Origin of the sequence: Pseudomonas sp. Q2-TVG4-2 (assembly GCF_013620795.1) — a bacterium.
GTDB lineage: Bacteria > Pseudomonadota > Gammaproteobacteria > Pseudomonadales > Pseudomonadaceae > Stutzerimonas.
The window spans coordinates 1-56,303 of record NZ_LGLW01000009.1 but is presented as its reverse complement, the minus strand read 5'-3'; the positions used below and the strand labels follow the sequence as shown (position 1 = coordinate 56,303).

Here is a 56,303-nt window from a genome sequence, read left to right as displayed (position 1 = left end):
CTGAACAGGGCGACGCCTAGGTATTCCTCCAGCAGGCGAATCTGCCGACTGACCGCTCCGTGGGTCACGCTGAGTTCCGCCGCCGCCTGGCTTACGCTTTGCAACCGGGCCGCAGCCTCGAAGGCGCGCAGGGCATTGAGAGGGGGAAGGTCTTGGCTCATTGGTGAGTTTTCCTGACAGATTGCAGCGATCTTATCGCTTTTTATCGGACCGCAAGTCGGTTAATTTTCACCCTATCGCGCATCCGCCGCTACGCGGAGCACCGCTTCCCTGCAGGAGATGACCATGACCTCATTGCGCAACGGCCCTGACGCCAAGGGCCTGTTCGGCCACTTCGGCGGTCAGTACGTCGCCGAAACCCTGATGCCGCTCATTCACGAGCTGGCCGCCGAATACGAAAAAGCCAAGACCGATCCCGAGTTCGCCAAAGAACTGGCCTACTTCCAGCGCGACTACGTCGGCCGCCCTTCCCCGCTGTACTTCGCCGAACGCCTGACCGAGCACTGCGGCGGCGCGAAGATCTATCTCAAGCGTGAAGAGCTGAATCACACCGGCGCGCACAAGATCAACAACTGCATCGGCCAGATCCTGCTGGCCAAGCGCATGGGCAAGCAGCGCATCATCGCCGAGACCGGCGCCGGCATGCACGGCGTAGCCACCGCCACCGTCGCCGCGCGCTTCGGCATGCAGTGCGTGATCTACATGGGCACCACCGACATCGATCGCCAGCAGGCCAACGTCTTCCGCATGAAGCTGCTCGGCGCCGAGGTGATCCCGGTCACTGCCGGTACCGGCACCTTGAAAGACGCAATGAACGAAGCCCTGCGCGACTGGGTGACCAACGTCGACACCACCTTCTACCTGATCGGCACCGTCGCCGGCCCGCACCCTTACCCGGCCATGGTCCGCGACTTCCAGGCCGTGATCGGCAAGGAGACCCGCGACCAGCTGCACGCCCAGGAGGGCCGCCTGCCCGACTCGCTGGTTGCCTGCATCGGCGGCGGCTCCAACGCCATGGGCCTGTTCCACCCCTTCCTCGATGACCAGAGTGTGGCGATCATCGGCGTCGAAGCGGCCGGCCACGGCATCGAGACCGGCCAGCATGCCGCGAGCCTCAATGGCGGCGTCCCCGGCGTACTGCACGGCAACCGCACCTTCCTCTTGCAGAACGAAGACGGTCAGATCATCGACGCCCACTCGATCTCAGCCGGCCTCGACTACCCCGGCATCGGCCCCGAGCACGCCTGGCTGCACGATATCGGCCGCGTCGAGTACACCTCCATCACCGACAAGGAAGCGCTCGCCGCCTTCCACAAGTGCTGCCGTCTGGAAGGCATCATTCCGGCCCTGGAAAGCGCCCACGCGCTGGCCGAAGTCTTCAAGCGCGCGCCGACCCTGCCGAAGGATCACCTGATGGTGGTCAACCTCTCCGGCCGCGGCGACAAGGACATGCAGACCGTCATGCACCACTACGACGAACAGGAAGAACATATATGAGCCGCCTGCAGACGCGCTTCGCCCAGCTGAAACAGGAAAACCGCGCCGCGCTGGTGACCTTCGTGACCGCCGGCGACCCGGACTACGCCACCTCGCTGGCCATCCTCAAGGGCCTGCCTGCCGCGGGCGCCGATGTGATCGAACTGGGCATGCCCTTCACCGACCCGATGGCCGACGGCCCGGCGATTCAACTGGCCAACATCCGCGCGCTGGCGGCCAAGCAGGACCTGGCCAAGACGCTGCAGATGGTCCGCGAATTCCGCCAGGGCAATCAGGACACGCCGCTGGTGCTGATGGGCTACTTCAACCCGATCCACAAAATGGGCGTCGAGCGCTTCATCGCCGAGGCCGTGGAAGCGGGCGTCGACGGCCTGATCGTGGTCGACCTGCCGCCTGAGCATAACGAAGACCTCTGCGACCCGGCCCAGGCCGCGGGTATCGACTTCATCCGCTTGACCACCCCGACCACCGACGACAAACGTCTGCCCACCGTGCTCAACGGCAGCTCGGGCTTCGTCTACTACGTCTCGGTAGCCGGTGTGACCGGGGCCGGTTCCGCCACCCTGGAACACGTCGAAGAAGCTGTCGCGCGCCTCAAACGCCACACCGGTTTGCCACTGTGCATCGGCTTCGGCATTCGCACCCCGGACCAGGCCGCCGCCATTGCGCGCCTGGCCGATGGGGTGGTGGTCGGCTCCGCACTGATCGATCAGATCGCTAATGCCAAGACCTCTGACGAAGCCGTCCAAGGCGTACTGGGTTTGTGCCGTGAGCTGAGTGAAGGCGTGCGAGGCGCCCGCGGCTGAGCTACTTCACAGTACCGAAACCTGAAGCCGCTGCCCCTTGACCAGGGCAGCGGTTTCTTCGTATCAGCAGCAAGCCATCCTCCCTTGTAAGAGCCAGCTTGCTGGCAATCAGCAGGCCCCTTGCCGTCCCGGATCGCCAGCAAGCTGGCTCCTACGAAAGCCGGTCGGCTACCCAACGTGGATGAGATCACCAAGCCGCTTGATTCGATCTGCCGCTGTGCATCGGCGTCAGCATCCGCACCCCGGACCAGGCTGCCGCCATTGCCCGTCTGTCCGATGACGTGGTGGTAGGCTCGGCCCTGATGGATTGGATCGTGAAAGCCAACTCGTCCGGGCAAGCCGTGAATGATGTACCGACCGTCTGCAGCGAGCTGAGCTTCGGCGTTCGCGGCGCTCGCAGCGGGTCGTTTCGCTCTCGATCCTCCCATCCCGCTGGCCGGTGACCGAGCAGCGGTTTGCGGCATTACTGCGACGGGGCTGGTGCATACTGGGTGTGCGTTACATGAACCTCTGATTTCGCGTCAGCCACATTCAGATCAGTCGCAGGCAAGCAAAACCCCGGTTGTCCCGGTGAGCTTAGCGGCGTCCAATCTTGCGGAGCAGCCCGATGCGTCTTGCCACTTTTATCCTCGATAACCTCGAGCCCATCCTCCAGTCGTGGGAAGACTTCGCCCGAACCATCCCAGGTGCCTCCCGCACCATGGACACCAAAGCCCTGCGGGACCATGCCGAGCAGATGCTGCGGACCATTGCCGAAGATTTAAGCATCCATCAGTCCGAAGCCCAGCGGTTCGACAAATCCGTCGGCAAGGCCGGCAGAGGCGGCGGTGAAACGGCGGCGGAAACTCACGCGGTCTTGCGTCATGAGGCCGGTTTCAGCATCGACGAGATGGTGTCGGAGTATCGCGCCCTGCGCTCCAGCGTGCTGAGGAAGTGGTTGCAGGCAATCACGTCCGGCACGGACTTCGAAGTCGAGGACATGACCCGCTTCAACGAGGCCATCGACCAGGCGCTCGCCGAGTCCGTGGCCACCTACTCACAAACGGTCCACGCCACGCGAAACATTTTTCTGGGTGTTCTTGGACACGATTTACGCACACCCTTGGGCGCGATTCAGCTCGGTGCGGAAGTGCTGCTCCTGGATGGCAGCCTCGGGGCCAAGCCGACCATGCTGGCGTCACGTATCTATACCAGCGTCAAACGTGCAAACAAGATCGTCAACGACCTGCTCGATTTCACTCGCTCGCAGAGCGGCACCGGCATTCCGGTGCAGCGGGTGGAAACCAACTTGGCGGCGGTGTGCGAAGGCATGGTGGAGGAAGTGCTCGCCTATCATCCGGACCGCAAAATCATCTGCAAGACCAGCGGAAACCTGACCGGCCTGTTCGATGCCGCGCGGATGGAACAGGTATTTTCCAACCTGATTGGCAACGCCGTGCAGCACGGCAGTCCCACTTCGCAGATCAGAGTGACCTTGCATGCCGAGCAGGCGCATGCGGTGTTCGCGGTGCACAACCAGGGGGAGCCGATCGCCGAGGAGGCTATCGCTGACATCTTCAACCCTATGAGCCGCCACTCCCACTACGCGGCTGGCGAGCACGGACCGAACTCGGGGCTAGGCCTAGGGCTTTATATCGCCAGCGAGATCGTGACGGCCCATCAGGGCACCATTCATGTTGAATCGAGCGCCGATCAAGGCACTACGTTTATCGTCAGACTGCCACTGACCGAACACGATCTGACGCCGCTCGGCTAGCCCTGGCTCGACGCTATCTCCCCTGGCAAGATCGCCGTAGGAGCTGCTGGCGATCTGCAACCTCCTGCCGTCCCGGATCGCCAGCAAGCTGGCTCCTACGAAAGCCTGCGCCTACGCAACGTCGATGCCCACTATCAACCCGCTTGATTTCGACCCTGCGGTTCAAACGCGTAGGATGCTGTGCACATACCTGGTTCAACTCACTCGTGGAGATTGCCCGTGCCTGACACCACCTACGTACCGCCAAAAGTCTGGACCCACGACGCACCTTCCGGCGGCAAGTTCGCCAACATCAACGCGCCCACCGCCGGCGCGCGGGAGGACAAAGCGCTGCCAGTCGGCAAGCACCCGCTTCAGCTGTATTCGCTGGCCACGCCCAACGGCGTCAAGGTCTCAATCATGCTCGAAGAGCTGCTCGCCCTCGGTCACAGCGGCGCCGAGTACGACGCCTGGCTGATCAAGATCGGTGACGGCGACCAGTTCGGCAGCGGCTTCGTCGAAATCAACCCGAACTCCAAGATACCGGCATTGGCCGACCACGGGGTCGAGGGCCAGCCGCTACGGGTGTTCGAGTCCGGCTCGATCCTGGTCTACCTTGCCGAGAAATTCGGCGCCTTCCTGCCCACGGAGACCCGCGCACGTACCGAGACCCTGAACTGGCTGTACTGGCAGATGGGTTCGGCGCCCTTCCTTGGCGGCGGCTTCGGGCATTTCTATGCCTATGCGCCGGAGAAATACGAGTACCCGATCAATCGTTACGCGATGGAGGTCAAGCGACAGCTAGACGTGCTGGATCGCCAGCTGGCCGAAAACCGCTTTGTCGCGGGCGATGATTACAGCATTGCCGATATGGCCATCTGGCCCTGGTACGGCGTACTGGTCCGGGGCGAACTGTACGAGGCCGGCGAATTTCTCTCAGTACAGGATTACAAACACGTGCAGCGCTGGGCGGCCGAAGTGGCTGAGCGTCCCGCCGTGGTCCGTGGGCGCAAGGTCAACCGCACCTGGGGCGAGGAATCGGAACAGGCTCCCGAACGTCACGACGCCTCGGACCTCGACTGAGCCGCCGAACGGATCAGGTTCATCCGGCCCTCCGGTAGGGTGGGCTTCAGCCCACCTCACAACCCGAACGGTGGGCTGACGCGGTACGCCGCGCGGCCACCCTACCGAAGCCACCACCGCCCTTCGCCCGTTTAGCCTCCGAAGGCGCCAATGGTCAGCGCTCAGAACAATCCTCGCTGAAGCCAGCCCGCAGCGGCCAAGCCACTCAAGCTGCCAAAGCGCGAAGCGAAACTGATCTGACTTTCCGACCGCTGATCCCTCCCTCGCTGAACTATGGCCGTACAGCCAGACCCAATATCCATGAGCGTTGCTCTTGACCGCCGATGAGGCAGCCATCGTTCACGGTTGCTCGCACCCAGACGTGTCGTCAGGCCCGTAGGCGCAGCGCTCGTCTACCCAGTTGTTCAACACAACGCGAGGTGAACCATGAAACACACATTGGTAGCAGCGTTCGCAACGCTGACCGATGCCAATCGTACCCAGGGCGACCTGATGGCGCGGGGCATTGCCAAAGAGCAGATTCATTCCGTAGGCGCCGAGAGCGCCGAAATCCATGCCTATGACGCGCCCTACTCCACCGCGGGCAGCACGGTGGACCCTGAGCATCACGAGTCCAAGGTTGCGCATTTCTTCAAATCGCTGTTCGGCCATGAGCCGCACGAAGAACATCGCCGTCACGCCACCGCATACCCCGAGGCCGTGCGCCGCGGCTCGCTGGTGATCGCGGTTGATGTGTATGACGAAGATCAACTGATCCGTGCGCGCGACGCACTGGAGTACAACGGTGCCCTCAGCATCGACGGCATCGGTGCCGGCGCGACGCCTGGCTATGCCGGTCCCACTAGCCCCTATGCCGGTGCGACTGGCGGCGACAGCCATCTGGACAAGCATTTCGCAGGCACCACCCACACCGCCGACGATACGCAACATGCCGGCGGTACGGCAGGCATAGGCCACACCACCGCGACCGACTCTGCCGACACTGGCCGCTACGACGTGGGTAGTGCGGCCAAGCGAGCCGGTACGGACTATCCGGAAACGACTGCGACCGCGAACCCCACCGGAGGCGGCCTGGCCGGCGAGACCGTCGGCACCCGCGACGCGACGCAAGGTATGGACGCCACCCAGGCGGGAACCTGTACTGACCGTGTATGCGTGATCAAACGGCCAAGCTGACCTTGAGTCCCCACGGGCCGCGCGATGCGGCCCGTCTTGGGGCCCGCTTTCAGCGCGACGCTGAGTCCTATTAGCTCGCCGGCGGTCACGCTTGATCCAACGCCATGTAAGAAACGGCAACGCTTTCCGCCGTCCTCAGCACAGCCCTTGGCGGACCCCCTCCGACTGTCACCGCTCGTTCAGCGCGCGCCGTAACCCGGCACTTCCGACCGCCAGTGCCAGGCAATCCTCTGTGAGCCCCAGCGCGGCATTGGTCAGCCAGTTGCTCTGGTAAGACTTACGCATGCTGAGCCCGATCTCGGACGCGACCAGCGCTGCCGTCGCTCCGATCAAGGCTGGGAGCCAGATCGGCTCGCGCCTCGCCCCAGCCAAAGCGGCCGCCGTTACGCCGCCGGATAACGCACGAAACAACATCGACGGCAGAATCGTCCGATCCGGCGCGAAGCGCATCTTGTCGCCCAGCAGCTCGGCGGCGGCCATCGGCATCAGAAACTGTTGCGCACGGTGCGAGGCCAAGGTGCGTGCAGGCTCATCGGCTCCATCGATATCGTCACGCGCAGCCAGCGCCCGGCTGACCATCATCGGCGCCAGCATGCTGCGCATGCCTGTCACCGCGCCAAGCGCCAGTGCGCCCCATAACAGATTGCTGGATGTCATTGCCGTTTCTCCCGGTGGTTGTTAACTGCGACCGGACGCTCGCTGCCAGCGTTCGGTGCGGCACGCGGCTTACGACGGACGACATGACCACCCGGCGACGGCAGCGGCTGGCATCAGCGAAACCGCACGTCGCCTCTCGCCAAAACGCCAACAAGCGGTCATCAACCTGCCATGGGCGCTACCTAGTTTCGGTCCGACCCCACCGCACCGAGGAAATAACAATGCATACGCGCCTACTGGATTGGCTGTTCGCGGCAAGCCTGGTCGGACTTGCCGGCCCAGCGCTGGCCCAACAAGGGCTACCCGAGCACGGTTCCATCGAGCAGGATTACCGTGACCAGCCGCTGGAAGGCCTCACCGCCAGGCAGCGGGCCAGCGAACGCCGCAGCTGGCGCGCCCCGGACTGGCGGCCCGAGCCGGTGGTGTCGGTCAGCCTCCTCAGCATCAACGATTTCCACGGCCAGCTCTCCCCACGCAGCGTAGCCGGGCGCCCTGCAGGCGGCGCGGCGGTGCTCGCCTCCTACCTGAAATCCGCCAGCGGCGAATACACCCTCATCGTGCACGACGGTGATCAGGTCGGCGCCTCACCGCCCAACTCCGCCCTGCTGCGCGATGAGCCTTCGATCAGCCTGCTCAACCTGCTGGCCAACCCGTATTGCCGCCCCTTCAGCCGCCAGATGGAAATGTCCCGCAGTGCGCAGCCCCTCGCGCAGCAGCGCTGCAACGTGATCGGCACCCTCGGCAACCATGAGTTCGATTACGGCAAGACGGAACTGCTGCGCCAGCTCACCGGCGGCAACCACGCCAACGGACCGTTTCTCGAAGACGAATGGAAAGGCGCGCGCTACCCCACAGTTTCGAGCAACGTCATCGATCAGGCGACCGGTGAGTCCCTTCTGCCGCCCTACTCCATCTACTACGCCGGCGGCGTGCGCATCGGCGTGATCGGCGCGGTTTTGAAGGAAACTCCTTCAATCGTGTCACCGAGCGGCGTCGCCGGCCTTCGCTTCGTCGACGAGGCGGATGCGATCAACCGATCGGTGGCCGAGCTGCGCCGTCAGGGTGTGCGCGCCATCGTCGTCGCCTTGCACCAGGGCGGTCAGCAGACCAGCTATAACGGCCCGACCAACCCGGAAGCGGACACCGTCGAGGGACCGGTGGTCGATATCATCGAGCGCCTGGATGACGAAGTTGACGTGGTCATTTCCGGCCACGCCCACGGCTTCACCAACGCGCTGGTACCCAACGCCAACGGCAAGCCGATCCTCGTGACCCAATCCTTCTCGGCGGGTACCGCCTACGCGGATATCGAACTGGTGGTCAGCCGCCGCAGCCGCGATGTCGTCGAGAAGTCCGCCGCTGTCCTCACCACCTGGGCCGACCAAGGCGCCGGCCTTTCGCCGGACCCGGAAGTCGCCGCGCTGGTGGCGCAGGCCGATGCGCGGGTCGAGCCACTGGTGGCTCGCGTGGTGGGCGTTGTGCAAGGTGACCTCACCCGCACCGAAACGCCGGCCGGTGAATCGGCTCTGGGCAACCTCATCGCCGACGCCCAACGGGTAGCCACCGACGCCCAGATCAGCTTCATGAACCCGGGCGGCATCCGCGCCGACTTGGAGAGTGGCGAAGTGACCTGGGGCGAGCTATTCGCGATCCAGCCTTTTGCTAACGATCTGGTCTCCATGGACCTGACCGGTGCGCAGATCAAGACCATGCTGGAACAACAGTGGGTTGGCCAAAGCTACGCGCGGATTCTCAAGCCCTCCGGTATCCAGTACAGCTGGTCCGCCAGCCGCCCCGAAGGCAACCACGTGATCGAGATGCGCGATGCGACCGGCGCGCTCATCAACCCGGCGGCAATCTATCGGGTTACGGTCAACTCCTTCCTGGCGGGCGGCGGCGATAACTTCACCGTACTCACCGAAGGTACCAACCGCGTCGTCGGCCCGGTGGATCTGGATGCGCTGGTGGGTTACATCGAATCGCTACCGCAGCCGTTTAGCGCCAGTGTCGAGGGGCGGATTCAGCGAGTGGATTAAATTGGGTGAGCCTCGCCAGGCTGCAATTTCGTAGGGTGGGCCTGCCCACGCATACAGTGGTGGGCTAAAGCCCACCCAACTGAAGATGCACATCACCAGTGGTAGAGCCCATAGGCAATCACACCCAGGCCAAACCCCATCTGCGCTAACAGCAGCGCGCGGATCGCGAACGTATAGCTGATGACCGGGTTCTGCCCCAGCGCATCGTTGGCGAACAGCCGGTAGCTGGCGGGAAAATCAGCCTCTATCTCCTTGAGCGCCGTGATGGTCAGTTGCAGCAGTTGGCGGCTGCGCGCATCGACCAGCCAGAACACCATCGCCAGCAGCACCGTGAAGGCACCCAGTAACACCAGCAGGCCTGGCGAGAAGCCCCGCTCCAACGCGGCCAACACACCGCCATCGGCAAAGATCGCCAGCACCACGAAGAAGTTGAACCCCCGCAGGCGCTGCTCGGCATTGAGCTTGAAATGCGCCCAAACAAACCCTCGACTGTCCATGCGCTTCCTCTTTTTATCGAATGGCCGGGCCTTGCTGGCCCACCGAATCCGGCGATGCGGCGCGGGAGCCCTTTTGCAAGCCATCCAAGGCTGCTGGAAAGACCTTAACGCCACCCACATGAGAACGTGATCGGTGCGATAAGTCCCATTCGGAAGCCCCTCAGATAGCGGAGCGAAGCCAGCCAACCCGCGCATGGAATAAGTGAACCTGGACGCACCCTTGCTCGGTTGTAGGGTGGGCTTCAGCCCACCATGACAGGGCTACCTACATCTGGCGGGCTAAACGGAGCGTCGTCGGGCCCACACCTATGTTCTTCAGCTCATCGCCCAAGCAAGACGCGAACATAGGCAACGGCCTGCTGCTCCCGGCTGGCCCAATCCCCGGCAATCTCCACGAACGGCTGCTGATGACGCTCAAGCCAGGTTCGGCAAGCCTCATGAAAGTACCAGCGCCCGCCGACATCCGGTTGGCAACGCTGACCATCTGCATGCCACTCGGCGCCTTCCGGTGACAGCAGCAAATGCTGGTCATACCGCCGCGCGAGCAGCTCATCCTCCAGCCACGCCGGGCAGCTGCCGAACAGCGTCTGGCTCCAGACCATATTGCTCAGCAAATGGGTATCGAGGATCAACAGCTCCGGCGTCAGCCCGCGTGCGGCGTCTTCCCACATAAGCTGCCCGCGCGCGATAGACGGAATGTCGCCCAGGCAGGTGTCGCGCTGTTCCTGCTCGATGAAATGACGAACATACTCGCCCACCACCACCCCGCCGAAACGCTGCTGCAACCGCGCCGTGAGCCAGCTCTTGCCCGTCGACTCAGCCCCTGTGAGCACCAGCACCCTCATTGCGCCGCGAGCCTCACCTGCCGCCATTCACGCAGCCCCATCACCGCCAGCACGGAGAACAACCCGTACAGCCCGGCGGTGAGCCAATAGCTCTGGACCAGAAAGAACCCCACATAGAGCACGTCCACCACGATCCACAACAGCCAGCACTGCCAGCGCTTGAGCGCCATCCACAACTGCGCCAGCAAGCTGAACGCTGTGAGCGCCGCGTCCGGCCAGGGATACGCCGCTTCGGTAGCTGTCGCCATCAGCAAACCCAGCCCAACGCTGCCCAGCGCCGCCACAGCCAGACCCGCGTTTACCTCCATCGCCGTTGCGCCCACCACCGGCCGCCCGCCATCCCCACCGCCGCCCCGCGTCCACTGCCACCAGCCATACAGCTGCATGGCGGCAAACACACCGTTGAGCAACACCTGCGAATACAACCGCGCCTCAAAAAAGAACCAGGCATAGAGCGACACCATCACCAAGCCGATGGGCCAGCACAGCGGGTTCTGTCGCACGGTAAGCCAAACGGCGAGCACACCGAGGGCTGAGGCGATGAGTTCAAGAATGGTCATGGGGATGGGTCAGAGGGAGAAACGGGTGGGCATGATACGGCAGCTGTAATGTGCTGTTTGAAACACGCAGGGATAACTAGGAGTAACCGTAGGGCAGATGCGCGGTATCACCATTGAAAGTACCGCGTGGACAAGTAAAGCGTTGTCCACCCTACGCCACCAAACCAGCCTGCTCCGCCGATGCTTCGGTATTGCGTAGGGTGGACAACGGCGGAGCCTTTTCCACGCGCCACTCCCAGGCTACCTCGCTATAAATAACGTTTGGATCTGATTGAGCGCGACCAGCAAGCGGAGAAGACGGATAAATTAATCTGTCCCCTTTTTCCGTTGGTTCGCGATAGAAGACGCAAAGCGCCATCAGCTGGCGAAAACGTTAACAAGTCGGACTCCTTGGGATGGCGGAGTCGATGAGCTCCGCCAGACTTGTTAGGGTTTTGACCCTTCACTCATAGATTACGAAAGGAACTCGTATGGCCAAGCCCGCTGCCCGCTTATCCGACACCCACTCCTGCCCCATCCCCGGCCACGGTTCCAACCCCATAGCGGTTGGTTCGCCGGACGTCTTGTTCAACAACCTACCTGCCGCCCGAGTCGGTGACACCAGTAACTGTGGCGGCGCGATATCAGCAGGCGAAGCCACAATCTTGGTCAACGGCAAGCCGGTTGCCTTCCTCGGCAGCCCCACCACGCACGGAGGCAGTATCGTGACTGGCTCCGGCAACATTCTGGTCGGCTCGTCAGTGAGCACGGCGCCCTTCACCGCGCCAGCGCCGATGCCGATGCCGATGCCTAACCAGTTGGACGAGCATTTCGTGCTCAGCGATACCGACACCGGCCTGCCTTTGGCCAACCGCCCTTACAAGCTGAAGACGGCCTCCGGCAAGGTCATCGAAGGGCTCACTGACAAGCACGGTAAGACCAAACGTGCCGCGGCCTATACGGCCGAGACCGTGTCCGTCGAGTTCGCGCCACAAACCGAAATCTACATTGGCTGAGGGCGCAGCATGTCGAGCACGGAGCCAGTCGTCGCACAATCGAACCTGAGCCCTGCGAGTAATACGCAAGGCACCCCAGTTCAGGCCAGGCTATTCAAGATCACCGACATTCCGGCAGCCATGGATGCCATCAATTGGCCGGTTTCCGCCGCGCTGATGCGCCACTGGTTTCAGGGACAACCCTGGCCAACGGGAAATGGCGGCATGTCGCAGCGGGTCAAGGAACACGCCGAGTGACCCCCGGCGCAGTACATCGAGGAAAGCATCGTCAAGATGAGTTGGGTGGCTAGTTTCGATAAGGTCCAGCCGGTTCTCGCCGAACTGCGTCGAAGCTGGAACAACGCCGCCGCCATGGGTGAGATTCGTAAACATCTGCTCAAGGCCTATGGCGACAAGGGGCTCGGCTGCTATCGCCTGGTTTTCCCGAACCTGGCGAGTGCGGTGGAGCGCTTCGGCTACTTCAACTCACGCGCGATCACCTTCTCCAAGTGGGGCAGCGAAGGTCTCAACGACCTGCGCGGAGCGCTGGCGGACTTCAACCTGCGGGTGGTGGCCGAGGGTGACGTAGAGGTGCATGCAGATCGCATTCTGTTTCGCCCGAGAACCTTGCTGTTCTATGCCGAGGACAACTACGACTTCAACGACGATGGCTCGGTGTTCAGCCAGCCGCTGGGCTTCTGGAACTTCGATGGTATCGCTCCCAGCCTGCTGGCGGCCACGGCGCATAATGCCGGCGTCGATGCGGTCTCCCGCGGCATCATGCAGCAGTCGTTGTTCGGCATGAGTGCGCAGAACCAAAGGCGCTACATAGACGAACAGAGCAAACGCTACATGCTTGTGCTGAACAGCCATTTCGCCGACTACCGGGCCAGATACAAACGAGGCGGAGACTTCCGCGTATTTTCCGATCTACTACGCGAACCCTTGCCACCTGGCACGCCCGCCATCACCCTGCCGAAACACTGACATGAACAAAGCCATTCTCGTTGTATGCAGCCTTCTCGCCGCGCTCGCCCTGCTCTTTGGCTGGAGCCTGGCCGATGCGCTGAGCGCGCCGCCGTCGGTTTCGCAAGTCAGCCCGCACGGTGGTCATTTGATCGAAAGCGTGCCGGTACAGGGCTTGCTGGCCCCTGGCGGTGGCCTGTCGTATCTGCGCATCGTCGACCGTGCGGATCAGTCGAAGGTATTTCGCAGCCCGCTCTTTACCAGCCGCTCAGTGGACATGCGGACGAGCGAGGACAGCCAAAGCCTGGGCGTGACCTGGATTGCCTTCGACAAGCGCACCCATGGCTTTACCCTGAGCATCCCTCAATGGCGCCCGGACTGGCGCAACATCTTCTTCAGCAATACGCCCTACGAGGTCGTGCCGAACGGGTGAGCCACAAGAGAGGGCCGTTGAAGCTGAGCGCAACATGGCTGGATTTCAAATCGGGCGGGCATGATTCCGACGCGGTGCCAGACCGTTCAGACGCGCCGGGTTATTTATGACGGAACAGGGACAGAAATAAATCTGCCCTTTCAATCGTTAATCGAAGAAATTTTGCTCTATAAGAGCTTTCGTTATTGCTGCGGATAATTGAGGAGGGACCGCATTCCCAATCATCTCTCTAAGCGCAGTTACTTTCGAGACTGAAGAGAAATCGAAAAAATCGGGTATACCTTGCAACCTTGCCGCTTCGTGCGCTGTGATGAGACGACGTCGAGTGGGATGTACAAACCGTCCCTGACCCATAGACCCAAATCCACCAGTAATGGTCTGGGCCGGCTCTCCCCACTTCATTCTTCCATACATTGACATATAACTATGTTTTTTATCTTTATGACAGCGAGGTCTTAATTCGTTTGGCAAATCATAGATATCATGATCAAAAAGATAATTCACGCGAGCGACATTTTCAGCTGTCATCTGGGAGGATTTATAGAATGCTGTGCTTCCATTCGACGATTCATCTTCGATACCGGACAAATAGTCACCTACTGAAAAATCGACGGTCTCGTTATCAGCCAAGCACCGGTCGAAATCGAAAGCCTTTTTCCTAGTTGCCACGAGTACATGACGCCTCCTTTTCTGCGGAACGCCTAGCCGGCTCAGATTAACCACGGCACTACAAACGTGATAGCCAAGCTTCATCAGCCTATCTGTTGCAATGTTAACTACCTCGCCCTCATCCCTGATCACTGTCGGCACGTTTTCAATGATCGCAGCCGCCGGCTCAAGTACTTCAATAGCTCGAATAGCCCGTAGATACAGCGCATTTCGCGGGTCTTTTCTACGCGTACTATTGTTGAGATCGGAATGACCCTGGCAAGGGGGGCCAGCAAGGATTAAGTCAGTCGCTATCGCATGACTCATAGTTCTCTGTTCTATTTCAGTTATTTGATCCCCTATTCTGCCGTCAAACAAACACTCAACCGGCGTTTCAATCGCCACCTTCGGAGAAACTTTGAAATTTTTCCGATAAACAGCTAAGGGGCGGCTTGCAATGTCAGCGGAAAGCAGGATTTCCAGCTTTCTTCCACTTAAGCGAGCACCTTCCCAAGCGCCCAATGTTAAGCCACCGAATCCCGAGAACAAGTCAACTACACGTAGAGGTGCTGAACCTCGCTTAACGGCAGGCCATTTTTTCGCCTTAACCCAACGAGGGCCTGCAACCGCAACTGGCTTTATCACAAAACGCTCTGTGCTGAATAATTTGATCTGCGTGGTCATGTTTCAACCAGATAACTCTTGCGTTCACTGAACTTCAAAATATTTCGCAAAATGCTTCTAACGAAAACTACTGTTTGTTGCTTTATCGCATCAATATCCCCAACCGTAAACTGCCTGCCAACCTCAACGAAAGACGCGTTTCCATGAGCTAGCGCATTCCTCTGCTTTTTCACAAGCCCTAACTTTTCACCACCATTAGCCGAGTAATGAGTAGCACTGGATATTCCGTGCTTCCTGCATATCTTTCGTATTTCTTCAGCATCAAGATTACCCGACACAGGCAGACGTGCCGCATCTAATATAACACTGCTATCTTCAAAAATGTCGTTAATTATTTTTATTGTAATTTCTTGATAATTACGAGGTGAAGCGGAATGCCCATCTAAAATTAGAAAGCGCTGCCGAACCCACAAATCTCTAAAAAGCATATTTAACTGGGAAGGAGAAAGCGAATCGTGCTTGATCGACTCATATACCAGATCAAAGGAGGAGCGTATTGATGACTCAATCAAGTTATATAACAAAAGAAATGCGGAAGCCTTCATGATTTTGAAGCAGCCATCATCAATTTGCTTATTTCGATGAGTCTTCTTTTCCGCCCGATGAACTGAAGCACCGCCCTCTTCAACCATGGCCAAAAAGCGGATGAATTGGTCAATTTCTTTAACGCGATCATTGAAGTCGCTGAGGAGCATACTCACGCGGCGCGCCCTAGCAAGCTATCTCTGACAAATTCTATCCTTCCACGTAAACGTGGCCCCGAATTGCTCGCATGCGTAGTTGTATGTTTTATAAACTCAGGGGAATCAAGCCAAGTCATACTAACTGGCGTTACATCAGGATCTATTCGAAGCGCTAAATTTATACCCACTGCAAGAGCTTCAAACCGGACGCGCGGCGTCGTGTTTATAGATTCCGACTTTGTGAAGCCGTGCTGAAGATACCGCTGCGTGAATTTCAACATCGATTCAAACTCCTCTCGCATGCGCTCCTTATCAAACACGTGTTGATGTTGCCGAGCGTAGGCATCTAAAAATTTATCAACGTCGTGCTGGAAATCTTGGTAATGATCAGAGTAGGCGAAGAAGCGTAGAACCAATTCCTCGCCCTCCCTCCTCGACTTTGCGACTTCACTTATGGGGCATAGCTTCGAGAAGAGATGGTTGCTAGCCATTTCGCTTACGAAATCCATAAAGGGACCTACATACGCGCCACGTCGCACTTCGCTAGCGCGAGCACGCTCCCCAGTTGTGTTTACCCTGTTGAAAATCTCTTGTCGAAGATCGGCAGTCGTAGTGTCTTCGAGGACAACCACTCGGAGCGCTTTTGTTCCAATTTTCCGCTGCTGTGAGATGGGCAAGTCGTGAAACCGAAACTTATTAATCGCAGGGAGACGATCAAGCTTAGATAATTTAATATCTCCGTTCATGAACTGCTCAAGCGTTTGGATTCGTTGTGCTCCATCGACAATCTCAAGCCTCCCGTCGTCCATATCTGCTACGAACATCATCGGGATCGGAAGCCCAAGAATTACTGACTCGATAAACCTGCTCTGCTTTTCAGGGTTCCAAACAAACTCGCGCTGATAAGGCGGAATATAAAAAAACCCATCTCGAAACTCTTTTACTATATAGTCAATCGTAAAGTCACGTATATCGTATTTAACTTCTTTCTGTTTTTCTTTAATCTGCATCTCGGCAGCTTCTTTTTGCTGCTCGCTTAGCTTACTTCTGTTAATTCTCTTAGGTTTTTCGCTAAGCCCCAGATCCAGGCTCTTCTGCTTGGAGGACGAGCTTTTATCTCTCGTAGGCATTTTTGTAATCCTATTTACGACCGCATTCCGATGTTAGCGGCTTACTAAAAGCCGAGACGTGATTCAAATTTACCGTGGATTCAGCTCGTCTAGCCACTTTTCCAGCCGCTCGGCAAAACGGCGCTCGCCAGGCGTATCGAACTGGCATTGCGACCGAACGGGGAAGAAGCGGGCCATCTGTACCTTCCATGGTGATCGGGCTAGTGCCCGTGGTGCTGCCGCTGAGCCCAAGCCTGGGCGGGGAGTGTGATACCGGGCGCAAAAGGAGCGCCGCTTCGCCACGTTACCCACGGCTGTGTCGTCGGTAAAGCAACTAAGGGCTTAATCCAGGCTTTTTATGCGGCTTCTGGATACACGGTTTCGCTTAGGTCTAGCGCGGGCAGGGCGGCGAGCAAGGTAGGACGCTTAGACCGGCCCGCTCAACGCTCAGGCGTTCCCAGCATTTCCTTAACCTTGCTGGCAAAGGCATCGATGGCGAACGGCTTGGTGATCACGGTCATCTCCGGGCCGAGGAAGTCGTTGGCGGCGAAGCTTTCGGCGTAGCCGGTGGCGAAGATGACTTTCAGACCGGGCCGTTGCTGGCGGACGATCTCGGCCAGTTGCCGGCCGTTCATGCCCGGCAGGCCGACGTCGGTAATCAGCAGGTCGATACGATGGGCGCTTTCGGTGATGCTGAGGGCCTCGCTGGCCTCGCCGGCCTCCAGGGTCTTGTAGCCCAGGTCGTTGAGCACTTCGACCACCAGTGCGCGAACCACAGGTTCGTCCTCGACCACGAGAATGGTTTCGCCCGCGCCTTGCAGCGCGCGCTCCGGTTCGACCGGTAAGGGTGTCGAATCGCCCTTGTAGATGGGCAGGTAGAGGCAGACGCTGGTCCCGGCGCCTGGCTCGGACTCGATATGGATGTAGCCCTTGGCCTGTTTGATGTAGCCGTAGACCATCGAGAGCCCGAGGCCGGTGCCCTGGCCGATGGGTTTGGTAGTGAAGAAGGGTTCGAAGGCCCGCTCGATCACTTCCGGCGCCATGCCGGTGCCGGTGTCGGTGACGCTCAGCAGGACGTAGTCGCCTTCGGTCAGGCCGCGCTTTTTCGCATCGGGCTCCTTGCCCATATGGAAGTTGGCGGTCGCCAAGGTGATTCGCCCGCCGTGGGGCATGGCATCGCGTGCGTTGATGACGAGGTTGAGCAGCGCACTTTCGAGCTGATTGACGTCCATGCAGGCGTGCGGCAGGCCCGCACCGAGTTTGGTCTCGACGCGGATGTTTTCGCCCGTGGTGCGACGCAGTAGGTCTTCCAGCGAGGCCACCAACTGGTTGACGTCGACGGGCTTGAGGTCGAGCGTTTGCTGGCGTGAGAACGCCAGTAGCCGTTGTGTCAGCGCAGCGGCACGGTGGGCGGAGGTGACGGCGGCGTCGATGTAGCGCTCGACGTCCTGCACGTCGCCCCGGCGGGTGCGCCGCTGCATGAGGTCGAGGCTGCCGATGATGCCCGTCAGCAGGTTATTGAAGTCGTGGGCGATGCCGCCGGTGAGCTGGCCGACCGCTTCCATTTTCTGCGCCTGGCGCAGGGCTTCTTCGGTCCGGCTGCGCTCGGCCACCTCAGCTGCCACGCGGGCTTCGAGGTTATCGTTGAGCAAACGCAGGCGGTGCTCGCTGACCTTCAGAGCCTCTTCGGCACGCTTGCGCGCGCTGATATCGGCGCAGGCCCCGGCGACGCTGAAGGGTTTACCCGCGGCATCCAGGAATACTTTGGCCCTGCACATCAGCCATTTCACGGGGCCAGCGCGCGCCAGCCGGAACTCGACGGCAATACCGCGGCCTTCGGCACATCGGTCGAAGGCCAGCCGCACCGAAGGGCGATCCTTGGGGTGTACCAGCTCGAGAAACCGCTCATCGGTGTCGGGTTTCTGTCCCGGCGAGAGGTTGAATATCTGTTCCAGGGCACTATCGAAGTGAAGGCTGCCGTCGCACAGGTACCAGTTGAAGGTGCCCGTCCCGGACGCCAGCAGCGCTGCGCGGAAGCGCTCATCCCAGTATTCCGTCCGAGCGTTGGATGCGTCCGGACTGAGGACTCGGTCGGACACGTCCTCGGTATTGTGAACGATGCAGTACATCGTGCCCTTTTTGTCGAAGACCGGCAGGTTGATCGGGCTCCAGTAGCGCACCTCGAAGCCGCCACCTTCGGACGCCGGTCTGGTGACGTCGTAACGGGTAATCGCCATGCGATCGGGCACGCCGGTTCGCAGAACGCGCTCCAGCGAGGCGCGCAGCACACCGGCGCCGCAGGCTTCGGGCTTATCCGGGTCTTCCCCGAACACGTCGAAGATCGAACGACCGATGCATTCTTCGCGGCGCTTGTTGGTGGCTCGCAGACGCGCGTCGCTGGCGGCGAGCATGATGAAGTCGGGGTCAGCCGACAGGACGAGATTGTTTGCGGGCAAGGCCTCGAAGATGGTCTTGAAATCCAGTTCGTGCTTCATCGGGGCGGCCGCTGATCAAAAGCGAAAGCGCTCAATTGCTAAGACCGATGCCGCGTAAAGAGGTGCGCAGGCGGGCCCGCACGCTCATCCGAAAGATAGCGGGGAAGGCATCGGAATGGGCCGGAACAGGCAGCGCAGAGCGGGCGAGCCGGTCATCGGAACCCATCTGCGCTGGCGCATCGAGCAGGCGCTGCGTCGCCGGTTCGGTCACAGCGGCTCGAGTATCGATCAGCCGCAGGAAGGAACGGTCAATCGACCCTCGGCTCTACGGCAGCAGCCCCAGATCGATTGAGCAGCGAATGCTTACGGCGCGATCTCCAGCATGATCTTGCCAATATGCCGGCTGCTTTCCATCAGCCGGTGCGCCTGCGCCGCCTCCGCCAGCGGGAAGGTGGAATGGATCACCGGGCGGCACAGCCCTTGTTCCAGCAGCGGCCAGACCTTCGAGTGCAATGCCGTGGCGATGCCGGCCTTGTCCTCGCGGCTGCGCGGGCGCAGGGTCGAGCCGGTGAAGGTCAAGCGTTTGCGCATGATCGGGGAGGTGTCCAACTCAACACGGCTGCCTTTGAGGAAGGCGATCTGCACCAGGCGCCCGCCCAGCGCGAGGGATTTGACGTTGCGGGGGATGTAGTCGCCACCCACCATGTCGAGGATGACGTCAACGCCGTTGCCATCGGTGGCTTGCGCCACGGCTTCGACGAAGTCTTCCTCGTGGTAGTTGATGACCCGATCCGCGCCGGCGCGCTGGCACGCCTCGATCTTTTCGCTGTTGCCGACAGTGGTGAATACCGTGGCACCAAACTGCTTGGCCAGTTGGATCGCGGTGAGGCCGATGCCGCTGGAGCCGCCATGCACCAACAGGGTTTCGCCGGCCTGCAGCCCGCCGCGTTCGAACACGTTGGTCCAAACCGTGAAGTAGGTTTCCGGTAGCGCCGCCGCCTCCAGCAACGACAAACCCTTGGGAACCGGCAGACAGTGTTCGGCCGGCGCCACGCAGTATTCGGCATAGCCACCACCCGGGGTCAGCGCACAGACCTGATCGCCAATGGCCCAGCGATTCACCTCGGCACCGAGCGCGACGATCTCGCCGGCGATCTCCAGGCCCAGCAGCGGCGACGCATCCGGCGGCGGGGGGTAGCTGCCGGAGCGCTGAAACACGTCCGGACGATTGATTCCGGCGTAGGCCACTCGAACCAGCACATCGTGGGGGCCCGGCTCGGGAACTGGGCCGTCGGCCAGTCGCAGGCATTCTGCGTCGCCACCCGGACGATGCTCTATATGACGCATGGTTTGCTCACTCATGACTTTCGCTTTCCTTTCAAGGCCGGATCGGCGTGTTTTGCTTGAGGGTCGGTTCGTCGTCACAAGGTAGTGCGCAGCAGCCGCAACGCCAACCCTCGGATGAGATAGAGGTCCGCTTGCTGCCGTTGACGATGCCCTAAGCCGCCGACGACGGATTCATCGGCGGCTTGAGGCAGAAGGGAGCTCCCCGGTGAGCTCGCCAAGGGTGACGCGTGGCGGTTATTCCCGTTCCGATTTCGGCATTGGGATCGCTACGCTGCTTTCAACGCTGCCGGCCAGCGGGTTGCCCTCTTTGTAGAAGTGCTCAACCTCTTCGCGTGCCTGCAACCAGTGCTCGGCGTCCTGCCCTTCGGGGCGGCCTTTGGCGTCCCAGATTTCGTAGGCTCTTTCGCGTATGCGTTGTTCGATGTCCATTTGCGTCTCCTCGTGCGGTCGGTTCCAGGCCCGTCTTCGCGCCGTATGAGCCGGGTTAGAGGCCTCGGTTCGCCTCGGCAATTACGCGTCCTGGTATTTAGCAGAGGGGAGCGGGGCCAGGATGGTTCCGGTGTTTCGACCATAACCGACCAAAGCGTCATCTCCGGCGTTTCGGCGCCGGGTGCTCAGTTGTAACGGGCGCCCGCTCAGAGTACCGGTGACGCCGCACTCACCACGCGCAGGGCCATGCCCTCGTATGGATCGAGCTCAAGGGTCATCTCGCAGTTGTCGGTCAGATCGCCCTCGACCCGCTCGTGGATGATGTCCACCACCGGCCCAGGCGCGACACCCGGAAGGCAGATGGTTTCGCTGATGTGCTCGCCGCTGAAATTCAGTGCGGTGATCTGCACTCCCTTCCCGGCCGGCAGTTCATGCACCATGACCAGCAGCCCCGGTGCCTGAACGTCGGGAATCAGGATCTGCTTGCTCGCCGCAATGTCATAGGCGCGACGGACGCTGAGGATGTGCTTGAGCTGACAGGCGAAGGAGCCGGGCGTCTTCAGCTGCTCGACCAGGCTGCCATAGAGCGAGCGCGCTTTGGGCAGCCCTTCGCTGGAGGCGCTTGCTTCGGGTGCCAGATCCGCCAGATCGTAGGCGCCGCGGTGCAGCCAACGCGTGTCGCCATCGCCCATCAGGTGCTCGACCTGCTCAGCTTCCAGCGGCAGGGCGCCGACCAGATCCCAGCCGGAGAGGGCGAACACGCCAGGCTGCATGGCGTTGAACATTACCAGCAACAAATGCAGCCGCTTGATCTGCTCGACATCGGCCGGGCCAATGGTGCCAAGGTCGCGAATCCCGAGCGCGGCGGTGATGACGCTGACCGTGGTGCAGGACACGCCGTTGGTGACGAACTTGAGGTTGTAGGGCGCGTGCTCGCCAGTCAGCCGCTCGTACATTTCTTCGCGGATGTGCTCTCGGAGTATGCCGCCCGGCAGTGTCTGGCCGTGGTAGTGGTAATGGTCGTAGGCGTGCAGCGTCCAGAAGTGCACCAACTCCAAGGTCAGCTCATCATGGTTCTGCATGGCATGGATCAGCGAAGCCGGGTCGATGCCGAACGCGTGGACCTCGCGCAGCATCAGCCGCAGGAACTCGGTGTCACCGGTGAGCAGCGCGTGCTGATAGGCCGGGCGGGTGATGAAGTCGTAGGACAGGTCGGCACCACCGTGGGACATCGAGGCGATGTCATCGATGGTCAGGTTCAGCTCCTGAAAGCTGAAGCCGCCAGCCTTGCGGATCGTGCTGGCGATCAGTTGGTTGCCGGTCACCGACAGCGGGTGCCCCTCGGACCAGGCGGTGCCCTCGGCTCGGCGCTCGACACCGAGGAAGCCGTTGGCATCCAGACGGAGCACGCGCGCGCCGGAGACATCGATGGCATGCAAGGCATCGCCGATGATCAGCTGCTGGGCAGAGAAGGTCGGGTCCAGCCAGTTCAGCGAGGGCTGGCCTTCCTTGAAGTAGTGCAGATAGACCCAGCGCCGACGCTTGCCGTCGACGCCGGTCACCACGCCGGTGGCGCTCCAGTCGGTGTCCTTGATGCCGGGCTCGAAGAAGATGACCCGCTGCAGCTGACCGACGATGTAGTGCTTGTCCTTGAGTTGGTCGACCACCACTGGCGACAGGTTGATCGAGTCGCGTCCTTTGGGCACGTCAGGCAGCAAGGGCCAGTCTTCCTCGTTGATCTCGACCATGTGATAGAGGCCGGGATAGTCGCCGTAGGCCATTTCGGCGAGGCGGAAATCGGCCCCCTTGCCGGTGTGCGCCGGCACGATGTCGTCGATCACGATGGCATTGTGCGCCGCGGCCATGCGGCTGAGCTGCAGCATCTCTGCCTCGGTACCGAGGTTGGGGTCGATATCGAAGCTGATGCGGTCGAAATTGCCATCGATGGTCGGCGTGAACTCGCGCCCACGCAGGCCGCCAGAGCGCTTCATCGGGCCGTTGTGAATGCCCTGCACGCCGAGCTCCGACAAGGCACTCCAAAGGCGATCATCACCCAGCGCCTGCAGCACCGAGCCGCCCTCGGGCGTGATGATGGCGGCGGGGTAGGCAGTAAACCACACTGAGGAGATCGCGCTGGCGTCGCGCGGCCGCGCCTGCGCGTAGGGACGCTGCCAGAGCCGCGCCTGGCCTACATAGAGCCGGGCCCGCTGGCGGGCCGCGTGAAGCATGGACTGGCTTTCAAGCCATTCGATATAGGCGTTGTCTGGTGTGCTCATAACGACGTTGGGTTCCCGGTGCGCTGAGGGGAAATGTAGTCGTTTGAGTCGGACGCACCGGCATCGTTGCATCGAGCAACGTATCGATGCGCTGAAGGGGAACGCTCGGTGCGCTGGCTACCAGCGCTGATCGCATCGCTGCTTGGTTCGTTGTAGGAGCGGGCTTGCTCGCGAACGGCCGGAGCGTGCAGCGCTGTTGGCGAGCGAGCTTGCTTCTACAAATGCCTTCTGCTGCAACGTTTCAGCGCCCGCTGGCTACTGCGGTGGCGGCATCACGCGGCTGACCGGCGAGTTGGCGCTCGGCCATTTTCTGCTGCTTGTAGGCCAGCGCGGCGGGCGCCACTGGGGTCACCTTGCCGGTTTCCAGCCATTTCTTCAGGCGGCTGGCGTCGGCCATGTGGGTGTACTTGCCGAACGCATCCAGCACCACGAAGGCCACTTCGCGTTCATCCATGACGGTGCGCATCACCAGGCAATGGCCGGCAGCGTTAGTGAAACCAGTCTTGGTCACTTGGATGTTCCAGTCGGGTTTGCGCACGAGTGCATTGGTGTTGCGAAAGCCCAGCGTGTAGTTGGGTTTGTGGAACGCGACGGTCTTTTCGGACGTGGTGCTGAACTGCTCGATCAGTGGATAGGCCTGGCTGGCCTTGAGCAACTTGACCAGATCGTAGGCGCTGGAAACGTTCTGCTCGGATAGGCCGGTGGGTTCGACGTAACGCGTATGACTCATACCCAGCGCCATGGCCTTTGCGTTCATCGCCCGGATGAATGCGCTGTAACCGCCCGGATAGTGGTGCGCCAGGCTCGCGGCGGCGCGATTTTCGGAGGACATCAAGGTCAGCAGAAGCATCTCGCGCCGGCTGATTTCGCTACCGATACGCACCCGGGAAAACACACCCTTCATTTCGCGCGCATCGCGGATGACCACCGGCAGTCGCTGATCGAGCGGCAGCTTGGCATCGAGCGCGACTATCGCCGTCATCAGCTTGGTTACCGAGGCGATGGGCACCACCAGGTCCGGGTTGCTGGAATAGAGCACCTCGTTGCTCTTCAGGTCGATCAGCAGTGCACTGCCGGAGGCCAGCTCCTGCTGCTGAGTGATTTGCGGGGCAGCGGTAATTGAGGGGGACAGAATGACGCTACCGCAGGTGAATAGGAGACCGAGGAGGGAGTGACGAAATTTCAAGATGAACACCGATGAATTGGCAGTGAAAAAGACGCGCCGAAGCCGACGGACGCGGCGGGCATTATAGGTAAACCCGAGCCAGAGATAAGGCCTGGTAGCCGTTATATTTCGAGGCGTTGGGCGCCGCTTCCGACCCGTTCCGCATACGCCGTTTCGCTTGCTGGATGCGCCGCCGCAACGCCCTGAGTGTAGAAGAACATCGATTGCCTCGCTGCAGCAGCGGCCCGTGCTGGCTGACGCAGGCGTTTCCTTTGCTATCGGCAGCGGGGCGCATCGAATCAATCAGCCCGACGGACGGGAACCCGTACGGGCGAAGCGGGTCCGCTGCCTATCGGGGGCGTTGTCGTGAGGCCGCACCTTCGGTCGATGACGAGGTCAAACCAGCACGTTCACAAGGAGAGAAATCTATGTCCCGCTTCAGCCGCAAACCCACCACTCGCGACGAAATCGAGAGGGAAATCCACGACCTGATGGCCGCCCTCGACGAGCTCAAACACGACGCGACCCGTGGATCGCGGCATCGCTTCGACTCCCTGCGTGCACGCGCCGAATCGCTGTGGAACGACGCCGACTTGGACACGCACTACCGTGACTTGTCCAAGCGAAGCCGCGATGCCAGCCGTCTCGCCAAGGACTGCGTGCGCGAGCATCCGCTGAGCACCGTGGCGCTGGCCGCTGGCGCGGTCGCGCTGATCGGCTACCTGGTCACGCGTCGCTGAGCATCTCGTCCCGCACATGCTCAACGCCGAGACACCCCGTCTCAAATTCGCCCTTTACGGAGCGCATTCGAGCCTGGGCAACGCCGTGCTGTGCGAGCTGCTGACCCGACAGCACGAGGTCGTGGTCCTGGTTGATGACCTCAACTCGATGACCGTTCGACCGGGTCTGCGGGCCAAGACCGGCGATCTGTTCGACGCCATCAGCGTGTCGCAGAGCGTTGCCGGTATGGATGCGGTGATCTGCCTGTACGACAGCCCGTCGGTGCCCAGGGCCCCCGGTGCCGCCGCGTCAGGACAGCCGCGCGGCTTCTATCAGGCGGTCGACGCCTTGCTGTCTGGGCTGCCGAAGGTCGGGGTCGAGCGGCTCCTGCTGGCAGTGGACTTCAGCGTCCATGGCCAAGAGCCCGGTGTCGCCGCTGCCTTGCAGCGAATTGCCGCGCATCCATTGAAATGGACCTTGGTAGATGCCGGAACCGACGGCGAAGATCTCTCGATCGAAGACTTCAGCGACCTTGACGGGCTGGATAACAATGATCGTCGCGTGCAGCTTCGACGCATCGCTGCGGGGATGATCGACGAGCTGGAAGTCCCGCAACATCTGCATCAGCAGGTGCACTTCCGTCTCTGAACGTTTCTCAGCCCGCCAACTGGCGGCGCAGCTGCGCCAGGACCGGCGCCGAGGCCGGACGCACCCCACGCCACAGTTCGAAGGCGGCCGACGCCTGTTCGACCAGCATGCCCAAGCCATCGCGGGTCTGAGCGTCGAGACTGGCCGCCCATCGGCAGAACGGCGTCGGCTCTGCGCTATACATCATGTCGTAGCAGAAGGTCGTGCCCGAGCAGATCAGGCTGTCGGCAATGGGTGGCAGCTCGCCGCCGAGACTGGCGGAGGTACCGTTGATGATCACATCGAACGGGCCGTGCAGCTGATCGAAGGCGCTCGCGCTGGCCGACCCCAGTTCGGCGAATTCGCCGGCCAGTTGCTCGGCCTTGCTCAGCGTGCGGTTGGCAATGACCAATGCGGCCGGACGCTGCGCCAGCAATGGCTCGAGCACGCCGCGCACCGCGCCGCCAGCGCCCAATAGCAGTACGCGTTTGCCTTCCAGCGCCACGCCGGCGTTATCCAGCAGATCGCGCACCAGACCGATGCCATCGGTGTTGTCGCCCAGCAGCGTGCCGTCCCCGAGGTTCTTCAGGGTATTGACCGCCCCCGCCCGCCGCGCGCGCTCGGTCAGCTGGTCAGCCAGGCGGAATGCCTGCTCCTTGAACGGCACGGTAACGTTGGCACCGAGTCCTTCTTCAAAGAACGCCTGGGCAAACCTGGGGAAAGCATCCAGCGGCGCCAGCAACGGCTCGTAGCTGAGCGTCTGGCCGGTCTGCTCGGCGAACAGACGATGAATCTGCGGCGACTTGCTGTGGGCAATGGGGTTGCCGAAAACGCCGTAGCGGTCCATAGGATTCCTGCGCTGAAAACCAAAAGCCGGAAGCTTGCAGCTTTTCGCGTCCGGCTTCCAGCTTCAGGCTTCCGATTTAAGCCAGTCGCGGTCCTGCAGGAAAAACTCGGTCAACCGCGCTTCCGGCGTTCCAGGCTCGGGGTGCTTGTCATAGCCCCAGCGCACCAGCGGCGGCAGTGACATGAGGATGGACTCGGTGCGCCCACCTGATTGCAGGCCGAACAGGGTGCCGCGGTCATAGACCAAGTTGTATTCCACGTAGCGCCCGCGACGCAATTCCTGGAATTCCCGTTCCCGTTCGCCGTAAGGCATGGCCTTGCGCCTTTGCACGATGGGCAGATAGGCCTCGATGTAGGCATCACCGACCGCGCGCATGAAGGCGAAGCTGGTGTCGAAATCCCACTCGTTGAGGTCATCGAAGAACAGGCCACCGACACCCCGTGGTTCGTTGCGGTGCTTAATGTGGAAGTAGCGGTCGCACCACTCCTTGTAGCGTGGATAGACATCGGCGCCAAAGGGCGCGCAGGCATCACGGGCGACTCGGTGCCAGTGTATGCAGTCCTCCTCGTTGCCGTAGTAGGGCGTCAGGTCGAATCCACCGCCAAACCACCAGACCGGCTCTTCGCCTTCCTTCTCGGCGATAAAGAAGCGCACATTGGCGTGGGAAGTCGGTACGTATGGATTCTCTGGATGGATCACCAACGACACGCCGAGGGCCTCGAAGCCGCGGCCGGCCAGTTCCGGACGGTGCGCGCTGGCCGAAGGGGGCAGGCCGCTGCCGTGTACGTGGGAGAAGTTCACGCCGCCCTTTTCGATCAGCGCGCCGTTCTCGATCACCCGGGTCCGGCCACCGCCGCCTGCCGGACGGATCCAGGCGTCTTCGACGAAACGGGCGCCGCCGTCTTCGGCTTCAAGGGTGGCGCAAATTTGGTCCTGCAGGTCGAGCAGGTAGGCTTTGACGGCTTCGGTACGCTCGTTCACGAAATCACCTTGGCAAGTAACGGCACAGACCCGGCGACAGCGATCGCCCAGCAGTGCTTTAGCGGAAGGGCCGGCAAGCATATCACCCGGCCGATTGACGGATGCGCGCGGGAAGCGTTGGATAGGCTCCTTTGCATTCGCTCAGGAGTCGATATGTCACAGCGCATCCAGTTCAGCCAGCATGGTGGTCCCGAAGTCCTCGAGCAGGTAGACGCACCTGTCACGGCGCCCGGCGCCGGTGAAGTCCGGGTACGCAACCACGCGATCGGCTTGAATTTCATCGATACCTATTTCCGCAGCGGGCTCTATGTGCCGCCGAGCTTGCCATCCGGCCTGGGTGCCGAAGGCGCGGGCGAAGTGGAGGCGATCGGCGACGGTGTCAGCGGATTCCAGGTCGGCGATCGCGTTGCCTACGGTACCGGTCCGCTGGGCGCCTACGGCCAGCATCACACGCTGCCGGCGAGCCACCTGGTGAAACTGCCGGACTCAATCAGCTACGAGCAGGCCGCTGCGGTCATGCTCAAGGGACTGACCACCCAATACCTGTTGCGCCAGACCCATGTGCTGCAGGCGGGCGAAACCGTGCTGTTCCACGCCGCAGCCGGTGGCGTCGGTTCGATTGCCTGCCAATGGGCCAACGCCATCGGGGCCAAGCTGATCGGCGTGGTCGGTTCGGCGGAAAAAGCCGAGCGGGCCAAGGCGCTGGGTGCCTGGGCGACCATCGACCGGACACGGGAAGACGTGGTGCAACGCGTGCTGGAACTCACCGATGGCAAGAAATGCCCGGTGGTCTACGACTCGGTGGGCAAGAGCAGCTGGGAGATTTCGCTGGATTGCGTGGCGCCGCGCGGCCTGCTGGTCAGCTTCGGCAATGCCTCAGGCGCAGTCACCGGAGTGAACCTCGGGGTGCTGGCGCAGAAGGGCTCGCTGTACGTCACCCGACCGACGCTCGCCGGCTACGCGGATACCGCCGAGCACCTGCAGACCATGGCGGCCGAACTGTTCGAGATGATCGCCAGCGGCAAGGTCAAGGTCGAGATCGATCAGCGCTACCCGCTCGCCGAAGCAGCCGAGGCACAGCGAACGCTAGCAGCGGGCCAGACCACCGGATCAACCATTCTACTGCCCTGACGCAGACGTCAAAGCCGTCCTGTCTGCCATCAGGACGGCCGAATGACCTCGCCGCTACACAGATCCCGGATGGTGCTGGGGTTGCGTCGCCCGCCCAGGCGGCCGCCAAGCACTCCATCGAGCTGGCCCGGGAAATACTGCTCGACGCGCAAACGTGAACGCGCCGAAGGCCTGCCGGCGGGGTTCGCCGAAGTGGACACCAGCGGGCCGGTCAGTGCGCACAGCCGGGCGACCAGGGGATGATCGCTGACCCGCAGGGCCACGCTGTCGTGCTTGCCGGTGATCCACTCAGGCAGCCGCTGGCGATGCGGCACCAGCCAGGTATTGGGACCCGGCCAGGTCCCCGCCAGACGATCGAGCCAGGGCTCGGGCAGATCCTCCAGAAGAAACTCGAATTGCTCCACGCAATCGGCTACCAGGATCAGGCCTTTTTCCACCGGCCGCTCCTTTAGCGCCAGCAATCGATGCACCGCATCGCTGTCCCACGGATCACAGCCGAGCCCCCAGACCGCTTCAGTCGGATAGGCGATGACCCCACCGTTCCTGACCACACGGGCCGCCTGCTGCACACGCCAGTTACCGACCATCACCACCTCCGCTGACTAATCGGCGCAGTTTACCCAAGCGCATGAGGCTGCACAGCTGCGCTCAGCCGGCTCGCGCAACCCATAGGCCGTTCTCGCAGGCGACCAGGCCCTCGATTTCCAGCTCGGTCAGCTCCGCCAGTACCTGTGCCAGGGGCTGCGTCAATGCAGCGGCGAGCGTCTCACTGGTCATCGGTGCGGCATGCAGCTGAACGAGCAGGGGGTGAGTCGGCCGCTCTGGTGGCAGCTGAACGGTTAGCGAGGATCGATGCCAGCCCTGCAATGCCTGGAGAATGTCGTCGACGCCTTCCACCAGCGCCGCCCCCTGCCGAATCAGCTGATGGCAGCCGCGTGCGCCGGGATGATGAATCGAACCGGGTATGGCGTAGACCTCGCGGCCCTGTTCTGCAGCAAGCCGGGCGGTAATCAGCGAACCGCTTGAGGGGCTCGCTTCGACCACCAGCACACCCAGTGCAAGCCCGCTGATGATGCGGTTGCGACGTGGGAAGTTAGACGCATGCGGTGCGCAATCCAGCGGCAGCTCGGATACCAGCGCGCCGCCGCCTTCGACAATGCGCGCGGCGAGGCCGAGGTGGCGCCGTGGATAAAGCTGCTGCAGGCCAGTACCCAGCACGGCGATGGTCTTGCCGTTGACATCCAGCGCACCCTGGTGCGCCGCTCCGTCTATGCCAAGGGCCAGACCGCTTGTGATCACGAAACCGCCCGCGGCGAGGCTCCGCGCAAAGGCCATGGCATTGTCCAGGCCCGGACGCGAGGCGCGACGGCTACCGACCATGGCCAGCTGCGGCCGCTCCAGCAGGCTCGGGTCACCTTCGACGAACAACAGCGGCGGGGCATCCGGCAGTTCCGCCAGCAAGGCTGGGTAGCCGGGATCGTCCCACATCAGTAGCTGATGGCCTGGTTGTTCCAGCCAGGTCAGCGCCAGGGCGGCACGCTCGCGTATTGCCGAGCTACGTCTGGGTTCGGCGCAACTGGCTGGCAGCCCCAGTACGCGCCAGGCGGCGGCCGGGGCGCTGAGCGCAGAGGCGGCATCCGGGAAGGCACTGAGCAATTTGTGCAGACGCCGCGGACCAAGCTCTGGCAGCAGATGCAGCCGCAGGCGGGCTTCCAGTTCGGCAGGGGAAATCGCAGGCATGAGTGAACATTCCTTGTCTCGTCGCACCGCATCCATGCGGTGGTATCAGCAGAAAAAAGCCCCGCATTTGCGGGGCTCGGGTAACTCAGGGATTGCGGACCTTGTCCATCACCGCCAGCGAGCGGGTGGCTTGCAGCACCAGACCGTAGCTGAGCTTGTCGTAGGTACGGAACACCATCAGCAGTCCCGAACGCTCGTCAGGAATCTTGACGTTTTCACCCGTCACCCGGTCGCGGACGGTTTCGCCGGTCTTGTACACAGCCAGCACGTTGCCGATGCTCAGCCCGTCGCGTGCGCCCTTGTTCAGGGTGACCACATCGAACTGGCCGATCTGGGTCACGCCACGCGGCACGTCGAGGATCACGCCGTTGACTTCGCCTTCCGGCTCGCTCGGCATGAAGGTCGAGTTCACCGCGCGCTCCTCGCTGGGGAACATGCGATCGCCGATACGCGCTTCCTGGGTGACCCGCGTGAGCATCATGGTGGCGATATCGCCTTCCATGTCGAGTAGTTCGGCGGTACCCACGTCGTCGGCGTTGATGCCCAGGAACTCCTGGGTTTCGGGGTCCATGTAAGTCTTGCCCTGACGGAAGATGCCGTAGACGCCGATGCCGTCCTGGAATTCGCCACGTCCGTAGACACGGTCGCCGGATCCGCTGATGACGCGCTCGGCATTGCCGGCAACGATGTAGGGCGCGGCTTCGAATTCAGCGGCGCTGTCGACGATTCGGTTGCTCAGCAGGAAGCTGTTGATCGCTTCCAGCGGGATGGTGCTGATGGCCTCGGCCATGGGGGTGGTGCGGACGGTAGGTGATAGCTTGATGGTTCCGCGCGATGCGCCGCGGCTGAGCATGACGCGTGGCTGGCCGTCGACATAGACCAGGCTCAGATTGTCGCCGGGATAGATCAGGTGCGGGTTTTCGACCTGGGGGTTGGCGTGCCAGAGCTCCGGCCATTTCCAAGGCTCGCTGAGGAAGCGACCGGAAATGTCCCAGAGTGTGTCGCCTTTCACTACGGTGTACTGCTCCGGATGATCATCCTTGAGCTGCACAGCGGCCTGTGCCATGCCGCCAACCGCCACCAGGAGCAGGGCGAGTAGTGATTTCCTCATGTGGTGAATCCCTTTATGATGTGCTTTCACGTAAAGCGCCCTAGCGCCGCAGAAACCCTTGTGGAAAGCGGCGTTAAGCCGTTTACAAGCTGCTCGGCATCTTAGCAGCGGCTTTTGACTTTATTCCATAAGTGCATCACAAACGCATATGGCAATCCTGAACATCCTAGAATTTCCCGATCCGCGCCTGCGCACCATCGCTAAACCGGTGGACGTGGTCGATGACGGCATACGCCAGCTGATCGACAACATGTTCGAGACCATGTACGACGCCCCTGGCATCGGCCTGGCCGCGACGCAGGTCAATGTGCACAAGCGCGTGGTGGTGATGGATCTGTCCGAGGACAAATCCGAGCCCCGTGTTTTCATCAATCCTGAGTTCGAGTTTCTGACCGACGAGATGGAGCAGTACCAGGAAGGATGCCTGTCGGTGCCCGGCTTTTACGAGAACGTTGACCGGCCGCAGAAGGTCAAGGTCAAGGCGCTGGACCGCGATGGCCAGCCCTACGAGCTGATCGCCGAAGGCCTGCTCGCGGTCTGCATCCAGCATGAGTGCGATCACCTCAACGGAAAGCTGTTCGTTGACTATCTGTCCAACCTCAAGCGCGACCGGATCAAGAAGAAGCTAGAAAAGCTTCACCGTCAGCAGGCTTGATTCCGACCCAAAGGCTTGCAGCAGCAAGCCTTTTTATTGACGAGTCCTTTCCATGCGCATCGTTTTCGCCGGTACTCCGGAATTCGCCGCTCAGCATCTGCAAGCCCTGCTCGACGCCAAGCGTGATGTGGTCGCGGTCTACACCCAGCCGGATCGCCCTGCCGGGCGCGGGCATAAGCTCATGCCCAGCCCGGTCAAGCAGCTCGCACTGCAGCACGGGATTCCTGTGTACCAGCCGCAGACGCTACGCGACCCTGCAGCCCAGACCGAGCTGGCAGCGCTGCAGGCCGACCTGATGGTAGTGGTCGCCTACGGCTTGATCCTGCCGCAGGCGGTGCTGGATCTGCCTTGCCTGGGCTGCATCAACAGCCACGCGTCGCTGTTGCCACGCTGGCGTGGTGCCGCGCCGATTCAGCGCGCGATCGAAGCGGGCGATGCCGAATCCGGGGTGACCGTGATGCAGATGGAAGCCGGCCTGGATACCGGGCCGATGCTACTCAAGGTCAGCACGCCCATCGCCGACGACGACACCGGTGGCAGTCTGCATGATCGACTCGCCGAGCTCGGCTCGAATGCGGTGGTTGAAGCCGTCGCCGCGCTCGAAGCCGGCACGCTCGTCGGCGAGGTTCAGGACGATAGCCAGGCTACCTACGCGCACAAACTGAACAAGGACGAGGCACGCATCGACTGGAGCCGCCCGGCCATCGAACTCGAGCGCCTGGTGCGCGCCTTTCACCCCTGGCCGATCTGCCACAGCCAGTTGGATGAGGCCGCGGTGAAAATCCACGCAACGCGACCAGCTGCAGGGCAAGGCGCGCCCGGCCAGATACTCGACGCTGGTAAGGACGGTCTGCATGTAGCGTGCGGCACGGGCTCGCTGCTGCTTACGCGCCTGCAGTTGCCGAACGGCAAGCCGTTGAATTTCAGCGATCTGTACAACAGCCGACGTGAGCAATTCACGCCTGGCAAGGTATTCCAACAATGTCGATGAACCCGCGCCTCGCCGCCGCCCGCGCACTGGGCGTGGTGCTGTCCGGCAAAGCCTCGCTGAACAGCAGCCTGCCCGAGGTATTAAGCAAGGTCGATGCTCGCGACCGCGGCCTGACGCAAGAACTGGCGTTCGGCACCGCCCGCTGGCAGCCGCGCTTGGCTGGCCTTGCCGAGCGTTTGTTGCAGAAGCCTTTCAAGGCCGCCGACCGAGATGTCGAAGCCTTGCTGCTGGTCGGTCTCTACCAGCTGTTCTATACCCGCATACCGCCGCACGCCGCCATTGGCGAAACCGTCGGCTGTGCACAAAAATTGAAGAAGCCTTGGGCCAAGGGTCTACTCAACGCCGTGCTGCGTAACGCGCAGCGTGACGGTGAGGCACTGTTCGCTGAACTGGAGCACGACCCGGTGATCCGTTTCGCTCATCCGCGTTGGCTGCAGAAATCCTTGAAGGCGCACTGGCCGGAGCACTGGCAGGCGATCTGTACGGCGAACAACCTACATCCGCCGATGATGCTGCGGGTCAATCATCGCCAGGTCGAGCGCGATGACTATCTTGGCGAACTGCAGGTTGCCGGCGTCGAAGCCTTCCCCTGCAGCCACAGCGAAGATGGCATCCGTCTGGCCGCGGCCTGCGATGTCAACCAGTTGCCAGGTTTTGCCGAAGGCCGCGTCAGTGTGCAGGACGAAGCGGCGCAGCTGGCCGCCGGACTGCTGGATTTGGCGCCGGGTCAACACGTACTGGATGCCTGCTGTGCGCCTGGCGGCAAGACCTGCCACATCCTCGAGCGCGAGCCGAACCTTCAAAGCGTCGTCGCGCTGGACCTGGAGCCCAAGCGGCTGCAGCGCGTGCAGGAAAACCTCGACCGTCTGCAGCTGCAGGCGACGCTGGTAGCTGCCGACGCACGCGCCACCGACCGGTGGTGGGACGGGCAGCCGTTCCAGCGCATTCTGCTCGACGCCCCCTGTTCGGCGACCGGCGTGATTCGCCGCCACCCGGACATCAAGCTGGCCCGCCAGGCCGACGACATCGCGCCGCTGGCAGCCCTGCAGGGAGAGATGCTCGATGCGCTCTGGCCGACGCTGGCGGTCGGTGGCGTGCTGCTCTACGCCACCTGTTCCGTGTTGCCGATCGAGAACCGCGACGTGATCGAGGCCTTCCTGGCGCGCATGCCCGGTGCACGTGAGCTGGATCTGCCGAGCGGATTCGGTATCGAACAGTCACATGGTCGTCAGTTGCTGCCGCAGGAAGACGGCCACGATGGCTTCTACTACGCCAAACTGATGAAAATCGCGGCCCAACCCAACGGCCAGAATTCGCAATGAGCCAGGCACGATGCCTCGTTCAATCATGGATGCGGCGGCCACCAGCCGCCTTTCAGGAGTGATCGCGTGAAGATCATTATTCTCGGTGCAGGGCAGGTGGGCGGTACGCTCGCCGAAAACCTCGCGAGCGAAGCCAACGATATCACCGTGGTAGACACCGACCCAGATCGCCTGCGCGACCTGGGCGATCGCCTGGACATTCGCACCGTGGTCGGCCGCGGCTCCTTTCCCACCGTGCTGCGCCAGGCCGGTGCGGACGACGCCGACATGCTGGTGGCGGTGACCAACAGCGACGAAACCAATATGGTCGCTTGCCAGGTGGCGTACACGCTATTCCACACCCCGACCAAGATCGCTCGGGTGCGTGAGTCGGCGTACCTGACCCGCTCCGGTCTGTTCAGCAACGAGGCGATCCCGGTCGACGTGCTGATCAGCCCCGAGCAGGTGGTCACCAACTACATCAAGCGTCTGATCGAACACCCCGGCTCGTTGCAGGTCATCGACTTCGCTGAGGGCAAGGCGCAGCTGGTGGCGGTACGGGCCTATTACGGCGGCCCGCTGGTAGGCCAGGAGCTGCGCCAGCTGCGCAATCACATGCCCAACGTCGATACGCGCGTAGCGGCGATTTTCCGTCGCAACCAGGCGATCCTGCCCCAAGGCGATACGGTGATAGAAGCCGACGACGAGGTGTTTTTCATCGCCGCGCGTGGACATATCCGCGCCGTGATGAGCGAAATGCGCCGACTCGACGATTCCTATCGACGCATCGTCATCGCCGGCGGCGGGCACATCGGGGAGCGCCTCGCTGAAGCGATCGAAAGCCGCTATCAGGTGAAGATCATCGAGATGAACCCGGCGCGTTGCCGCTACCTCTCGGACACCCTCGACAGCACCATCATTCTTCAGGGCAGCGCTTCGGATCGCGACCTGCTGGTGGAAGAGAACATAAACGACGCTGACGTTTTCCTTGCGCTGACCAATGACGACGAGGCCAACATCATGTCGTCGCTGCTGGCCAAGCGCCTCGGCGCACGGAAGGTGATGTGCATCATCAACAACCCGGCCTACGTCGACCTGGTTCAGGGCGGCGAGATCGATATCGCCATCAGTCCGCAGCTGGCCACTATCGGTACGCTGCTGACCCATGTGCGCCGCGGCGATATCGTCAGCGCCCACTCGCTGCGCCGCGGTGCAGCGGAGGCCATCGAAGTGATTGCCCACGGCGATTCACGTTCGAGCAAGGTCGTCGGCCGCGCCATCGGCAAGATCGCCTTGCCGCCAGGCACCACCATCGGCGCAGTGATTCGCGACGAGCAGGTGCTGATCGCCCACGACAACACAGTCATCGAATCGGGCGATCACGTGATCCTGTTCCTCGTCGACAAAAAGCAGATTCGCGACGTGGAGCGCCTGTTCCAGGCTGGCCTGACCTTCTTCTGAGGTTTCAGAGCACCTCGGCTGCCACTGCGTCCACTGCACTTCGGGCGATCTCGACCACCTGATCGGCCTCCGCCTGCGTCAGCACCAACGGCGGGGCGAAGCCGAGGATGTCACCGTGCGGCATGGCGCGCGCAATCATGCCGCGCTCCAGGCAAGCAGCCGAGACGCGCGGCCCTACCTTCAACGCCGCATCGAAGGGCGTGCGGGCCTCACGGTCGGCCATGAACTCGAGGGCGGCGAGCATGCCGATACCCCGCACCTCACCGACCAGCGGGTGGCTGTCGAACGCCTGGCGCAGCTGCGCGTTGAGATAGGCGCCCACCTCGGCGGCGTTGCCCGGAATATTCTCTCGCTCCAGGATATTTAGATTCGCCAGTGCTGCGGCGGCGCAGATGGGATGCCCAGAATAAGTCCAGCCGTGTCCCATGGCGCCGTCTCGAGCCGAGGCTTCATCGATCACGCCCCAAACCTTTTCCCCGACGATCACTGCGGAGAGTGGTGCGTAGGCGCTGGTCAGACCCTTGGCGGTCGTGATCAGGTCCGGCTTCATGCCGAACAGCTGGCTGCCCATGGGCGTGCCTAGACGACCAAACGCGCAGACCACCTCGTCGGCAATCAAGAGGATGTCGTACCTTGCCAGCACCGCCTGGATCGCCTCCCAGTAGCCCTTGGGCGGGACGATGATGCCACCGGTGCCCATCACCGGTTCGCCGATGAAGGCGGCCACGGTATCCGGACCTTCCCGCTGAATCAGCTGCTCCAGATCCTCCTCGCAATGGCGTACAAAGGCAGCCTCGTCCATGCCGGCCGGCGCCTTGTAGAAGTGCGGGCAGGCGGCGTGCTTGATGTCCGCATGCGGTAGATCGAAATGCTGATGGAAGCTGGGCAAGCCGGTCAGGCTGCCGGTCATGATTCCCGAGCCGTGATAACCACGCTGGCGGGAGATGATCTTCTTTTTCTGCGGGCGGCCGAGCACGTTGTTGTAGTAGCGCACCAGCTTAATCTGGGTCTCGTTGGCGTCCGAGCCGGAGAGCCCGTAGTAGACCTTCTTCATGCCCTCTGGCGCCCAGTCGATGATGCGTTGCGACAGTTCGATGATGGCCTCGGTCGAGTGACCGACATAGGTGTGGTAGTAGGCCAGCTCCGTGGCCTGCTTGTAGATCGCTTCGGCCACCTCGGTGCGACCGTACCCGATATTGACGCAGTACAGACCGGCAAAGGCGTCGATGAACTCGCGGCCTTCATGGTCGCGGATGCGGATACCCGAAGCGCCGGTAACAATGCGGCCCTTGAGCGCTCCGCTGGCGTGGTCATGGGCATGGGTGGACGGGTGCATGAAGTGGGCACGGTCCTGGGCGAATAGCACGTCGTAGTCATGGCTCATGGGCTTCTCCGTTTGCTGTGATGGGATGGGGCTCGGAATGCTGCCCCCTCATCCCGACCCGCCCCGGCGGGGGCGTGATATTTCGGCTCATCAATGCCGGCTGCGTCAGTAACGCTGGCCCTGGTGATGGATGCAGACGTACTTGGTCTCGACGAAGGGCTCGAAACCTTCGCTGCCGCCTTCACGGCCTAGGCCGGAGGCTTTCATGCCTCCGAAGGGGATCGGGTGGCCGGTGAACTTGGTGCCGTTGACCGCGACCATCGCGTGATCGAGCCGACGGATGAGCGGGTGGACCACGTCCAGCCGGTTCGAGCAGATGTAGGCGGCCAGCCCGTATTCGGTATCGTTGGCCATGCTGACTGCCTCGTCCAAGCTGTCGAACGGCAGCACGCCGGCGATCGGTGCGAAATTCTCCTCGCGGTAGATGCGCATGTCGGGCGTGACGTCGGCCAGCAATGTCGGTTGCCAGAACCAGCCGCCGAGCGCATGCGGCTCACCGCCGACCAACAGTCGGGCACCCTTTTCCAGTGCATCGGCAACCCGCGCAGCGGTGGCCTCGAAAGCTGCCTGGTGCATCAACGGGCCGATCTGGCTGCGCTCATCCAAGCCGGGACCGACGCGCAATTCCCGCACGGCACGGGCGAAGCGTGCCAGGAAAGCGTCATAAATCGGCCGCTGCACGAGGATACGATTGGCCGCGCAGCAGTCCTGGCCGGACGTCTGGAACTTGGCATCCATGGCCACCTGCACCGCATGATCGAGGTCGGCATCGGCGCAGACGATCATCGGTGCATTGCCGCCCAGCTCCAGCGCCACCTTCTTCACGCCAGGCGCGGCGGCGGCCAGTATCAAGCGGCCGACCCGGGTCGAACCGGTAAAACTCACCGAACGCACGCGCGAATCCTGCACCAGGGTTTCCATGACCATCTGCGGTTCGCCAAGCACCACGTTGAACACGCCGGCAGGCAGACCCGCTTCCTCGGCGAGCTGGGCCAGGGCGAAGGCGGAATAGGGCGTTTCGTGCGCCGGTTTGACCACCACCGTACAACCGGCCGCCAGCGCCGCCGCAGCCTTGCGAGTGATCATCGCGCTGGGGAAGTTCCAGGGGGTAAGCAGGGCGCAAACGCCAACCGGCTCCCTCAGGGTGCTCAGTTCGGCATCGGCAATGTGGCTCGGAATGGTCCGGCCATAGAGACGGCGGGCCTCCTCGGCGAACCAGGGGATAAAACTGGCGGCGTAACGGATCTCGCCCCGCGCCTCGGCGAGCGGCTTGCCCTGCTCCTCGCAGAGGATGGCAGCGAGGTCTTCCTGATGCTGCAGGATCAGCTCGGCCCAGCGCTGCAACAGCACTGCGCGCTCGTCCAGGCTTTGCCTGCGCCAGTTCACGAAGGCACGCTCGGCGGCATCCACCGCGGCGATGATCTGCTCCCGTTCGAGCATCGGCACGTGGGCGATTTCGGCTCGAGTGGCGGGGTTCTGCACGGCGATGCTGGCGCCGCTACGGCTGTGAACCCATTGTCCGTCTACGTAGCAAAGGGATTTGAACAGCAGGGGATGGTTGAGCGGCATGGCAATGTCTCCGGGCCGAGTGGCATGGGAGACATGTTAGGGAAGGGCGGCTTGGTCTTTTTTCCGTAGCGCCCCGATTGGAAGGTGAATCTTTCTGTTCGGCGGCGGGAAAACAAGAAAAGCGCGCGGGGCTGGTAGCGGTGGATATTCACCGGGCCTTTGCCGGCTTTCCGCGTGCTGGCGGTGGAAAAGGCTGCGCCGTTTCCACCCGACGCAGAGGAGTCGCGAGACGGCGCTTCCGACGCTGTTGCCGTCTCTTGCGTTTACGCCGTGGCGGTCTTCTGCTGCGGCAGCATGCGCACGATGGCGTTGAGCAGCATGCCGTAGAGCGGCACGAACAGCGCCAGGCTGATGGCCAGCTTGATCACGTAATCGACGCTGGCAATCTCCACCCAGTTCGCCGCCATGAACGGATCATCGCTGTGCCAGAAGGCGATAGAGAAGAACACAAAGGTGTCCAGCAGATTGCCGAACACGGTGGAGGCGCTGGGCGCAACCCACCAATGGCGCAAGCGGCGCAACCGATCGAACACCTGGATGTCGAGGATCTGACCGAAGACATAAGCGAGGAAGCTAGCGATGGCGATGCGGAACACGAATAGATTGAACTCGCCCAGCGCCGCGACGCCACTGAACGCGCCCTGGTGGAACAACACCGAGACCACATAGGAGGCCACCAGCGCCGGAAGCATGACCTGGGCGATTACCCGCCGCGCCGGGCCCTTGCCGAGCAGGCGCACGGTCAGGTCGGTAGCCAGGAAGATGAATGGGAAGCTGAATGCACCCCACGTGGTGTGCCAGCCGAACAGGGTGATCGGCAGCTGCACCAGGTAGTTGCTGGCGATGATAATGAGGATGTGAAAGGCGATCAGCCCAGCCAGGGTGGCCCGGCGGACCGACGAAGGGATCTGCAGCACGGCATGTCCTTTTTGAAAGTGATGGGGTGAGGGAACCCATTTGCCGACCGATATGGCCGAGGCGGCGCGCATTCTAGTGCCAATCCGGGCGAGGGTATAGCCGCGTCGGTCAGAACGCCTCGGTTCGCGAGGCTGGAAATAGCTCATCGTCAAGCGTTGCCGGAGCGCCACCTTCGTCGCGCTTGACGCTTTTCGTGACGATGTAGGTGTAGTAGCGCTCGATGCCCAGATCTTCCATCAACAGCGTATCGATGAAGCGCTGGTAGTGATCGATGTCGCGCGCACGGATCATCGCGATGTAGTCGACGCCGCCACCGGTGGCATAGCAGAAGGCAACCTCCGGCGCTTCGGCCAGCCGCTGTTCGAAGCGTCGCATATCCTGCGCGGTGTGCCGCGCCAGGCTGATTTCCACCAGCACCTGCTGGGTGCGGAACAGCGCGCCCCAGTCGATCAGCGCTCGATAGCCGTGCACCAGCCCGACGGCTTCGAGCTTGCGCACGCGCTCCCAGGCCGGGGTCACCGACAGGTTGATGGCCTCAGCCAGAGCCGACTTGGTGATCCGCCCGTCCTTGGACAGGATATGCAGGATCTTCAGGTCATAGCGATCGAGCTTGAGCATGATTCCCCCTACCAGCCGGAACGCCCCGGGGCGCAGATTGCCTTTCCGCGCATCGGGCGAGGGCACCTGAAGGGTAGACGACGCCCCGTCGCGCAATTAGCGTCACCGTACCACCTCGGCGATTACCGCCAGCGTATCGCCACTCTGCACCCGTCCTGGAAAGTGCCGGGCGCTGAGCAGGCCGCCGCGCCGTGCCCGGTAATCCACCGGCACCACGCCGGTGCGGCGGGCATCATGCACCCGCGCTACCAGCTCACCTTCTTGCACGGTCTCCCCCAGATCCTTGCACAGCTCGAGCAGACCGTCGCTCTCGCTGCACAGGTAGCAATCGCCATCCGGCATGTCCAGCATCACCGACTCGGCCGGCTCGGTTTCACCCTCAAGCAGATCGAAATGGATCAGCAGATTGCGCACGCCACGCTCGGCGATGGCCAGGCTCCTGGCGCTGATGGAGCCGCCGCCACCGAGTTCGGTGGTGACAAATACCTTGCCCTGCGCTTCTGCCGCGGTGTCGTACATGCCTAGCGCGTCCTGCTCCAGCATGCGCATGCAGAAGGGCGCCGCGAAGGCACGCATGCCCGCCTCGCAGCGTGCCTGCTGAGCCTTGTCGGCCAGCACATGGCAGGCCGCGAACGGCAGGAAGTCGAGCGTCTTTCCACCGGAATGGATATCCAGCACCAGGTCGGCCAGTGGCAGCAGGCTGCGCTGGAAGTAGTCGGCGATCTTCTGCGTCACCGTACCGTCGGGCCGACCGGGAAAGCTGCGGTTCAGGTTGCCGTGGTCAATCGGCGAGGTGCGGGTGCCGGCCCACACCGCCGGGGCGTTCATGAATGGGATGATGATCACCCGCCCATGCACACGCGCCGGGTCAAGGCCGCCGGCTAGCTTGCTCAGCGCCAGCGGGCCCTCGTATTCATCGCCGTGGTTGCCACCGGAGAACAGCGCAGTGGACCCCGCGCCATTCTTTACCACGGTGATCGGGATCATCACCGCGCCCCACGCCGAGTCGTCGCGGGAGTGGGGCAGGCGCAGATAGCCGTGCTGCACACCGTCGCGCTCGAAGTCGACAGTGGGGCTGATGGGGTTGCGCAGCGAGGTTTCAGTCATGGTTCAGTCCTTGACGTAAAGCTTGCGCGGCAAGTCGCAGAAGGTTTCCATCCCGCTCTCGGTGATCAGGATGCTCTCGGTGATTTCCAGCCCCCAGTCGTCCATCCACAGCCCAGGTATGAAGTGGAAGGTCATGCCCGGCTCCAGCACGCTATCGTCGCTGGGACGCAGGCTCATGGTCCGCTCGCCCCAGTCCGGCGGATAGCTGATGCCGATCGGGTAACCGCAGCGGCTGTCCTTCTGGATATCGAACTTATCCAGCACCTTGCAAAAGGCCCGGGCGATGTCGCCGGCGGTATTGCCTGGACGCGCTACGGCGAGGCCCGCCGAGATGCCTTCGACTACCGCCTGCTCGGCTTCGAGGAAGTGTGCTGGCGGCTTGCCCAGATAAATGGTGCGCGACAGCGGACAGTGGTAGCGCTTATAGCAACCGGCAATCTCGAAGAAGGTGCCCGCACCCAGCCGGAACGGGTTGTCGTTCCAGGTCAGGTGCGGCGCGCTGGCATCGGCGCCGGTCGGCAGCAACGGCACGACGGCCGGATAGTCGCCGCCATGGCCTTCGACCCCAAGGATCCCGGCGCGATAGATGTCCGCGACCAGCTCGTTCTTGCGCAGACCCGGTTCGATGCGCTCAAAGATCGCCTCGTGCATGCGCTGGACGATACGTGCAGCGATGCGCATGTATTCGATTTCCTGTGGCGATTTCACCGCGCGCTGCCAATTGACCAGCACGGTGGCGTCGAGGAAACGCGTGCGCGGCAGATGCAGCTGCAGCGAGCGGAAGGCCGCGGCGCTGAAGTAGTAGTTATCCATCTCCACACCGATCGCCAGACGGTCCCATCCGCGCGCAGCGATCACCTCGCTGGAAAGATAGTCCATTGGATGCCGTACGCTGGACTGCACGTAGTGATCCGGGTAGCCGACGATATCGTCGTCGCCCATGTAAACCGTGCGGCGCGCACCATTGGCGTCCTGACTACGGCCGAACCAGAGCGGATCACCCTCGAGCGTCAGCAATACGCACTGATGCACGTAGAACGACCAGCCGTCATAGCCGGTCAACCAAGCCATGTTCGACGGGTCGGTGACGACCAGCAGCTCGATGCCGCGGGCAGCCATGGCCTGTCGAACCTTGGCGATACGCAACGCATATTCCTCCCGGCTGAACGGGAGATTAACGACGATCTCGGACATCTTCTTTGCCCTCGTGGATGGACCGCTTTTGCTCTGCAGGGGCGAGCTGGCTCGCGAACTGGGGCGTGTGGCCCGAGCACGAGTAGGCTCGCGTCTGAAGATCAGGGGTTGAAGACGAAACCCCTGCCCGTCGCGCGGGCTCGGTCGAAGGCGAAGCTGGCGATGGCAGTGTCCTGCGCGCCGGTGCCGGTCAGGTCGCAGAGCGTGACCTGGTCGGCCGAGGTGCGGCCGGGGTGATGCCCGGCGATCACCTGGCCGAGTTCGGCGAAGGAAGATGAGTCGTCCACCGCGCCAGCTGCCAGTGCGTGGTGAAGCTCACCGAGAATCCGGGTCTGGCTGAGCCGGTCGGCAACATAGAGATCGCAGGCAGCCAGGGCGTCGGCGGCGATCTCGTTCTTGTGCTCGGCGTCCGAGCCCATGGCTGTGATGTGCAAGCCCGGCTGCAAATGATGCGCCTGGATCAAAGGCGTACGGCTGGGGGTGGTGGTAATGGCGATGTCGATGCCGTCCATGGCGGCGTCGAGGCTGTCCATGAGCCGAACGTCTACGCCCTGCAGCTCGCCGGCGAAGACGGTCGCCTTCGCCGGATCGCGGGCCCAGATGCGCACCTCGCGGATGTCGCGCACCAGCCGCAAGGCCGCCAACTGCAGACGCGCTTGCTCCCCGGCGCCGAAGATCGCGACGCGGCTGGCGTTCCCACGGCTCAGCCATTTGGCCGCCACCGCACCGGCAGCAGCCGTGCGCACCGCAGTAAGAAAGCCGTTGTCCAGCAGCAGGGCATCGAGCAATCCGGTGCGCGTCGAGAACAGCATCATCAGCCCGTTGAGGCTCGGCAAACCGAGTGCCGGGTTGTCGAAGAACCCCGGACTGACTTTGATGGCGAAGCGCGGCAAACCCGGCAGGTAGGCGGTCTTCACGTCGACCTCGCCGTTGTGCTCGGGGATATCCAGGCGCAGGATCGGCGGCATCGCCACCGCCTCGGTGGCGAGCAGGCGGAAAGCGTGTTCGACCGCGTCGAGGCTGGCCGGATCGAGGGCCAGGCAGGCGCGGAGATCGGTTTCGCTGAGCAGGATGGTCTCGGCCATGTTGATCTCCATCGGTGATGCACCGGACGCACCGGTAACGGGGTTGACTGGGTTGGGTTGTCTATTCGCTGGCGCCGTTGAGCACCCGCAGGTGCTGCGCGGTGTCGACGTTTCGGCCGCTGACCACCACGACCACCGGCCCGCGAGGCTCGATCATTCGCTCGAGCAGGGCGGCGATGCCCACCACGGCGGCGCCTTCGAGCACCAGCCGCTCCTCGTGGTAGGCATGACGAATGCCCGCCGCGATGGCCGGCTCGTCGAGCAGGTGGATCTGGTCGGCCAGCTCACGAACGAGGCCAAAGGTGTAGCGATTGTTCAGCCCGATGCCACCGCCAAGCGAATCGGCCAGGCTCGCACGCTCCTCTACTTCCACCGGGTGACCGACCTCCAGGCTCGCGTGCATCGCCGCACCGCGGCGCATGCTGATGCCGTGGACGCGGATCGCCGAGCGTTGGTGTTTGAGACCCAGCGCGACGCCGGCAAACAACCCGCCGCCGGACAGCGGCACCAGCACTTCAGCGACTTCGGGGCACTGTTCGAGGATTTCCAGACCGAGCGTGCCCTGGCCGGCGATGATATGCGGATGGTCGAAGGGCGGAATGAAGGCAGCACCCTGCTTTCGGGCGATGCGTCCTGCCTCGATCTGAGCGTCGTCCTGGCTGTGACCGACGATAACTACCTCGGCGCCGAGTTCACGGATCGCTTGCACCTTGTTCGGCGGCACCAGCTGCGACAGGCAGACGATCGCCCTGACCCCCTGCTGCGCCGCGGCAAAGGCGAGCGCCCGGCCATGATTGCCAGTGGACGCGGTCACCACACCGAGGCGTTTCTGCGCGTCCGACAGTTGCGCCACTGCATGACTGGCCCCGCGCAGCTTGAAGCTGCCGGTCGCCTGCTGCGACTCCAGCTTCAACCACACCGGCACGCCGACCAGCTGACTGAGCGACGCCGACCGCTCCAGGGGCGTTTCCCGAACGAGGCTGCGAATGGACCTGCGGGCCTCGAAAAGCTGGTCAAGAACAATCGGCTGCATGGCGAACATCCCGATGGTGAATGTTGCCGAGTGTAGGAGCGCCGAATTCCGCAGCTGAATGTACTAGGACGCTATTTTTTTCAAGCCCTATATTGTTCCGCGCCAATCGCCGCAGTGCCCCGTTTTCGGGACTTCCGGCAATCAGACAATGCCGCAGAAGTGTTCCGTTGAGCGCGTTTCAACGGGCACCGCGAAACTCATGGATTTCCGGGTACTGCTCGAACACTTCGCGAACGCTCGACAGCCCTTCGCGCAGCCGTACGTCGTCGCATTCGGCGCCAACGCAGAGACGCATCGCCCTGGGGCGGCGAGTGCCTGGCGGGAGAAAAGGGTCCGGCAGAGTCAAGGCGACTCCGCGCCGGCGCAGCTCGCGCTGCAGCGCATCCAGCTCCCAATGTTCCGGGACGTTCAACCAGGCGCTGAGCGATAGCGGATGACTGCCGCGTAAATAATCGCCCAGTTCATCGCTGACTGCCGCCTGGCGGACGGCAATCAATTCGCGCTGCAGGCGCACCAGTTCGTCCGCCTGGCCATGCTCGATCCAGCGTGTGGCGATTTCCCCGAGCAGCGGCGCGGCCATCCAGCTGTTCACACGCAGTATGCTCTCGGTACGCAGCGCCAGTCGCCGCGGCATCGCCAGGTACCCCAGGCGCAGACCGGTGAGCACCGACTTGGTCAGGCTGGTGCAATAGAACGACAGCTCCGGCAGGTAATGGCTGATCGGCAGCGCTTCGCGGCGATCCCCGAGCAGCGGTCCGTAGACATCATCCTCGATTACGTAAACACCATAGCGTCGAGCGATCTCGGCGATCTCGCGGCGGCGAGCCTCCGGCATCACGCTGCTGGTGGGGTTGTTAAGGTTCGGGGTGCAGACCAGTGCGGTGACCCGCTCGTTGCCACAGAGGTCCTCGAAATGCTCTGGGTCCAGGCCGTAGCGATCGGTCTCTACCCCTTGCAACGTGAAGCCGAGCACCTGGGCGGTGCCGATCACCCCATGGTCGGTACAGTTTTCACAGAGCACCAGATCATCCGGCCCAGCCAGGGAGGCGAGCGCAAGGAAAACTGCGTGCGAGGTCCCGTTGGTCAGCAGCAGATCCTGCAGCTCTACCGTCAGGCCGAGACCGGCGAGCCATTGCACCCCAACCTCGCGATGGTGCTCGAAGCCGGCGATCGGTCGGCAGGCGTGAATCCACGGTTGCTCATGCTCGGCGGCCAGCTCTTCGCAGGTCTGTCGCCAGAAGCGGTCATGGGTCTCGGTGCGGATGATGCGTGCCGTAGAGAAGTCCAGCAGCGAATTTTCACCCCGGTCGAGCATCGAGCTGGCGACGCGCTCGCTGATGCGCCGGCTGACGAAGCTGCCACGTCCGACTTCGCACCGCACCCAGCCCTGGCGCTCCAGCTCCTTGTAGGCATTGGTCACCGTTTGCACGCTGACATCGAGTTGGTCGGCCAACAACCGCTGCGGCGGCAGGCGCTGGCCATCCTGAAGTCTGCCTTTCTCGATGTCGGTCGCGACGGCGGTCACCAGCAGTTTGTATTTCGACGCACCACTGCCAGCGGCGAGCAGGGCCTGTTTCCAGTTGTGCATAACAATCACCTCAGTCGAGGCGACAGGATCAACTGAAGCGCAATGTCATGCAATTGTCCTAGTGCAATCCCCGCTGGAAAACAGCTTTTGTATCCTCGTTTGGCGAAACGCGGCGCACGTTTCTTTCTAGAAGCAGTCAAAAACCGCGCTGTGGCAGGGAATGCCCTGTCCTGATGCTCTCTCCTATAAACGCAGCCCGCCTGCGAACCATAACAGCACAGGAGTACTCACAATGAGTCGCGCACGTCCCCTTCACTTTGGCAAGCTCATGCTGGCCTGCACCGCTCTGGCCGGCCTTTCCGTAGGTAGTCTGGCCCACGCAGACACCCTCGATAACATCAAGGACAGCAGTAGCGTCCGCATCGGCTATGCCAACGAAACCCCCTTCGCCTATACCGCCACCGATGGCAGCGTCACGGGAGAATCGCCGGAGATCGTTGAAAAAATATTCCAGCGGATGGGCATCGAAACCATCAAACCCGTCCTTACCGAGTGGGGTTCGCTGATTCCCGGTCTGCGCGCCAGCCGTTTCGATCTGATCGCCGCCGGCATGTACATCACCCCAGAGCGCTGCCAGCAAGTGATCTTCACCGATCCGCACTACCAGTTGCAGGACACCCTACTGGTCAAGGCCGGCAACCCCAAGCAACTGAGCAGCTACGCAGATATCGCTAAGGATGAAAGCATCAAGCTGGCGATCATGTCCGGCACCGTCAACCTGAACTATGCCCGCAACGCCGGTATCAAGGACTCCCAAATCGTTCAGGTGCCTGACACCACCTCGCAACTGCAAGCCGTGCGTACCGGCCGGGCCGATGCCGCAGTCGGCACTCAACTGACCATGAGAGGCCTGGCCGAGAAGGCTGGCGATCAGGTCGAGGCGACCGACGACTTCAAGGACGACCCGGCCAACACCGGCTATGGCGCCCTGGCATTCCGTCCAGAAGACAAGGCACTGCGCGACGCCGTCAATGCGGAACTGAAGGAGTGGCTTGGCAGCGACGAGCATCTGAAGACGGTCGAACCTTTCGGCTTCGATCGTTCGAACATCACTGACAAGACTGCCGAGGAACTCTGCAGCGCCTGAATGGAACCGGCGCGGCCAGTCTGGTGCCGCGCCGGGCTCTAAGTGAATAACCTCTCGATAGATCCTCCGCCTCCGCCCGGCCACATCGCTGCATCGCGATGCGCCGGCCCACGGCTGGCTGCACCCTGTCTTCGGAAACGAGACGGTACCGCAGCAACCGGACCGCAGCCCTCACGCAGGCAATCGCGCCGGGCGGCCTGCGATCTCAGCTCCGCCCCCCTGGAGCCAACCGGAAATCGACCATGAACGAACTACTTCCCCTCTTGCTGCAAGGCGCCTGGGTGACCGTACAGATCACCTTTTGGGGCTCCATGCTGGCCATCGTTGCCGCGCTGATCGGCGCCTTGGGACGGCTCTCGCCGATTGCGCCGTTGCGATGGCTGGCGATTGTCTATATCGAGGTGTTCCGTGGCAGCTCGCTGCTGGTACAGCTGTTCTGGCTCTACTTCGTCCTGCCAATGCCGCCGTTCAACATCGCCATGAGCGCCTTCAACGTTGCAGTAATCGGCTTGGGCCTGAATATCGGTTCCTACGGTGCCGAGGTGCTGCGCGGCGCCATACGGTCGGTGCATGAAGGGCAGTACGAGGCGTGCCAGGCGTTGAACATGACCGCCTGGCAGCGCCTACGCCGGGTCATCTTGCCCCAGGCCCTGCTGGCGGCGATCCCGCCGGGCACCAACCTGTTGATCGAACTGCTGAAAAATACCTCACTGGTTTCGTTGATCACGCTGTCCGACCTGGCTTTCCGAGCGCGCCAGCTGGACCAGGCCACCCTGATGACCCTGGAGATCTTTGGCCTTGCGCTGGTGATCTATTTCGTTCTTGCACAGATCATCAACTTCTCTATGCGCACGCTTGAACGGCGCTTGGCTCGCGGGCGTATGCGGGGAGGCCTGTCATGAACTTCTTCGACTGGCAATTCGCCTGGGAGATACTGCCCAGACTGCTCGATGCCTCGCTGAAAACCATCGGTATCACCATCGCCGGCTTCTCTATCGCCATCGTCCTGGGCCTGTTTCTCGCCGTAGGACGACGCAGCCGCTTCCGCTGGCTGTCGTGGCCGATGACCGGACTGATCGAATTCATCCGCAGCACACCGTTGCTGATACAGGTGTATTTCCTGTTCTTCGTGCTACCCAACTACGGCTTGAATCTCTCGGCACTGCAAGCCGGCATCATCGGCATCGCGCTGCACTACGCCTGCTATACCGCGGAGGTCTATCGCGCCGGGCTCGATGCAGTGCCTCGCTCGCAGTGGGAGGCAGTCACGGCATTGAACATGAAGCCGCTGAACGCCTACCGCAAAGTGATCCTGCCGCAGGCGTTGCGACCGATATTGCCGGCGCTGGGCAATTATCTGATTTCGATGCTCAAGGACACGCCGGTGCTGTCGGCGATTACCGTGGTGGAGATCATGCAACGCGCCAAGAACATCGGCTCGGAGCACTTCCGCTATCTGGAACCGATCACCATGGTCGGCCTTTTTTTCCTTCTTCTCAGTCTCGGCCTCGCCTGGTTCGTGCGCCGTCTGGAAAACCGTATGGAGCTAGCCCGATGAGCGCACCGATGCCTGCCGGCGAAACCCCGAACGCAACCAGCACTGCCAACGAGCCGGAGCTCATGGTGCGGTTTTGCGACGTGACCAAACGATACGGTGATCTGACCGTACTCAACCATCTCGACCTCGACGTTCGAGCGGGCGAAAAGGTTGCCATCATCGGCCCCAGCGGCTCGGGTAAATCGACGCTGCTACGGGCACTGATGACCCTGGAAGAAATCGACGAAGGCGTGATCATGGTCGATGACGAACCGCTGACCCATATGCCCGATGCCAACGGCAAGCTGGTCCGGGCCAATTCACGGCATTTGCGCCGGGTTCGTGGAAAGGTCGGCATGGTGTTTCAGAGCTTCAACCTGTTCCCGCACATGAGCACCCGGCAAAATGTGATGGAAGCGCCTATGCAGGTGCTGGGGATGCCGAAGAGGGACGCGCGCGAACGCGCCGAGGAGCTGTTGGCGATGGTGGGATTGGAAGACAAGCTCGACCATTACCCATCGCAGCTCTCCGGCGGCCAACAGCAACGGGTCGCCATTGCCCGTGCCATGGCCATGCGACCCAAGGTGATGCTGTTCGACGAGGTAACCTCGGCGCTCGACCCGGAACTCTGTGGTGAAGTGCTCAACGTCATTCGTCGGCTGGGCGAGGAGCACAGCCTGACCATGCTGATGGTCACGCACCAGATGGGGTTCGCCCGTGAGTTCGCCGACCGCGTATGCTTCTTCAACGAGGGCCGTATCCATGAAATGGGTACGCCGGACGAACTGTTCGGCAATCCTCAGGAAACGCGCACACAGGAATTTCTCAGTGCGGTAACTCAGGCAAGCTAGACGCCTCGCTGCACCACGGCCGGCCTAGCTATGGTTTGCACCGGCCCTGGCGAACTCGCCGTCGAAGGGGAAGAGCAATGCTCCAATCGTTGGAAAACATGCTGGCCAAAGGCATAGACAACTCCATGCTGCGCTTCGGACTCGGCAAGGGCTATCTGGATGCGGGCGACGCACCTCAGGCTGCCACCCACCTGCAGCGCTGCGTCGAGCTTGATCCCAAGTATTCCGCAGCCTGGAAGCTGCTCGGCAAGGCACTGCAGGCCAGCGGCGACAACGAAGGAGCGCGCCAAGCCTGGGAGCAGGGTCTCGCCGCCGCGCAAGCGCACGGCGACAAGCAGGCGGAGAAGGAAATGACTGTGTTTCTGCGCAAGCTGAACAAACAGGCCGACGCCTAGCTGCGGTTGTAGTCACGCAGCGAACTGGCCTAGCTGCTCTGAACGAAGCGCAAGCCGATCCCCTCGGCATCGACGCGCATCACTTCCATCTGCAACACAGGTGCCGGCATCGGCAAATCCTGAACTTGGCCACTAACAATCGCCCCCAGCTGCAGTTCGGCCAGCTGCGGATGCTTGACGTAGACACCGCCATCGGACAGATCGCGTGTGTAAGCGAACACTTCGCCAAATGACTCATGGGTGATGCGTATACGGCACTTCATGGGTGCACGCGCGTGCTGCCGCTGGTTTGCCATCTGACGTTCCTGTTGTCTTCGTAATGTTGTCAGTACCAGCGGTCTTCGTCGGCCGGGCGCTTCTTGAAACGTTTCATGGTCCACATGTACTGGCTCGGCCAGGTGCGCACGTAACGCTCGATGACACCGCTCATGGCCGCGACCGCGACCTCGACGTCCTCGTCGTACATCGCCGGCGGTGCCGCTTCAAGGATCACCTTGTAGCCTGACCCGTCCTCCAGACGCAACGCGTGGAGGAATACCCCGACCGCCTTGCCGCCGGTGAGCATGCCGGGTACGAACTTGCTGGTCAGTGCCTGGGTACCGAGAAAAGGCACGAACACGCCGGCGCCTTCACTGGGCTCGGGGTCCGCCGGTATCCCCACGGCGCCGCCTTTACGGACTTCTTTGATGACGCTGATGATGCCTTCGCGGGTTGATGGCGCAACCTTGTTGCCCAGCTGTACACGCTGGCGCTGCAGCAGATCATCCACGGCCTTGAGCTTCGGCGGGCGATAGAAAATGATCGGCTTGCACTGTGCGCAATAAAAATGATTGAGCACTTCCCAGTTACCGAGATGACTGGTGATGCCGACGACCCCCTTGCCGGAGGCCAAAGCCTGTTCCAGCACATCAAGCCCTTCGATCTGCTTAACCAAACGCAAGGTCTTATCTGCGGGCCAGATCCAGGCGCAGGCGCTCTCGGTGAAGGTCTTACCGATCTGTTGCAGGCTTTGCCTCAGAAGCTGTTCCCGCTCGGCATCGTCAAGCGCGGGAAAGCACTTGGCCAGATTGGTCCGGGCGACCTCGCGCGAACGGTTGGGCATTTTCCACATCAACCAGCCAATGAAGCTGCCCATTCCCTGCACCGCGCGCCAGGGCAACAGAGCGAACAGGCGCAAGAAGCCAACCACCAGCGCACCTTTGAACTTGTCCAAGGATCTCTCCCGAAAAAATCAAAGGCGCTAGTGTAACTGCTTCGTGCGCTCGGCTACTTGTGAAGCGTTCTCGGCGCTAGGCGATGCTGCGACGGCGAGCGATGCGTAGCGATCGCAATCGATGGTGTGGTCCATCACCATTCCGCAGGCCTGCATATAGGCGTAGCAGATGGTCGGGCCGACAAAGCTGAAGCCGGCTTTCTTCAATGCGCGGCTCATGGCCTCGGCTTCGGGGGTCACCGCAGGTACTTCTCTGCTCGATTCGAAATGGTTGACTTTCGGCTGGCCATCGACGAATGACCACAGCCAGCCAACCGGGTCTTCCAGCTCGAGCCACAGCTGGGCGTTGCGCCGCGCCGCTTCGAGTTTTCGCCGGTTGCGGATGATGCCCGCATCAAGCATGCGCTCATCGATTTCGGCGTCGCTCATTTGCGCCAGACGCGTTGGGTCGAAACCGAACAGGACCTGCCGATAACGCTCTCGCTTGCGCAGCACAGTGATCCACGACAGCCCGGCCTGAAAAGCCTCGAGAATCAGGAATTCGAAGAGGACCTGCGGATCGCGAGTAGGTACGCCCCATTCGCTGTCGTGGTACTCGATGTACAGCGGATCATTACTGCACCAGGCACAACGCGGCATTTCCCAGTCCTTAATGGAGGCGACGAGCCAGATCGTGGTGACCGCGGCGCCTTACCCGAAGCCACGCACCACCACGGGTTGCGGCCTTTATCGGGTATACTCCGAGGCTTTCTGTCGAAGCCAGCACAGGTGAAATTTTGACCCAGCCTACGCCTACCGTGCGCACCTTCCAAGACCTGATCCTCGCCCTGCAAAGCTATTGGGCGGAGCAGGGTTGTGTCGTTCTGCAACCCTATGACATGGAAGTGGGCGCCGGTACATTCCACACTGCCACGTTTCTGCGATCCATCGGTCCGGAAACGTGGAACGCCGCCTACGTGCAGCCCTCGCGTCGTCCGGCCGATGGCCGTTATGGCGAGAACCCCAACCGCCTGCAGCACTATTACCAGTTCCAGGTTGTACTCAAACCCAACCCGGACAACTTCCAAGACCTTTACCTCGAGTCGCTGCGCCGTATCGGCGTGGATACCTCAGTCCATGACGTCCGTTTCGTCGAAGACAACTGGGAGTCGCCGACGCTGGGCGCCTGGGGGCTCGGCTGGGAAGTGTGGTTGAACGGCATGGAAGTCACGCAGTTCACCTACTTCCAGCAGGTCGGTGGCATCGAGTGTTATCCGGTCACCGGCGAGATCACCTATGGCCTGGAACGTCTGGCGATGTACTTGCAGGGCGTCGACTCGGTCTACGACTTGATCTGGACGGATGGCCCGTTCGGCACCGTTACCTATGGCGACGTGTTCCATCAGAACGAGGTGGAGCAGTCCACCTACAACTTCGAACACGCCAACGTCGACAAGCTGTTCGAACTCTTCGATTTCTACGAATCCGAAGCCAACCGGCTAATCGAGCTGGAGCTGCCATTGCCCACCTATGAAATGGTGCTAAAGGCATCGCATACCTTCAACCTGCTGGATGCCCGCCGGGCCATCTCGGTAACGGCGCGTCAGCAGTACATCCTGCGCGTGCGGGCGCTGGCTCGTGCGGTGGCGCAGAGCTACCTGCAGGCACGTGCCAAGCTCGGCTTCCCCATGGCAACCCCTGACCTGCGTGACGAAGTACTGGCCAAGCTGGAGGCTGCAGAATGAGTGCACTGGATTTCCTGGTCGAGCTCGGCACCGAAGAGCTGCCGCCCAAGGCCCTGGGCAAGCTGTCCGACGCATTCCGTTCGGGTATCGAAAAAGGTTTGAAAGAAGCGGGCCTTAGCCACGGACGGGTGCAGGCATTTGCCGCACCGCGGCGTCTCGCGGTGCTAATCGAGCAGCTCGACAGCGAGCAGCCCGATCGCAGCATCAACCTCGACGGGCCGCCGCTGCAGGCCGCCTTCGATGCCGAAGGCGAACCGACCCAAGCCGCGCTGGGCTTTGCCCGCAAGTGTGGTGTGGACCTCGCCGAGATCGACCGTAGCGGCCCGAAACTCCGGTACAGCCGTTCGATCCCCGGCCAGCCGACCGCCGAATTGTTGCCCGGCATCGTCGAAACCTCCCTGAATGAATTGCCGATTCCCAAGCGCATGCGCTGGGCGGCGCGCAAGGAAGAGTTCGTCCGGCCGACCCAATGGCTCGTGATGCTGCTAGGCGACCAGGTCGTCGACTGCACCATTCTTACCCAGCGCGCCGGACGCGAATCCCGCGGCCATCGTTTTCACAGCCCGGGCCCGGTACGCATTTCCAAGCCGACGGGCTATCTGGAAGATCTGCGTGGCGCCCGCGTGATCGCCGATTTCGCCGAGCGCCGTGAGCTGATCGCCAAGCGTGTCGATCAGCTGGCCGGCGAACAGAATGGCAGTGCCATCGTGCCGCCTTCTTTGCTCGACGAAGTCACCGCGCTGGTTGAATGGCCGGTGCCACTGGTGTGTTCCTTCGAGGAACGCTTCCTTGAAGTGCCGCAGGAAGCGCTGATTACCACCATGCAGGACAACCAGAAGTACTTCTGCCTGCTGGATGCCAATGGCACGCTGCTTCCGCGATTCATCACCGTGGCCAACATTGAGTCCAAGGATCCAGCGCAGATCGTTGCGGGTAACGAGAAGGTGGTGCGCCCGCGTCTTACCGACGCCGAGTTCTTCTTCAAACAGGACAAGAAGCAGAAGCTGGACAGCTTTAACGAGCGACTGAAGAACGTGATCTTCCAGGCGCAACTGGGAACTGTGTACGACAAGGCAGTGCGGGTCTCCAGGCTCGCAGCCTTTATCGCTGAGCGCACCGAAGGCAACCCGCAGTGGGCAGCCCGCGCCGGTTTACTCTGCAAGTGCGACCTGGCCACCGAGATGGTCGGCGAGTTCCCAGAGATGCAAGGCATCGCCGGCTATTACTACGCCTTGAACGATGGCGAGCCCAACGACGTTGCCCTCGCACTGAACGAGCAGTACATGCCGCGTGGCGCGGGCGCCGAGCTGCCCAGCACCCACACCGGTGCCGTACTGGCGGTGGCCGACAAGCTGGACACCCTGGTCGGCATCTTCGGCATCGGCATGCTTCCGACTGGCAGCAAGGACCCCTATGCGCTTCGCCGCGCGGCGCTGGGAATCCTGCGCATCCTCATCGAAAAGCAGCTGGATCTCGATCTGGTAGAAGCCGTGCGCTTCTCGGTCGGCCAGTTCGGCAATCAGGTCAAGGTGGCAGGGCTGGCTGATCAGGTGCTGGATTTCATCTTCGATCGCCTACGGGCTCGCTACGAGGACGAGGGCGTCGAAGTTGCCTCCTACCTGTCAGTACGTGCCGTGCAGCCGGGTTCGGCGCTGGATTTCGACCAGCGCGTACAGGCCGTCCAGGCGTTCCGCAATCTGCCTGAAGCTGAGGCCCTGGCGGCGGCTAATAAGCGAGTCTCGAATCTGCTGAGCAAGTTCGAGGCGAAGCTGCCGGAAACCGTTGAGCCCCGTTACTTCGATAATGCCACCGAGTTCTCTCTGTATTCGGCATTGCAACAGGCCGAACAGGCCGTGCAGCCGCTGGCTGCGGATCGCCAGTACCGTGAGGCGCTCGCACGCCTAGCGCACTTGCGCGGCCCGGTGGATGCCTTCTTCGAGGCGGTACTGGTGAATGCCGAAGACGCTTCGGTACGCGCCAACCGCTACGCCTTGCTTGCCCGGTTGAGAGGATTGTTCCTTGGCGTCGCCGATATTTCCGCACTTGGCTAAGCCAGTGAAACTGATAGTGCTCGACCGCGACGGCGTCATCAACGAAGACTCCGACGCCTATGTGAAGACCCTGGATGAATGGATTCCTATTCCGGGCTCGATACAGGCCATCGCACGGCTAAGCAAGGCGGGCTGGACGGTGGCGGTCGCCACCAACCAGTCCGGACTGGCGCGCGGCATGTTCGACGCGACCACCCTCAGCAACATGCATTTCAAGATGCAGCAGCTGGTGATGGAACAGGGTGGCCGCATCGATCTGATCGTGCATTGCCCTCACGGCCCCGAAGATGGCTGCGACTGCCGCAAGCCGCTGCCCGGGCTGTTTCAGAAAATCGCCGAGCACTTCCATCTGGAAGATCTCAAGGGTGTGCCGGTAGTCGGCGATAGCCATCGTGATCTGCATGCCGGGATGCGGCTTGGGGGTTTGCCTTATCTGGTTCGTACAGGGAAAGGCATGAAAACCCTGGAAGGGACGCTGCCCCCGGGAACGCAGGTCTTCGATAATCTGGCGACAGTGGTCGATCAGCTGCTGGGGGCCAAAGGATGAACGTATTGCTGCCGGTACGCATCGCATTGTTCTACCTGCTTCTGGCGTTCACCGCATTTGCTTGGTGCCTGGTCAGCTTGGTCTTTGCACCCTTCATGTCGTTTCGCAAACGTTATCGGTTCGTGGTCCAGACCTGGTGTCGCAGTGCGGTGTGGCTGGCGAAAACCATTGTCGGCCTTCGCTATGAGATCAGTGGTCAGGAGAACATTCCGGAAAAGCCCTGCGTCATTCTGTCCAAGCATCAGAGCACCTGGGAGACCTTCTTTCTCTCGGCGTACTTCGAACCGCTGAGCCAGGTACTCAAGCGCGAACTGCTCCATGTGCCGTTCTTCGGCTGGGCAATCATGCTGCTCAAGCCGATTGCCATCGATCGCAACAACCCCAAGGCGGCATTACGTCAGGTCGCCAAGCAGGGCCAAGAGCGGCTGGAACAGGGTGCCTGGGTGTTGATCTTTCCCGAGGGTACACGCGTACCGGTCGGGCAGACCGGTAAATTTTCCCGCAGCGGCGCGGCGTTGGCGGTGAATGCCAATCTTCCCGTTCTGCCGATTGCGCACAATGCTGGAATGTTCTGGCCGAAGTCGGGCTGGGGCAAGCGGCCCGGAACCATTCGGGTGGTTATCGGGCCGGCCATGCGCGCCGCAAGCGAAGGACCGCGGGCGGTCGCCGAGCTCAATCAGCGCGCCGAAGACTGGGTCAACCTGCAGGTCAGCCAGCTCGAGGCCAAGGCCTGACCGAAGAAAACACAGGTAGGCGAAAACGAAGAAGGGGGAGCAGACCGAAATCTGCTCCCCCT

Annotated in this window: 56 protein-coding genes and 1 pseudogene (1 of these 57 running past the window's edge); 27 read left to right on the top strand and 30 right to left on the bottom strand. The window is 62.0% G+C overall.

What is annotated here, in order from left to right; translation table 11 throughout:
• Positions 1–161: the start of a LysR family transcriptional regulator gene (locus tag H3028_RS18320; protein WP_181298659.1), read on the bottom strand. Its footprint begins 745 nt before the window's first position; only the first 161 of its 906 coding nucleotides appear in the window; it begins with the start codon at positions 159–161; its stop codon lies beyond the left edge, outside the window.
• A gap of 124 nt (positions 162–285) precedes the next feature.
• On the opposite strand from H3028_RS18320, the gene trpB reads away from it, so the two are divergent.
• The 6 genes from trpB to H3028_RS18290 all read left to right on the top strand — a co-directional run bounded on the left by trpB (position 286) and on the right by H3028_RS18290 (position 6,297).
• On the top strand, positions 286–1,497 hold the full coding sequence (gene trpB, locus H3028_RS18315; protein WP_181298658.1) for a tryptophan synthase subunit beta: 1,212 nt from the start codon (positions 286–288) through the stop codon (positions 1,495–1,497).
• On the top strand, positions 1,494–2,303 hold the full coding sequence (gene trpA / locus H3028_RS18310; RefSeq protein WP_181298657.1) for a tryptophan synthase subunit alpha: 810 nt from the start codon (positions 1,494–1,496) through the stop codon (positions 2,301–2,303). Before trpB ends, trpA begins: the two co-directional genes overlap by 4 nt.
• Positions 2,304–2,512: 209 nt before the next feature.
• A complete protein-coding gene (locus H3028_RS18305) occupies positions 2,513–2,746 on the top strand; it encodes a tryptophan synthase subunit alpha (RefSeq protein ID WP_181298717.1) in 234 nt (77 codons plus the stop codon).
• 164 nt (positions 2,747–2,910) lie between these two features.
• Positions 2,911–4,059, top strand: a complete 1,149-nt coding sequence (locus tag H3028_RS18300; protein WP_181298656.1) for a sensor histidine kinase — start codon at positions 2,911–2,913, stop codon at positions 4,057–4,059.
• 219 nt (positions 4,060–4,278) lie between these two features.
• On the top strand, positions 4,279–5,121 hold the full coding sequence (gene yghU / locus H3028_RS18295) for a glutathione-dependent disulfide-bond oxidoreductase (protein WP_181298655.1): 843 nt from the start codon (positions 4,279–4,281) through the stop codon (positions 5,119–5,121).
• Positions 5,122–5,547: 426 nt separating this feature from the next.
• Positions 5,548–6,297 (top strand): hypothetical protein, encoded by a 750-nt coding sequence (locus H3028_RS18290; protein ID WP_181298654.1) that lies wholly within the window; start codon positions 5,548–5,550, stop codon positions 6,295–6,297.
• 168 nt (positions 6,298–6,465) lie between these two features.
• On the opposite strand, the gene H3028_RS18285 is transcribed toward H3028_RS18290, so the two are convergent.
• The gene (locus H3028_RS18285) at positions 6,466–6,954 is read right to left on the bottom strand and encodes a DUF4126 family protein (RefSeq protein WP_181298653.1); all 489 of its coding nucleotides are present in this window, start codon (positions 6,952–6,954) and stop codon (positions 6,466–6,468) included.
• Positions 6,955–7,175: 221 nt separating this feature from the next.
• Between H3028_RS18285 and H3028_RS18280 the strand changes: the two genes are divergently transcribed.
• Complete coding sequence (locus H3028_RS18280) at positions 7,176–8,990, top strand: bifunctional UDP-sugar hydrolase/5'-nucleotidase (protein WP_181298652.1); 1,815 nt, start codon at positions 7,176–7,178, stop codon at positions 8,988–8,990.
• A gap of 92 nt (positions 8,991–9,082) precedes the next feature.
• Here H3028_RS18280 and H3028_RS18275 read toward each other — a convergent pair whose 3' ends face one another.
• The 3 genes from H3028_RS18275 to pnuC all read right to left on the bottom strand — a co-directional run bounded on the left by H3028_RS18275 (position 9,083) and on the right by pnuC (position 10,892).
• Positions 9,083–9,487, bottom strand: a complete 405-nt coding sequence (locus H3028_RS18275) for a hypothetical protein (protein ID WP_181298651.1) — start codon at positions 9,485–9,487, stop codon at positions 9,083–9,085.
• 320 nt (positions 9,488–9,807) lie between these two features.
• A complete protein-coding gene (locus H3028_RS18270; RefSeq protein WP_181298716.1) occupies positions 9,808–10,332 on the bottom strand; it encodes an AAA family ATPase in 525 nt (174 codons plus the stop codon).
• Positions 10,329–10,892 carry a nicotinamide riboside transporter PnuC gene (gene pnuC / locus H3028_RS18265; protein ID WP_181298650.1) on the bottom strand — a complete coding sequence of 188 codons (564 nt, stop codon included), beginning with the start codon at positions 10,890–10,892 and terminating at the stop codon, positions 10,329–10,331. Before pnuC ends, H3028_RS18270 begins: the two co-directional genes overlap by 4 nt.
• Before the next feature lie 470 nt (positions 10,893–11,362).
• On the opposite strand from pnuC, the gene H3028_RS18260 reads away from it, so the two are divergent.
• The 3 genes and pseudogenes from H3028_RS18260 (at position 11,363) to H3028_RS18245 (ending at position 13,265) form a co-directional block, all read left to right on the top strand.
• Entirely contained in the window at positions 11,363–11,887 is a 525-nt protein-coding gene (locus H3028_RS18260; protein WP_181298649.1) for a PAAR domain-containing protein, read from the top strand.
• A gap of 9 nt (positions 11,888–11,896) precedes the next feature.
• Positions 11,897–12,853 (top strand): annotated as a pseudogene (locus H3028_RS18250) (DUF6402 family protein).
• A gap of 1 nt (position 12,854) precedes the next feature.
• Entirely contained in the window at positions 12,855–13,265 is a 411-nt protein-coding gene (locus tag H3028_RS18245) for a hypothetical protein (RefSeq protein WP_181298646.1), read from the top strand.
• A gap of 147 nt (positions 13,266–13,412) precedes the next feature.
• Here the strand turns inward: H3028_RS18245 and H3028_RS18240 are convergent, their stop codons facing one another.
• The 4 genes from H3028_RS18240 to H3028_RS18225 all read right to left on the bottom strand — a co-directional run bounded on the left by H3028_RS18240 (position 13,413) and on the right by H3028_RS18225 (position 18,884).
• Positions 13,413–14,597: a DNA cytosine methyltransferase gene (locus H3028_RS18240; RefSeq protein ID WP_181298645.1), complete on the bottom strand. Its 1,185-nt coding sequence runs from the start codon at positions 14,595–14,597 to the stop codon at positions 13,413–13,415.
• Positions 14,594–15,292 (bottom strand): MAE_28990/MAE_18760 family HEPN-like nuclease, encoded by a 699-nt coding sequence (locus H3028_RS18235; protein ID WP_258237846.1) that lies wholly within the window; start codon positions 15,290–15,292, stop codon positions 14,594–14,596. The genes H3028_RS18240 and H3028_RS18235 overlap by 4 nt, the downstream gene beginning before the upstream one ends.
• 2 nt (positions 15,293–15,294) lie before the next feature.
• Entirely contained in the window at positions 15,295–16,410 is a 1,116-nt protein-coding gene (locus H3028_RS18230) for a DUF262 domain-containing protein (RefSeq protein ID WP_181298643.1), read from the bottom strand.
• A 419-nt stretch (positions 16,411–16,829) separates the two neighbouring features.
• Complete coding sequence (locus tag H3028_RS18225) at positions 16,830–18,884, bottom strand: ATP-binding protein (protein ID WP_181298642.1); 2,055 nt, start codon at positions 18,882–18,884, stop codon at positions 16,830–16,832.
• A gap of 115 nt (positions 18,885–18,999) precedes the next feature.
• Between H3028_RS18225 and H3028_RS18220 the strand changes: the two genes are divergently transcribed.
• The gene (locus tag H3028_RS18220) at positions 19,000–19,176 is read left to right on the top strand and encodes a hypothetical protein (RefSeq protein WP_181298641.1); all 177 of its coding nucleotides are present in this window, start codon (positions 19,000–19,002) and stop codon (positions 19,174–19,176) included.
• Between the two features lie 11 nt (positions 19,177–19,187).
• On the opposite strand, the gene H3028_RS18215 is transcribed toward H3028_RS18220, so the two are convergent.
• The 4 genes from H3028_RS18215 to pbpG all read right to left on the bottom strand — a co-directional run bounded on the left by H3028_RS18215 (position 19,188) and on the right by pbpG (position 24,062).
• Positions 19,188–20,186 (bottom strand): NAD(P)H-quinone oxidoreductase, encoded by a 999-nt coding sequence (locus H3028_RS18215; protein WP_181298640.1) that lies wholly within the window; start codon positions 20,184–20,186, stop codon positions 19,188–19,190.
• Positions 20,187–20,405: 219 nt separating this feature from the next.
• Positions 20,406–20,600, bottom strand: a complete 195-nt coding sequence (locus H3028_RS18210) for a DUF2934 domain-containing protein (RefSeq protein ID WP_181298639.1) — start codon at positions 20,598–20,600, stop codon at positions 20,406–20,408.
• 206 nt (positions 20,601–20,806) lie between these two features.
• Positions 20,807–22,876 carry a maltose alpha-D-glucosyltransferase gene (gene treS, locus H3028_RS18205; RefSeq protein ID WP_181298638.1) on the bottom strand — a complete coding sequence of 690 codons (2,070 nt, stop codon included), beginning with the start codon at positions 22,874–22,876 and terminating at the stop codon, positions 20,807–20,809.
• A gap of 241 nt (positions 22,877–23,117) precedes the next feature.
• Positions 23,118–24,062 carry a D-alanyl-D-alanine endopeptidase gene (gene pbpG, locus H3028_RS18200; protein WP_181298637.1) on the bottom strand — a complete coding sequence of 315 codons (945 nt, stop codon included), beginning with the start codon at positions 24,060–24,062 and terminating at the stop codon, positions 23,118–23,120.
• 407 nt (positions 24,063–24,469) lie between these two features.
• Between pbpG and H3028_RS18195 the strand changes: the two genes are divergently transcribed.
• Positions 24,470–24,781 carry a YqjD family protein gene (locus H3028_RS18195; protein ID WP_181298636.1) on the top strand — a complete coding sequence of 104 codons (312 nt, stop codon included), beginning with the start codon at positions 24,470–24,472 and terminating at the stop codon, positions 24,779–24,781.
• A gap of 16 nt (positions 24,782–24,797) precedes the next feature.
• On the top strand, positions 24,798–25,409 hold the full coding sequence (locus H3028_RS18190) for an NAD(P)-dependent oxidoreductase (RefSeq protein ID WP_181298635.1): 612 nt from the start codon (positions 24,798–24,800) through the stop codon (positions 25,407–25,409).
• 7 nt (positions 25,410–25,416) lie between these two features.
• Here the strand turns inward: H3028_RS18190 and aroE are convergent, their stop codons facing one another.
• Together aroE and hemF are read right to left on the bottom strand one after the other, a co-directional pair.
• Complete coding sequence (aroE, locus tag H3028_RS18185; protein WP_181298634.1) at positions 25,417–26,235, bottom strand: shikimate dehydrogenase; 819 nt, start codon at positions 26,233–26,235, stop codon at positions 25,417–25,419.
• A gap of 63 nt (positions 26,236–26,298) precedes the next feature.
• Complete coding sequence (gene hemF / locus H3028_RS18180) at positions 26,299–27,216, bottom strand: oxygen-dependent coproporphyrinogen oxidase (protein ID WP_181298633.1); 918 nt, start codon at positions 27,214–27,216, stop codon at positions 26,299–26,301.
• A 153-nt stretch (positions 27,217–27,369) separates the two neighbouring features.
• Here hemF and H3028_RS18175 point away from each other — a divergent pair, with 153 nt between their 5' ends.
• Entirely contained in the window at positions 27,370–28,347 is a 978-nt protein-coding gene (locus tag H3028_RS18175) for a quinone oxidoreductase (protein ID WP_181298632.1), read from the top strand.
• Positions 28,348–28,376: 29 nt separating this feature from the next.
• Here the strand turns inward: H3028_RS18175 and H3028_RS18170 are convergent, their stop codons facing one another.
• The 3 genes from H3028_RS18170 to H3028_RS18160 form a co-directional block, all read right to left on the bottom strand.
• Positions 28,377–28,934, bottom strand: a complete 558-nt coding sequence (locus tag H3028_RS18170) for an L-threonylcarbamoyladenylate synthase (protein ID WP_181298631.1) — start codon at positions 28,932–28,934, stop codon at positions 28,377–28,379.
• A gap of 61 nt (positions 28,935–28,995) precedes the next feature.
• Positions 28,996–30,087: a DNA-processing protein DprA gene (dprA, locus tag H3028_RS18165; RefSeq protein ID WP_181298630.1), complete on the bottom strand. Its 1,092-nt coding sequence runs from the start codon at positions 30,085–30,087 to the stop codon at positions 28,996–28,998.
• 85 nt (positions 30,088–30,172) lie between these two features.
• Complete coding sequence (locus H3028_RS18160) at positions 30,173–31,198, bottom strand: LysM peptidoglycan-binding domain-containing protein (protein WP_181298629.1); 1,026 nt, start codon at positions 31,196–31,198, stop codon at positions 30,173–30,175.
• Between the two features lie 148 nt (positions 31,199–31,346).
• Here H3028_RS18160 and def point away from each other — a divergent pair, with 148 nt between their 5' ends.
• The 4 genes from def to trkA all read left to right on the top strand — a co-directional run bounded on the left by def (position 31,347) and on the right by trkA (position 35,606).
• Entirely contained in the window at positions 31,347–31,853 is a 507-nt protein-coding gene (gene def, locus H3028_RS18155) for a peptide deformylase (RefSeq protein ID WP_181298628.1), read from the top strand.
• Between the two features lie 52 nt (positions 31,854–31,905).
• Positions 31,906–32,844, top strand: coding sequence for a methionyl-tRNA formyltransferase (gene fmt / locus H3028_RS18150; protein ID WP_181298627.1), 939 nt, complete (start codon positions 31,906–31,908; stop codon positions 32,842–32,844).
• Entirely contained in the window at positions 32,841–34,166 is a 1,326-nt protein-coding gene (gene rsmB / locus H3028_RS18145; RefSeq protein ID WP_181298715.1) for a 16S rRNA (cytosine(967)-C(5))-methyltransferase RsmB, read from the top strand. Before fmt ends, rsmB begins: the two co-directional genes overlap by 4 nt.
• A gap of 66 nt (positions 34,167–34,232) precedes the next feature.
• Positions 34,233–35,606 (top strand): Trk system potassium transporter TrkA, encoded by a 1,374-nt coding sequence (gene trkA, locus H3028_RS18140; protein WP_181298626.1) that lies wholly within the window; start codon positions 34,233–34,235, stop codon positions 35,604–35,606.
• Between the two features lie 4 nt (positions 35,607–35,610).
• Here the strand turns inward: trkA and H3028_RS18135 are convergent, their stop codons facing one another.
• The 9 genes from H3028_RS18135 to H3028_RS18095 form a co-directional block, all read right to left on the bottom strand.
• On the bottom strand, positions 35,611–36,990 hold the full coding sequence (locus tag H3028_RS18135) for an aspartate aminotransferase family protein (RefSeq protein ID WP_181298625.1): 1,380 nt from the start codon (positions 36,988–36,990) through the stop codon (positions 35,611–35,613).
• 105 nt (positions 36,991–37,095) lie between these two features.
• A complete protein-coding gene (locus tag H3028_RS18130; RefSeq protein WP_181298624.1) occupies positions 37,096–38,559 on the bottom strand; it encodes an NAD-dependent succinate-semialdehyde dehydrogenase in 1,464 nt (487 codons plus the stop codon).
• A gap of 263 nt (positions 38,560–38,822) precedes the next feature.
• Complete coding sequence (locus tag H3028_RS18125; RefSeq protein WP_181298623.1) at positions 38,823–39,476, bottom strand: 7-cyano-7-deazaguanine/7-aminomethyl-7-deazaguanine transporter; 654 nt, start codon at positions 39,474–39,476, stop codon at positions 38,823–38,825.
• A 109-nt stretch (positions 39,477–39,585) separates the two neighbouring features.
• Positions 39,586–40,095: an Lrp/AsnC family transcriptional regulator gene (locus H3028_RS18120; RefSeq protein ID WP_181298622.1), complete on the bottom strand. Its 510-nt coding sequence runs from the start codon at positions 40,093–40,095 to the stop codon at positions 39,586–39,588.
• 102 nt (positions 40,096–40,197) lie between these two features.
• The gene (doeB, locus tag H3028_RS18115; RefSeq protein WP_181298621.1) at positions 40,198–41,202 is read right to left on the bottom strand and encodes a N(2)-acetyl-L-2,4-diaminobutanoate deacetylase DoeB; all 1,005 of its coding nucleotides are present in this window, start codon (positions 41,200–41,202) and stop codon (positions 40,198–40,200) included.
• Positions 41,203–41,205: 3 nt separating this feature from the next.
• On the bottom strand, positions 41,206–42,396 hold the full coding sequence (gene doeA / locus H3028_RS18110) for an ectoine hydrolase DoeA (protein WP_181298620.1): 1,191 nt from the start codon (positions 42,394–42,396) through the stop codon (positions 41,206–41,208).
• Positions 42,397–42,497: 101 nt separating this feature from the next.
• On the bottom strand, positions 42,498–43,481 hold the full coding sequence (gene eutC / locus H3028_RS18105; RefSeq protein ID WP_181298619.1) for an ectoine utilization protein EutC: 984 nt from the start codon (positions 43,479–43,481) through the stop codon (positions 42,498–42,500).
• Positions 43,482–43,542: 61 nt separating this feature from the next.
• Positions 43,543–44,514 carry a hydroxyectoine utilization dehydratase EutB gene (gene eutB / locus H3028_RS18100; protein WP_181298618.1) on the bottom strand — a complete coding sequence of 324 codons (972 nt, stop codon included), beginning with the start codon at positions 44,512–44,514 and terminating at the stop codon, positions 43,543–43,545.
• Positions 44,515–44,692: 178 nt separating this feature from the next.
• Complete coding sequence (locus H3028_RS18095; protein ID WP_181298617.1) at positions 44,693–46,102, bottom strand: PLP-dependent aminotransferase family protein; 1,410 nt, start codon at positions 46,100–46,102, stop codon at positions 44,693–44,695.
• Positions 46,103–46,334: 232 nt separating this feature from the next.
• On the opposite strand from H3028_RS18095, the gene ehuB reads away from it, so the two are divergent.
• The 5 genes from ehuB (at position 46,335) to H3028_RS18070 (ending at position 49,972) form a co-directional block, all read left to right on the top strand.
• Positions 46,335–47,189 carry an ectoine/hydroxyectoine ABC transporter substrate-binding protein EhuB gene (ehuB, locus tag H3028_RS18090; protein WP_181298616.1) on the top strand — a complete coding sequence of 285 codons (855 nt, stop codon included), beginning with the start codon at positions 46,335–46,337 and terminating at the stop codon, positions 47,187–47,189.
• A 242-nt stretch (positions 47,190–47,431) separates the two neighbouring features.
• Positions 47,432–48,091 (top strand): ectoine/hydroxyectoine ABC transporter permease subunit EhuC, encoded by a 660-nt coding sequence (ehuC, locus tag H3028_RS18085; RefSeq protein ID WP_181298615.1) that lies wholly within the window; start codon positions 47,432–47,434, stop codon positions 48,089–48,091.
• Positions 48,088–48,747 (top strand): ectoine/hydroxyectoine ABC transporter permease subunit EhuD, encoded by a 660-nt coding sequence (gene ehuD, locus H3028_RS18080; protein ID WP_168426014.1) that lies wholly within the window; start codon positions 48,088–48,090, stop codon positions 48,745–48,747. Before ehuC ends, ehuD begins: the two co-directional genes overlap by 4 nt.
• Before the next feature lie 8 nt (positions 48,748–48,755).
• Positions 48,756–49,577, top strand: coding sequence for an ectoine/hydroxyectoine ABC transporter ATP-binding protein EhuA (gene ehuA / locus H3028_RS18075; RefSeq protein WP_375154433.1), 822 nt, complete (start codon positions 48,756–48,758; stop codon positions 49,575–49,577).
• A 77-nt stretch (positions 49,578–49,654) separates the two neighbouring features.
• Positions 49,655–49,972, top strand: coding sequence for a tetratricopeptide repeat protein (locus tag H3028_RS18070; protein ID WP_181298614.1), 318 nt, complete (start codon positions 49,655–49,657; stop codon positions 49,970–49,972).
• A gap of 29 nt (positions 49,973–50,001) precedes the next feature.
• On the opposite strand, the gene H3028_RS18065 is transcribed toward H3028_RS18070, so the two are convergent.
• From H3028_RS18065 to H3028_RS18055, 3 genes are read right to left on the bottom strand one after another with little or no spacing between them, the layout of a single operon-like run.
• Entirely contained in the window at positions 50,002–50,268 is a 267-nt protein-coding gene (locus H3028_RS18065; RefSeq protein WP_181298613.1) for a PilZ domain-containing protein, read from the bottom strand.
• 29 nt (positions 50,269–50,297) lie between these two features.
• Positions 50,298–51,185 carry a lysophospholipid acyltransferase gene (locus H3028_RS18060; protein ID WP_181298612.1) on the bottom strand — a complete coding sequence of 296 codons (888 nt, stop codon included), beginning with the start codon at positions 51,183–51,185 and terminating at the stop codon, positions 50,298–50,300.
• Positions 51,186–51,212: 27 nt separating this feature from the next.
• The gene (locus H3028_RS18055; RefSeq protein WP_181298611.1) at positions 51,213–51,824 is read right to left on the bottom strand and encodes a DNA-3-methyladenine glycosylase I; all 612 of its coding nucleotides are present in this window, start codon (positions 51,822–51,824) and stop codon (positions 51,213–51,215) included.
• 137 nt (positions 51,825–51,961) lie between these two features.
• Between H3028_RS18055 and glyQ the strand changes: the two genes are divergently transcribed.
• Genes glyQ through H3028_RS18035 form a run of 4 tightly spaced genes read left to right on the top strand, consistent with a single transcriptional unit; the run spans position 51,962 to position 56,241 of the window.
• Complete coding sequence (gene glyQ, locus H3028_RS18050; protein WP_181298610.1) at positions 51,962–52,909, top strand: glycine--tRNA ligase subunit alpha; 948 nt, start codon at positions 51,962–51,964, stop codon at positions 52,907–52,909.
• Complete coding sequence (gene glyS, locus H3028_RS18045; protein ID WP_181298609.1) at positions 52,906–54,960, top strand: glycine--tRNA ligase subunit beta; 2,055 nt, start codon at positions 52,906–52,908, stop codon at positions 54,958–54,960. The genes glyQ and glyS overlap by 4 nt, the downstream gene beginning before the upstream one ends.
• Before the next feature lie 4 nt (positions 54,961–54,964).
• Positions 54,965–55,507: a D-glycero-beta-D-manno-heptose 1,7-bisphosphate 7-phosphatase gene (gene gmhB / locus H3028_RS18040; RefSeq protein WP_181298608.1), complete on the top strand. Its 543-nt coding sequence runs from the start codon at positions 54,965–54,967 to the stop codon at positions 55,505–55,507.
• Positions 55,504–56,241, top strand: a complete 738-nt coding sequence (locus H3028_RS18035) for a 1-acyl-sn-glycerol-3-phosphate acyltransferase (RefSeq protein ID WP_181298607.1) — start codon at positions 55,504–55,506, stop codon at positions 56,239–56,241. Before gmhB ends, H3028_RS18035 begins: the two co-directional genes overlap by 4 nt.
• The last annotated feature ends 62 nt before the right edge of the window (positions 56,242–56,303 follow it).

Bases quoted from the DNA above. Each gene is read 5' to 3' on its own strand.
- trpB (WP_181298658.1), top strand. From the start codon at position 286: ATGACCTCATTGCGCAACGGCCCTGACGCCAAGGGCCTGTTCGGCCAC.
- trpA (WP_181298657.1), top strand. From the start codon at position 1,494: ATGAGCCGCCTGCAGACGCGCTTCGCCCAGCTGAAACAGGAAAACCGC.
- H3028_RS18300 (WP_181298656.1), top strand. From the start codon at position 2,911: ATGCGTCTTGCCACTTTTATCCTCGATAACCTCGAGCCCATCCTCCAG.
- H3028_RS18290 (WP_181298654.1), top strand. From the start codon at position 5,548: ATGAAACACACATTGGTAGCAGCGTTCGCAACGCTGACCGATGCCAAT.
- H3028_RS18285 (WP_181298653.1), bottom strand. From the start codon at position 6,954: ATGACATCCAGCAATCTGTTATGGGGCGCACTGGCGCTTGGCGCGGTG.
- H3028_RS18280 (WP_181298652.1), top strand. From the start codon at position 7,176: ATGCATACGCGCCTACTGGATTGGCTGTTCGCGGCAAGCCTGGTCGGA.
- H3028_RS18275 (WP_181298651.1), bottom strand. From the start codon at position 9,487: ATGGACAGTCGAGGGTTTGTTTGGGCGCATTTCAAGCTCAATGCCGAG.
- H3028_RS18270 (WP_181298716.1), bottom strand. From the start codon at position 10,332: ATGAGGGTGCTGGTGCTCACAGGGGCTGAGTCGACGGGCAAGAGCTGG.
- pnuC (WP_181298650.1), bottom strand. From the start codon at position 10,892: ATGACCATTCTTGAACTCATCGCCTCAGCCCTCGGTGTGCTCGCCGTT.
- H3028_RS18260 (WP_181298649.1), top strand. From the start codon at position 11,363: ATGGCCAAGCCCGCTGCCCGCTTATCCGACACCCACTCCTGCCCCATC.
- H3028_RS18245 (WP_181298646.1), top strand. From the start codon at position 12,855: ATGAACAAAGCCATTCTCGTTGTATGCAGCCTTCTCGCCGCGCTCGCC.
- H3028_RS18240 (WP_181298645.1), bottom strand. From the start codon at position 14,597: ATGACCACGCAGATCAAATTATTCAGCACAGAGCGTTTTGTGATAAAG.
- H3028_RS18235 (WP_258237846.1), bottom strand. From the start codon at position 15,292: ATGCTCCTCAGCGACTTCAATGATCGCGTTAAAGAAATTGACCAATTC.
- H3028_RS18230 (WP_181298643.1), bottom strand. From the start codon at position 16,410: ATGCCTACGAGAGATAAAAGCTCGTCCTCCAAGCAGAAGAGCCTGGAT.
- H3028_RS18225 (WP_181298642.1), bottom strand. From the start codon at position 18,884: ATGAAGCACGAACTGGATTTCAAGACCATCTTCGAGGCCTTGCCCGCA.
- H3028_RS18220 (WP_181298641.1), top strand. From the start codon at position 19,000: ATGGGCCGGAACAGGCAGCGCAGAGCGGGCGAGCCGGTCATCGGAACC.
- H3028_RS18215 (WP_181298640.1), bottom strand. From the start codon at position 20,186: ATGAGTGAGCAAACCATGCGTCATATAGAGCATCGTCCGGGTGGCGAC.
- H3028_RS18210 (WP_181298639.1), bottom strand. From the start codon at position 20,600: ATGGACATCGAACAACGCATACGCGAAAGAGCCTACGAAATCTGGGAC.
- treS (WP_181298638.1), bottom strand. From the start codon at position 22,876: ATGAGCACACCAGACAACGCCTATATCGAATGGCTTGAAAGCCAGTCC.
- H3028_RS18195 (WP_181298636.1), top strand. From the start codon at position 24,470: ATGTCCCGCTTCAGCCGCAAACCCACCACTCGCGACGAAATCGAGAGG.
- H3028_RS18190 (WP_181298635.1), top strand. From the start codon at position 24,798: ATGCTCAACGCCGAGACACCCCGTCTCAAATTCGCCCTTTACGGAGCG.
- aroE (WP_181298634.1), bottom strand. From the start codon at position 26,235: ATGGACCGCTACGGCGTTTTCGGCAACCCCATTGCCCACAGCAAGTCG.
- H3028_RS18175 (WP_181298632.1), top strand. From the start codon at position 27,370: ATGTCACAGCGCATCCAGTTCAGCCAGCATGGTGGTCCCGAAGTCCTC.
- H3028_RS18170 (WP_181298631.1), bottom strand. From the start codon at position 28,934: ATGGTCGGTAACTGGCGTGTGCAGCAGGCGGCCCGTGTGGTCAGGAAC.
- dprA (WP_181298630.1), bottom strand. From the start codon at position 30,087: ATGCCTGCGATTTCCCCTGCCGAACTGGAAGCCCGCCTGCGGCTGCAT.
- H3028_RS18160 (WP_181298629.1), bottom strand. From the start codon at position 31,198: ATGAGGAAATCACTACTCGCCCTGCTCCTGGTGGCGGTTGGCGGCATG.
- def (WP_181298628.1), top strand. From the start codon at position 31,347: ATGGCAATCCTGAACATCCTAGAATTTCCCGATCCGCGCCTGCGCACC.
- fmt (WP_181298627.1), top strand. From the start codon at position 31,906: ATGCGCATCGTTTTCGCCGGTACTCCGGAATTCGCCGCTCAGCATCTG.
- rsmB (WP_181298715.1), top strand. From the start codon at position 32,841: ATGAACCCGCGCCTCGCCGCCGCCCGCGCACTGGGCGTGGTGCTGTCC.
- H3028_RS18135 (WP_181298625.1), bottom strand. From the start codon at position 36,990: ATGAGCCATGACTACGACGTGCTATTCGCCCAGGACCGTGCCCACTTC.
- H3028_RS18130 (WP_181298624.1), bottom strand. From the start codon at position 38,559: ATGCCGCTCAACCATCCCCTGCTGTTCAAATCCCTTTGCTACGTAGAC.
- H3028_RS18120 (WP_181298622.1), bottom strand. From the start codon at position 40,095: ATGCTCAAGCTCGATCGCTATGACCTGAAGATCCTGCATATCCTGTCC.
- doeB (WP_181298621.1), bottom strand. From the start codon at position 41,202: ATGACTGAAACCTCGCTGCGCAACCCCATCAGCCCCACTGTCGACTTC.
- doeA (WP_181298620.1), bottom strand. From the start codon at position 42,396: ATGTCCGAGATCGTCGTTAATCTCCCGTTCAGCCGGGAGGAATATGCG.
- eutC (WP_181298619.1), bottom strand. From the start codon at position 43,481: ATGGCCGAGACCATCCTGCTCAGCGAAACCGATCTCCGCGCCTGCCTG.
- eutB (WP_181298618.1), bottom strand. From the start codon at position 44,514: ATGCAGCCGATTGTTCTTGACCAGCTTTTCGAGGCCCGCAGGTCCATT.
- H3028_RS18095 (WP_181298617.1), bottom strand. From the start codon at position 46,102: ATGCACAACTGGAAACAGGCCCTGCTCGCCGCTGGCAGTGGTGCGTCG.
- ehuB (WP_181298616.1), top strand. From the start codon at position 46,335: ATGAGTCGCGCACGTCCCCTTCACTTTGGCAAGCTCATGCTGGCCTGC.
- ehuC (WP_181298615.1), top strand. From the start codon at position 47,432: ATGAACGAACTACTTCCCCTCTTGCTGCAAGGCGCCTGGGTGACCGTA.
- ehuD (WP_168426014.1), top strand. From the start codon at position 48,088: ATGAACTTCTTCGACTGGCAATTCGCCTGGGAGATACTGCCCAGACTG.
- ehuA (WP_375154433.1), top strand. From the start codon at position 48,756: ATGCCTGCCGGCGAAACCCCGAACGCAACCAGCACTGCCAACGAGCCG.
- H3028_RS18070 (WP_181298614.1), top strand. From the start codon at position 49,655: ATGCTCCAATCGTTGGAAAACATGCTGGCCAAAGGCATAGACAACTCC.
- H3028_RS18065 (WP_181298613.1), bottom strand. From the start codon at position 50,268: ATGGCAAACCAGCGGCAGCACGCGCGTGCACCCATGAAGTGCCGTATA.
- H3028_RS18055 (WP_181298611.1), bottom strand. From the start codon at position 51,824: ATGCCGCGTTGTGCCTGGTGCAGTAATGATCCGCTGTACATCGAGTAC.
- glyS (WP_181298609.1), top strand. From the start codon at position 52,906: ATGAGTGCACTGGATTTCCTGGTCGAGCTCGGCACCGAAGAGCTGCCG.
- H3028_RS18035 (WP_181298607.1), top strand. From the start codon at position 55,504: ATGAACGTATTGCTGCCGGTACGCATCGCATTGTTCTACCTGCTTCTG.